Annotated in this window: 67 protein-coding genes, 1 tRNA gene and 4 pseudogenes (2 of these 72 running past the window's edge); 13 read left to right on the top strand and 59 right to left on the bottom strand. The window is 66.9% G+C overall.

Annotated features, from left to right (window positions below):
• Window positions 1–1,142 carry the 5' portion of a hypothetical protein gene (locus EZH22_RS24930; protein ID WP_203193066.1) on the bottom strand. The gene continues 166 nt to the left of window position 1, outside the view, so the window shows 1,142 of its 1,308 coding nt (coding positions 1–1,142); the start codon lies at window positions 1,140–1,142; its stop codon lies off the left edge, out of view.
• Window positions 1,143–1,280: 138 nt separating this feature from the next.
• Between EZH22_RS24930 and EZH22_RS24925 the strand changes: the two genes are divergently transcribed.
• The 5 genes and pseudogenes from EZH22_RS24925 to accC all read left to right on the top strand — a co-directional run bounded on the left by EZH22_RS24925 (window position 1,281) and on the right by accC (window position 6,024).
• On the top strand, window positions 1,281–2,564 hold the full coding sequence (locus EZH22_RS24925; RefSeq protein WP_203193065.1) for a glycosyltransferase family 9 protein: 1,284 nt from the start codon (window positions 1,281–1,283) through the stop codon (window positions 2,562–2,564).
• Between the two features lie 102 nt (window positions 2,565–2,666).
• The gene (locus tag EZH22_RS24920; RefSeq protein ID WP_203193064.1) at window positions 2,667–3,530 is read left to right on the top strand and encodes a glycosyltransferase family 2 protein; all 864 of its coding nucleotides are present in this window, start codon (window positions 2,667–2,669) and stop codon (window positions 3,528–3,530) included.
• A gap of 126 nt (window positions 3,531–3,656) precedes the next feature.
• Window positions 3,657–4,097: a type II 3-dehydroquinate dehydratase gene (aroQ, locus tag EZH22_RS24915; RefSeq protein WP_203193063.1), complete on the top strand. Its 441-nt coding sequence runs from the start codon at window positions 3,657–3,659 to the stop codon at window positions 4,095–4,097.
• A gap of 76 nt (window positions 4,098–4,173) precedes the next feature.
• A complete protein-coding gene (gene accB, locus EZH22_RS24910) occupies window positions 4,174–4,638 on the top strand; it encodes an acetyl-CoA carboxylase biotin carboxyl carrier protein (RefSeq protein WP_408647747.1) in 465 nt (154 codons plus the stop codon).
• A 28-nt stretch (window positions 4,639–4,666) separates the two neighbouring features.
• A pseudogene (gene accC, locus EZH22_RS24905) lies at window positions 4,667–6,024 on the top strand (acetyl-CoA carboxylase biotin carboxylase subunit).
• Between the two features lie 35 nt (window positions 6,025–6,059).
• On the opposite strand, the gene EZH22_RS24900 reads toward accC, so the two are convergent.
• From EZH22_RS24900 to EZH22_RS24835, 14 genes and pseudogenes are all read right to left on the bottom strand, one after another.
• Window positions 6,060–6,659, bottom strand: a complete 600-nt coding sequence (locus EZH22_RS24900) for a hypothetical protein (protein WP_203193060.1) — start codon at window positions 6,657–6,659, stop codon at window positions 6,060–6,062.
• 78 nt (window positions 6,660–6,737) lie between these two features.
• Window positions 6,738–7,409: a bifunctional 4-hydroxy-2-oxoglutarate aldolase/2-dehydro-3-deoxy-phosphogluconate aldolase gene (eda, locus tag EZH22_RS24895; RefSeq protein WP_203193059.1), complete on the bottom strand. Its 672-nt coding sequence runs from the start codon at window positions 7,407–7,409 to the stop codon at window positions 6,738–6,740.
• A gap of 82 nt (window positions 7,410–7,491) precedes the next feature.
• A complete protein-coding gene (locus EZH22_RS24890; RefSeq protein ID WP_203193057.1) occupies window positions 7,492–8,571 on the bottom strand; it encodes a CobW family GTP-binding protein in 1,080 nt (359 codons plus the stop codon).
• A gap of 67 nt (window positions 8,572–8,638) precedes the next feature.
• On the bottom strand, window positions 8,639–9,619 hold the full coding sequence (locus tag EZH22_RS24885; RefSeq protein ID WP_203193056.1) for a metal ABC transporter substrate-binding protein: 981 nt from the start codon (window positions 9,617–9,619) through the stop codon (window positions 8,639–8,641).
• Window positions 9,620–9,631: 12 nt separating this feature from the next.
• Window positions 9,632–10,504: a metal ABC transporter permease gene (locus EZH22_RS24880; RefSeq protein ID WP_203193055.1), complete on the bottom strand. Its 873-nt coding sequence runs from the start codon at window positions 10,502–10,504 to the stop codon at window positions 9,632–9,634.
• A 273-nt stretch (window positions 10,505–10,777) separates the two neighbouring features.
• Window positions 10,778–11,518: a zinc ABC transporter ATP-binding protein AztA gene (gene aztA, locus EZH22_RS24875; protein ID WP_203193054.1), complete on the bottom strand. Its 741-nt coding sequence runs from the start codon at window positions 11,516–11,518 to the stop codon at window positions 10,778–10,780.
• A complete protein-coding gene (locus tag EZH22_RS24870) occupies window positions 11,515–11,838 on the bottom strand; it encodes a hypothetical protein (RefSeq protein WP_203193053.1) in 324 nt (107 codons plus the stop codon). The genes aztA and EZH22_RS24870 overlap by 4 nt, the downstream gene beginning before the upstream one ends.
• A 115-nt stretch (window positions 11,839–11,953) precedes the next feature.
• Window positions 11,954–13,744: an allophanate hydrolase gene (atzF, locus tag EZH22_RS24865; RefSeq protein ID WP_203193052.1), complete on the bottom strand. Its 1,791-nt coding sequence runs from the start codon at window positions 13,742–13,744 to the stop codon at window positions 11,954–11,956.
• Between the two features lie 207 nt (window positions 13,745–13,951).
• Window positions 13,952–14,170, bottom strand: a complete 219-nt coding sequence (locus EZH22_RS24860) for a hypothetical protein (protein WP_203193051.1) — start codon at window positions 14,168–14,170, stop codon at window positions 13,952–13,954.
• A 92-nt stretch (window positions 14,171–14,262) separates the two neighbouring features.
• Window positions 14,263–15,131 (bottom strand): annotated as a pseudogene (purU, locus tag EZH22_RS24855) (formyltetrahydrofolate deformylase).
• A gap of 106 nt (window positions 15,132–15,237) precedes the next feature.
• Window positions 15,238–15,846, bottom strand: a complete 609-nt coding sequence (locus EZH22_RS24850; RefSeq protein WP_203193049.1) for a sarcosine oxidase subunit gamma — start codon at window positions 15,844–15,846, stop codon at window positions 15,238–15,240.
• A complete protein-coding gene (locus tag EZH22_RS24845) occupies window positions 15,839–18,796 on the bottom strand; it encodes a sarcosine oxidase subunit alpha family protein (protein ID WP_203193048.1) in 2,958 nt (985 codons plus the stop codon). Before EZH22_RS24845 ends, EZH22_RS24850 begins: the two co-directional genes overlap by 8 nt.
• The gene (locus EZH22_RS24840) at window positions 18,793–19,080 is read right to left on the bottom strand and encodes a sarcosine oxidase subunit delta (protein ID WP_203193046.1); all 288 of its coding nucleotides are present in this window, start codon (window positions 19,078–19,080) and stop codon (window positions 18,793–18,795) included. Before EZH22_RS24840 ends, EZH22_RS24845 begins: the two co-directional genes overlap by 4 nt.
• Before the next feature lie 3 nt (window positions 19,081–19,083).
• Window positions 19,084–20,337, bottom strand: a complete 1,254-nt coding sequence (locus tag EZH22_RS24835; protein WP_203193044.1) for a sarcosine oxidase subunit beta family protein — start codon at window positions 20,335–20,337, stop codon at window positions 19,084–19,086.
• A gap of 100 nt (window positions 20,338–20,437) precedes the next feature.
• On the opposite strand from EZH22_RS24835, the gene EZH22_RS24830 reads away from it, so the two are divergent.
• On the top strand, window positions 20,438–21,403 hold the full coding sequence (locus tag EZH22_RS24830) for a LysR family transcriptional regulator (protein ID WP_203193043.1): 966 nt from the start codon (window positions 20,438–20,440) through the stop codon (window positions 21,401–21,403).
• Between the two features lie 149 nt (window positions 21,404–21,552).
• Here EZH22_RS24830 and EZH22_RS24825 read toward each other — a convergent pair whose 3' ends face one another.
• Both EZH22_RS24825 and EZH22_RS24820 read right to left on the bottom strand, forming a co-directional pair.
• Window positions 21,553–21,753 (bottom strand): hypothetical protein, encoded by a 201-nt coding sequence (locus EZH22_RS24825; protein ID WP_203193041.1) that lies wholly within the window; start codon window positions 21,751–21,753, stop codon window positions 21,553–21,555.
• Between the two features lie 48 nt (window positions 21,754–21,801).
• On the bottom strand, window positions 21,802–23,211 hold the full coding sequence (locus EZH22_RS24820) for an ammonium transporter (protein WP_203193040.1): 1,410 nt from the start codon (window positions 23,209–23,211) through the stop codon (window positions 21,802–21,804).
• A gap of 490 nt (window positions 23,212–23,701) precedes the next feature.
• Here EZH22_RS24820 and EZH22_RS32680 point away from each other — a divergent pair.
• Window positions 23,702–23,986, top strand: a pseudogene (locus tag EZH22_RS32680) (cupin domain-containing protein); the annotation flags it as partial.
• A 198-nt stretch (window positions 23,987–24,184) separates the two neighbouring features.
• Here EZH22_RS32680 and glnT read toward each other — a convergent pair.
• The 5 genes and pseudogenes from glnT to EZH22_RS24795 form a co-directional block, all read right to left on the bottom strand.
• Entirely contained in the window at window positions 24,185–25,546 is a 1,362-nt protein-coding gene (gene glnT, locus EZH22_RS24815) for a type III glutamate--ammonia ligase (RefSeq protein WP_231711134.1), read from the bottom strand.
• Window positions 25,547–25,648: 102 nt separating this feature from the next.
• Window positions 25,649–26,986, bottom strand: a complete 1,338-nt coding sequence (locus EZH22_RS24810; protein WP_203193039.1) for an FMN-binding glutamate synthase family protein — start codon at window positions 26,984–26,986, stop codon at window positions 25,649–25,651.
• A 192-nt stretch (window positions 26,987–27,178) separates the two neighbouring features.
• Window positions 27,179–27,885, bottom strand: a pseudogene (locus EZH22_RS24805) (protein glxC).
• Window positions 27,882–28,781 (bottom strand): class II glutamine amidotransferase, encoded by a 900-nt coding sequence (locus tag EZH22_RS24800; protein ID WP_203193037.1) that lies wholly within the window; start codon window positions 28,779–28,781, stop codon window positions 27,882–27,884. The pseudogene EZH22_RS24805 and the gene EZH22_RS24800 overlap by 4 nt, the downstream one beginning before the upstream one ends.
• A 178-nt stretch (window positions 28,782–28,959) precedes the next feature.
• Window positions 28,960–29,598: a helix-turn-helix domain-containing protein gene (locus tag EZH22_RS24795; RefSeq protein ID WP_203196750.1), complete on the bottom strand. Its 639-nt coding sequence runs from the start codon at window positions 29,596–29,598 to the stop codon at window positions 28,960–28,962.
• Between the two features lie 798 nt (window positions 29,599–30,396).
• Between EZH22_RS24795 and EZH22_RS24790 the strand changes: the two genes are divergently transcribed.
• Window positions 30,397–30,472 (top strand) — tRNA-Phe (locus tag EZH22_RS24790).
• A gap of 23 nt (window positions 30,473–30,495) precedes the next feature.
• Here EZH22_RS24790 and EZH22_RS24785 read toward each other — a convergent pair.
• The 37 genes from EZH22_RS24785 to EZH22_RS24605 all read right to left on the bottom strand — a co-directional run bounded on the left by EZH22_RS24785 (window position 30,496) and on the right by EZH22_RS24605 (window position 49,185).
• On the bottom strand, window positions 30,496–31,572 hold the full coding sequence (locus EZH22_RS24785) for a tyrosine-type recombinase/integrase (RefSeq protein ID WP_333473630.1): 1,077 nt from the start codon (window positions 31,570–31,572) through the stop codon (window positions 30,496–30,498).
• On the bottom strand, window positions 31,572–31,763 hold the full coding sequence (locus tag EZH22_RS24780) for a hypothetical protein (RefSeq protein ID WP_203193036.1): 192 nt from the start codon (window positions 31,761–31,763) through the stop codon (window positions 31,572–31,574). The genes EZH22_RS24785 and EZH22_RS24780 overlap by 1 nt, the downstream gene beginning before the upstream one ends.
• A gap of 40 nt (window positions 31,764–31,803) precedes the next feature.
• A complete protein-coding gene (locus EZH22_RS24775) occupies window positions 31,804–32,004 on the bottom strand; it encodes a hypothetical protein (RefSeq protein ID WP_203193035.1) in 201 nt (66 codons plus the stop codon).
• Window positions 32,001–32,192 (bottom strand): hypothetical protein, encoded by a 192-nt coding sequence (locus EZH22_RS24770; RefSeq protein WP_203193033.1) that lies wholly within the window; start codon window positions 32,190–32,192, stop codon window positions 32,001–32,003. Before EZH22_RS24770 ends, EZH22_RS24775 begins: the two co-directional genes overlap by 4 nt.
• 218 nt (window positions 32,193–32,410) lie before the next feature.
• The gene (locus tag EZH22_RS24765) at window positions 32,411–32,773 is read right to left on the bottom strand and encodes a hypothetical protein (protein ID WP_203193032.1); all 363 of its coding nucleotides are present in this window, start codon (window positions 32,771–32,773) and stop codon (window positions 32,411–32,413) included.
• Entirely contained in the window at window positions 32,770–33,096 is a 327-nt protein-coding gene (locus tag EZH22_RS24760; RefSeq protein ID WP_203193031.1) for a Lar family restriction alleviation protein, read from the bottom strand. The genes EZH22_RS24765 and EZH22_RS24760 overlap by 4 nt, the downstream gene beginning before the upstream one ends.
• The gene (locus tag EZH22_RS24755) at window positions 33,083–33,967 is read right to left on the bottom strand and encodes a hypothetical protein (protein ID WP_203193029.1); all 885 of its coding nucleotides are present in this window, start codon (window positions 33,965–33,967) and stop codon (window positions 33,083–33,085) included. Before EZH22_RS24755 ends, EZH22_RS24760 begins: the two co-directional genes overlap by 14 nt.
• Window positions 33,954–34,199 carry a hypothetical protein gene (locus tag EZH22_RS24750; protein WP_203193028.1) on the bottom strand — a complete coding sequence of 82 codons (246 nt, stop codon included), beginning with the start codon at window positions 34,197–34,199 and terminating at the stop codon, window positions 33,954–33,956. Before EZH22_RS24750 ends, EZH22_RS24755 begins: the two co-directional genes overlap by 14 nt.
• A gap of 2 nt (window positions 34,200–34,201) precedes the next feature.
• Window positions 34,202–34,873 carry a hypothetical protein gene (locus EZH22_RS24745; protein ID WP_203193027.1) on the bottom strand — a complete coding sequence of 224 codons (672 nt, stop codon included), beginning with the start codon at window positions 34,871–34,873 and terminating at the stop codon, window positions 34,202–34,204.
• A gap of 302 nt (window positions 34,874–35,175) precedes the next feature.
• Window positions 35,176–35,652: a hypothetical protein gene (locus EZH22_RS24740; RefSeq protein ID WP_203193026.1), complete on the bottom strand. Its 477-nt coding sequence runs from the start codon at window positions 35,650–35,652 to the stop codon at window positions 35,176–35,178.
• Window positions 35,649–36,794, bottom strand: coding sequence for an RNA-guided endonuclease InsQ/TnpB family protein (locus EZH22_RS24735; RefSeq protein ID WP_231711133.1), 1,146 nt, complete (start codon window positions 36,792–36,794; stop codon window positions 35,649–35,651). Before EZH22_RS24735 ends, EZH22_RS24740 begins: the two co-directional genes overlap by 4 nt.
• Window positions 36,795–36,846: 52 nt before the next feature.
• Window positions 36,847–37,590, bottom strand: coding sequence for a hypothetical protein (locus tag EZH22_RS32030; RefSeq protein WP_231711132.1), 744 nt, complete (start codon window positions 37,588–37,590; stop codon window positions 36,847–36,849).
• Complete coding sequence (locus EZH22_RS24725; protein WP_203193024.1) at window positions 37,577–37,792, bottom strand: hypothetical protein; 216 nt, start codon at window positions 37,790–37,792, stop codon at window positions 37,577–37,579. The genes EZH22_RS32030 and EZH22_RS24725 overlap by 14 nt, the downstream gene beginning before the upstream one ends.
• Window positions 37,785–38,471 carry an ASCH domain-containing protein gene (locus tag EZH22_RS24720; protein WP_203193023.1) on the bottom strand — a complete coding sequence of 229 codons (687 nt, stop codon included), beginning with the start codon at window positions 38,469–38,471 and terminating at the stop codon, window positions 37,785–37,787. Before EZH22_RS24720 ends, EZH22_RS24725 begins: the two co-directional genes overlap by 8 nt.
• Window positions 38,468–38,932, bottom strand: coding sequence for a hypothetical protein (locus EZH22_RS24715; protein WP_203193022.1), 465 nt, complete (start codon window positions 38,930–38,932; stop codon window positions 38,468–38,470). The genes EZH22_RS24720 and EZH22_RS24715 overlap by 4 nt, the downstream gene beginning before the upstream one ends.
• Entirely contained in the window at window positions 38,929–39,207 is a 279-nt protein-coding gene (locus EZH22_RS24710; RefSeq protein WP_203193021.1) for a hypothetical protein, read from the bottom strand. Before EZH22_RS24710 ends, EZH22_RS24715 begins: the two co-directional genes overlap by 4 nt.
• Window positions 39,194–39,523 (bottom strand): hypothetical protein, encoded by a 330-nt coding sequence (locus EZH22_RS24705; protein WP_203193020.1) that lies wholly within the window; start codon window positions 39,521–39,523, stop codon window positions 39,194–39,196. The genes EZH22_RS24710 and EZH22_RS24705 overlap by 14 nt, the downstream gene beginning before the upstream one ends.
• Window positions 39,513–39,944 (bottom strand): Lar family restriction alleviation protein, encoded by a 432-nt coding sequence (locus EZH22_RS24700; protein ID WP_203193019.1) that lies wholly within the window; start codon window positions 39,942–39,944, stop codon window positions 39,513–39,515. The genes EZH22_RS24705 and EZH22_RS24700 overlap by 11 nt, the downstream gene beginning before the upstream one ends.
• Window positions 39,941–40,270, bottom strand: coding sequence for a hypothetical protein (locus EZH22_RS24695; RefSeq protein ID WP_203193018.1), 330 nt, complete (start codon window positions 40,268–40,270; stop codon window positions 39,941–39,943). The genes EZH22_RS24700 and EZH22_RS24695 overlap by 4 nt, the downstream gene beginning before the upstream one ends.
• Entirely contained in the window at window positions 40,267–40,461 is a 195-nt protein-coding gene (locus EZH22_RS24690; protein ID WP_203193017.1) for a hypothetical protein, read from the bottom strand. The genes EZH22_RS24695 and EZH22_RS24690 overlap by 4 nt, the downstream gene beginning before the upstream one ends.
• Window positions 40,458–40,859, bottom strand: a complete 402-nt coding sequence (locus EZH22_RS24685; protein ID WP_203196748.1) for an HNH endonuclease — start codon at window positions 40,857–40,859, stop codon at window positions 40,458–40,460. The genes EZH22_RS24690 and EZH22_RS24685 overlap by 4 nt, the downstream gene beginning before the upstream one ends.
• Before the next feature lie 2 nt (window positions 40,860–40,861).
• Window positions 40,862–41,266: a hypothetical protein gene (locus EZH22_RS24680; protein ID WP_203193016.1), complete on the bottom strand. Its 405-nt coding sequence runs from the start codon at window positions 41,264–41,266 to the stop codon at window positions 40,862–40,864.
• Complete coding sequence (locus EZH22_RS24675) at window positions 41,263–41,751, bottom strand: HNH endonuclease (protein ID WP_231711576.1); 489 nt, start codon at window positions 41,749–41,751, stop codon at window positions 41,263–41,265. The genes EZH22_RS24680 and EZH22_RS24675 overlap by 4 nt, the downstream gene beginning before the upstream one ends.
• A complete protein-coding gene (locus tag EZH22_RS24670; protein WP_203193013.1) occupies window positions 41,751–42,278 on the bottom strand; it encodes a hypothetical protein in 528 nt (175 codons plus the stop codon). The genes EZH22_RS24675 and EZH22_RS24670 overlap by 1 nt, the downstream gene beginning before the upstream one ends.
• Window positions 42,275–42,898 carry a lambda exonuclease family protein gene (locus EZH22_RS24665; RefSeq protein ID WP_203193012.1) on the bottom strand — a complete coding sequence of 208 codons (624 nt, stop codon included), beginning with the start codon at window positions 42,896–42,898 and terminating at the stop codon, window positions 42,275–42,277. Before EZH22_RS24665 ends, EZH22_RS24670 begins: the two co-directional genes overlap by 4 nt.
• A 10-nt stretch (window positions 42,899–42,908) precedes the next feature.
• A complete protein-coding gene (locus EZH22_RS24660) occupies window positions 42,909–43,916 on the bottom strand; it encodes a hypothetical protein (protein ID WP_203193011.1) in 1,008 nt (335 codons plus the stop codon).
• The gene (locus EZH22_RS24655) at window positions 43,916–44,725 is read right to left on the bottom strand and encodes an ERF family protein (RefSeq protein ID WP_231711131.1); all 810 of its coding nucleotides are present in this window, start codon (window positions 44,723–44,725) and stop codon (window positions 43,916–43,918) included. Before EZH22_RS24655 ends, EZH22_RS24660 begins: the two co-directional genes overlap by 1 nt.
• Before the next feature lie 10 nt (window positions 44,726–44,735).
• On the bottom strand, window positions 44,736–45,026 hold the full coding sequence (locus EZH22_RS24650) for a hypothetical protein (protein WP_203193009.1): 291 nt from the start codon (window positions 45,024–45,026) through the stop codon (window positions 44,736–44,738).
• Window positions 45,027–45,028: 2 nt separating this feature from the next.
• On the bottom strand, window positions 45,029–45,376 hold the full coding sequence (locus EZH22_RS24645) for a hypothetical protein (protein ID WP_203193008.1): 348 nt from the start codon (window positions 45,374–45,376) through the stop codon (window positions 45,029–45,031).
• On the bottom strand, window positions 45,358–45,570 hold the full coding sequence (locus tag EZH22_RS24640; RefSeq protein ID WP_203193007.1) for a hypothetical protein: 213 nt from the start codon (window positions 45,568–45,570) through the stop codon (window positions 45,358–45,360). Before EZH22_RS24640 ends, EZH22_RS24645 begins: the two co-directional genes overlap by 19 nt.
• A 42-nt stretch (window positions 45,571–45,612) precedes the next feature.
• Window positions 45,613–46,176, bottom strand: a complete 564-nt coding sequence (locus EZH22_RS24635; RefSeq protein WP_203193006.1) for a hypothetical protein — start codon at window positions 46,174–46,176, stop codon at window positions 45,613–45,615.
• The gene (locus tag EZH22_RS24630; protein WP_203193005.1) at window positions 46,173–46,451 is read right to left on the bottom strand and encodes a DUF6948 domain-containing protein; all 279 of its coding nucleotides are present in this window, start codon (window positions 46,449–46,451) and stop codon (window positions 46,173–46,175) included. The genes EZH22_RS24635 and EZH22_RS24630 overlap by 4 nt, the downstream gene beginning before the upstream one ends.
• A 59-nt stretch (window positions 46,452–46,510) precedes the next feature.
• A complete protein-coding gene (locus tag EZH22_RS24625) occupies window positions 46,511–46,795 on the bottom strand; it encodes a hypothetical protein (RefSeq protein WP_203193004.1) in 285 nt (94 codons plus the stop codon).
• 213 nt (window positions 46,796–47,008) lie between these two features.
• Entirely contained in the window at window positions 47,009–47,377 is a 369-nt protein-coding gene (locus EZH22_RS24620; protein WP_203193003.1) for a hypothetical protein, read from the bottom strand.
• Between the two features lie 281 nt (window positions 47,378–47,658).
• Window positions 47,659–47,919, bottom strand: a complete 261-nt coding sequence (locus tag EZH22_RS24615) for a DUF1902 domain-containing protein (RefSeq protein WP_203193002.1) — start codon at window positions 47,917–47,919, stop codon at window positions 47,659–47,661.
• Between the two features lie 160 nt (window positions 47,920–48,079).
• On the bottom strand, window positions 48,080–48,472 hold the full coding sequence (locus EZH22_RS24610; protein ID WP_203193001.1) for a hypothetical protein: 393 nt from the start codon (window positions 48,470–48,472) through the stop codon (window positions 48,080–48,082).
• Window positions 48,469–49,185, bottom strand: coding sequence for a LexA family transcriptional regulator (locus EZH22_RS24605; RefSeq protein WP_231711130.1), 717 nt, complete (start codon window positions 49,183–49,185; stop codon window positions 48,469–48,471). Before EZH22_RS24605 ends, EZH22_RS24610 begins: the two co-directional genes overlap by 4 nt.
• A 121-nt stretch (window positions 49,186–49,306) precedes the next feature.
• On the opposite strand from EZH22_RS24605, the gene EZH22_RS33000 reads away from it, so the two are divergent.
• The 5 genes from EZH22_RS33000 to EZH22_RS24575 all read left to right on the top strand — a co-directional run.
• The gene (locus EZH22_RS33000; RefSeq protein WP_203193000.1) at window positions 49,307–49,537 is read left to right on the top strand and encodes a helix-turn-helix domain-containing protein; all 231 of its coding nucleotides are present in this window, start codon (window positions 49,307–49,309) and stop codon (window positions 49,535–49,537) included.
• Window positions 49,537–49,866, top strand: a complete 330-nt coding sequence (locus EZH22_RS24590; protein WP_203192999.1) for a hypothetical protein — start codon at window positions 49,537–49,539, stop codon at window positions 49,864–49,866. The genes EZH22_RS33000 and EZH22_RS24590 overlap by 1 nt, the downstream gene beginning before the upstream one ends.
• A gap of 3 nt (window positions 49,867–49,869) precedes the next feature.
• Window positions 49,870–50,172 (top strand): hypothetical protein, encoded by a 303-nt coding sequence (locus EZH22_RS24585; RefSeq protein ID WP_203192998.1) that lies wholly within the window; start codon window positions 49,870–49,872, stop codon window positions 50,170–50,172.
• A 499-nt stretch (window positions 50,173–50,671) separates the two neighbouring features.
• Window positions 50,672–51,142 carry a hypothetical protein gene (locus tag EZH22_RS24580; protein WP_203192997.1) on the top strand — a complete coding sequence of 157 codons (471 nt, stop codon included), beginning with the start codon at window positions 50,672–50,674 and terminating at the stop codon, window positions 51,140–51,142.
• 15 nt (window positions 51,143–51,157) lie between these two features.
• Window positions 51,158–51,215, top strand: the start of a protein-coding gene (locus EZH22_RS24575) for a DUF2312 domain-containing protein (RefSeq protein ID WP_203192996.1). It continues 227 nt past the right edge of the window; the window shows 58 of its 285 coding nt (coding positions 1–58); it begins with the start codon at window positions 51,158–51,160; its stop codon lies off the right edge, out of view.

Below are 51,215 nucleotides of genomic sequence, written 5' to 3'. Positions count from 1 at the left end.
GTGGCGCGGATGTCGCTGGCGAGGAAGCACTGGCAGTGGACGCGCATCACGTCGAGGCGGAAGCGCCAGTAGGTGGCGGGGGAAACCATGTCGCGCACCGCCACCTGCCGCAGCAGCGGCCGGGCGGAGAAGTCGCCCGCCGGCAGCAACGGCTCGGCGAACGCGGCGGGACCGAGGGTGACCGGGTTCACCTTGTAGAACGAGACGATGTCGTCGCGCGACTGCACCTCCAGCCAGCCGATGCGCGGCCGGGCGGCCACCTCCGCCGCCGCGGCCCTCAGGCGCTCGCCGGCGGGGTGGAGGGCGAATTTCGCCGTGGTGCTGCCGAGGGTCAGGATGCGCACCCGGACCCGCGAGCCGAAATCCGGGTCCGCCTTCAACGCCGCCGCCACCGCGCTCACCGCATGCATGGCGCCGAGGCTGTGGCCGGCGACGACGATCTCGTCCATCCCTTCCGACGCGGCGGCCTGCTCCACCGCGCGGAGCCGGTCGGCGAAGGCGCCGATGCGCGCGTCCACCTGGGGGTGGCGCCCGCGCACGAAGTCCACGGAGAATTCCGCGAGGTCGAGGGACTGCTTGAGGCGGAACCTGCGGCCGGGCCAGCGCATCAGCAGCAGCCCGGCCCCGGCCGCGACCGCCGCGCCGATCAAAATGGCCGCCACCGTCCCCAGGTGGGGCGCCGCCAGCCGCCCCGCGGCGATGCCGGCCGCCAGCCCGAGCCCCCAGAGGGCGGCAAGCAGCAGGTAGGTGAAGAGGAAGAACAGGCCGTAGCGCCGGCTGGTGCGGAAATAGCCGGCGATGGTGCCGCTCGCCGCCATGTCCGCCAGCGCCCGCACCGATCCCCTGAGGTGGGAGCGCCGCGGCCGCCGCATGTCGGCCCGGGCGAGGTCGTCCCAGGCGAGGACCTCGAACGTCGTCTGCGTGCGCCAGCCGGGCGCCTGGGCCGTGCTGCGCCACAGGGCGCCGGTGGGGGTGGGCAGAGGCGCTGCGTCCAGGCCTTGCGTCGCGACGTTCCAGACCGCGCCGAAGCGCTTCAGCTCGCGCAGGAAGATGCGAAGGTGGCCGTCCACCGTCATCGGATCGTATCCGGCCACGAAGAAGACGTGGCGCCGGCTGACACGCGTGTTTGGGGCCTCCCGCATGCGGCGCCTTCTAGCGAAGAAGCGGCGGCGTGACCAGCCGCGGCGTTCCTGCATCCCCGGCCTTGATCGTGAGGGCGTTCCCCTTGCTGCCGCTTGGTTATGTCGTTACGAAAGGTAGCGTACAGCCGTGGGGGAGGGATGGTCAGGCTCGCGGATCTGTTTCGGCGTCGCAGGCGAAAAAAGAGACCCGTCGAGGGCGGCCCCTTCGCGCCGGCCACCTTCGAGGACGCCGGCCGGAAGCTGCGGGGGCTCACCGAGGCCCCCTCCATCCTGGTGCTCAAGCTCGACCATATCGGCGACCTCATTACCGCGCTGCCGGCCTGCGAACGGCTGCGCGCGGCCTTTCCCGCCTCCCGCCTCGATCTCCTGTGCGGCCCCTACAATGTGGAGCTCGCCCGCTCCACGGGTCTGTTCGACGCCGTGCACGCCTACGATTTCTTCGGCGCCCAGGACCGCACTCCGCGGCGTGCCGATGCCGACGACGTGGACGAGATGCGGCGGCTGGGGCTGCCGGCCTATGACATCGCCGTGGACCTGCGGCACGACGACGACACGCGCATTCTCCTGTGGGGAATCGCGGCGCAGGTCCGCGTCGGCTTCGCGAGCCTGTCCCGGCCCTTCGCCCTCGACATCGCCCTGCCCGAGATGGAAGCCTCGGCCCGAGCCTCCGGGCTGCTGTCGCCGGTGGATGCGACGACGCGGCTCGTGCTGCTCGCGGAGGCTTTGTCGAGCCTTTTCCGCGCGGCGCGCCACGGCTATGGCGGGGCGCTGGGTTGCATGCCGCCGCCGGCAACCGCCCCGGCCCGCTTTCCGCATGGTTATGTGGTGCTCGCCGTCGGCTCGCGCCTGCCCATCAAACGCTGGCCGGTGCCGGCTTGGCAGGAGCTGGCGCAGGCGCTTCTGGCGCGAACGCCGTTCGGTCTGGTGCTCCTGGGGCGCGCCGGGGAGGACGCGGGCCTCGCCACGCTTGCCGATACCCTGCCGGGGAATCGGATGCTGGACCTCACCGGAGGGCTGACCCTGGCGGAAGTCCCCGCCGTGTTGCGCGAAGCCAAGGCGCTCGTCGGGCTCGATTCGGGCCCGGCGCACATGGCGTCGGCGCTCGGGGTGCCTTGCGTGGTGCTGTTTTCCGGCTTCGCCGAGGCGCGCGTGTGGGCGCCCATCGGCCCGGCCACGGAAGTGCTGCGGGCGCAGACGGCATGCGCGCCCTGCTTCCTGCCATCGGCCGACCTGTGCCCCTTCGAGCGGCGCTGCATGACCGCGCTGCAGCCGGACGACGTGCTCGCGGCCCTGGCGCGGGTGGGGCGGCACCCGGCCCTGGCGGCTCTGGCCCGGCCGGAGGGCGCCGGCCTTGCCTTTGCCGAAGAGCTGGCGCAGGAAACCCCCGCGCTGGCCCGCTGCCCCGCATCAGGGCGGCTGTAGCGGTCGCCGGTCCGGGTTCGCCCCGGTAACAGCCTGTCTGGCCGGGCCGCAAATCCTGGAACCGACGTCCCGGATGCGACGTCCCGTGGTGTCGAGGTTGCCGTGTCCGTTCCCGTCGTCACCGTGGTGTTCGTGACCTACAACAGCGGCGCGGTGATCGGCCGCGCGGTCGCCTCGGTTCCCGACGACTACGCCGTGATCATCGTCGACAACGCCTCGCCCGATGGCACCGCATGGCGCGCGGCGCTGGCCCGCCCGGCCGAAATCTTCGAGATGCCCGCCAATGCCGGCTTCGGCACCGCCTGCAATGTGGGCGCGCGGCGGGCGCGGACACCCTTCGTCCTGTTCCTCAATCCGGACGCGGAGCTCGCCCCCGATGCCGTGGACCGGCTGGTGGAGGCGGCCCGGCGCTATGGCGGCCCGGCCATCCTCATGCCGGCCATCACCGGGGAGAACGGGCGATTGATGCGCAAGGAGGGCAGCATCTTCGAGAAGGTGCCGCGCCGCGCCCGCCTCGTGCCGGAAGAGATCGCCGGCGACTATTGCACCCGCTTCGTGCACGGGGCCGCTTTTCTGGTGGCGCGCGAGGCCTTCCTTGGCCTCGGCGGCTTCGACGAGGCCATCTTCCTCTACCACGAGGACGACGACCTCTCCCTGCGGGCGCTGGAGCGGAAGATCCCCATCGTGGTGGTGACAGCGGCGCGGGTGGTGCATGCGGGCGGGCGCTCCAGCAAGCCGTCCTTCGCCCAGACCTTCCGCGTCAACCGCGCTAAGATGCACTCGGAGCTCTACGTGCGGCAGAAGTATCACCGCACCATCAGTCGGGCCGGACGGCTGGCCGTCCTCGGTGCGGGCTGCCTGCTGGCCCTGGCCTGCTTCGACCTCCACCGTTTCGCCATCCGTGCCGGCAAGGCCGCGGGCTGCCTCGACGGACCCCGGCGCAACATCCCGGCGAACCTGCCCTGAAGCAGAATTTCCACGGCGTGGTGGTGGATACGACGCCGTGATGACGGCCCGCTCTTTCCTTGCGGCCCGCGCACCCCTATAAGGCAGCGACCCGGCCGAAGGGTGCCGGCGGCAGATCTGTTACGGATGTCCGATACCGTCCACGTCCTGAACGGGCCGAACCTCAACCTCCTCGGCACCCGCGAGCCGGGCATCTACGGTGCGGCGACCCTCGCCGACGTGGAGGCGCTGTGCCGTGCGGAGGGGACGGCGCTCGGCTTCGAGATCGTCTTCCGCCAGACCAATTCGGAAGGCGCGCTGGTGGATTTCATCCAGCAGGCGCGCGGCGCAAGGGGGATCGTGCTGAATGCAGCGGCCTACACCCACACCTCCGTCGCCGTGCGCGACGCGGTGGCGGCGGTAGGGGTGCCCACCATCGAGGTGCACCTGTCCAACGTGTTCGCGCGGGAAGCCTTTCGCCACCACTCCTATCTGTCCCCGGTGGCGCGCGGGGTGATCTGCGGTTTCGGGCCGCAGAGCTACGTGCTGGGGCTTCACGCCCTCGCCGGCCTGCCGCCCGCGCCGTGAAATATTAAAGTGCCGTGACGCACCATCTCGAACAGCCCTCGTGCGGCCGCATCCGGCCGGCAAGAGCAGGAATATGATGAAGCCTCCCCATTCCCCCATCGACACCGCCGTCGTCAAAGAGATCGCCGAACTCCTCTCGAGCAGCGACCTCACCGAGATCGAGGTGGAGCACGAGGGCCTGCGCATCCGGGTGGTGCGCGCGCCCGCTCCGGTCACCTTCGCCCAGGCCGCGCCGCTGGCGCCGGCCGTCCTGGCCGCGGCGCCCGTCGCCGTCGCTGCGGCCGAGGTGGCCGACCTCTCCAAGCATCCGGGCGTCGTGCCCTCGCCCATGGTCGGCACCGCCTACCTCTCCCCCGAACCCGGGGCGGCCCCGTTCATCGAGATCGGCGCCACCGTGAAGGAGGGCCAGACGGTGCTCATCATCGAGGCGATGAAGACCATGAACGCCATCCCCGCGCCGCGCACCGGCACGGTGACACGCATCCTCGTGGGCAACGCCCAGCCCGTGGAATATGGCGAGCCGCTGCTCATCATCGAATGACCCGGCTCGGATCAGGCAGGCACCCTTGATGTTCAGAAAAATCCTCATCGCCAACCGCGGCGAGATCGCGCTGCGGATCCTGCGCGCCTGCAAGGAGCTGGGCATCGCGACGGTCGCGGTCCACTCCACCGCGGATGCCGACGCCATGCACGTGCGCCTCGCCGACGAGAGCGTATGCATCGGCCCGCCCGCGGCCCGCGAGAGCTATCTCAACATCCCCTCGCTGCTGGCCGCCTGCGAGATCACCGGGGCGGACGCGGTGCATCCCGGCTACGGCTTCCTGGCCGAGAATGCACGGTTCGCCGAGATCCTCGCCGACCACAACATTCATTTCATCGGCCCCAAGGCGGAGCATATCCGCATCATGGGCGACAAGATCGAGGCCAAGAAGACGGCCCAGTCCCTCGGCATTCCGGTGGTGCCCGGCTCCGACGGCGGCATCCATTCGGACGAGGAGGCCCACCGGGTCGCCGCCGAGATCGGCTTCCCGGTGCTGGTGAAGGCCGCCGCCGGCGGCGGCGGGCGCGGCATGAAGGTGGCGATGACCAAGGAGGACCTCTCCCAGGCCCTCTCCACCGCCCGCACCGAAGCCAAAGCCGCCTTTGGCGACGACGCCGTCTATCTGGAAAAGTACCTTTCCACCCCGCGCCACATCGAGGTGCAGGTGCTGGGCGACGGCAAGGGCCACGCCATCCATCTCGGCGAGCGCGACTGCTCGCTCCAGCGCCGCCACCAGAAGGTGTGGGAGGAGGCGCCGTCTCCGGTCATCACCGCCGTCCAGCGGGCGCAGATCGGCGAGACCTGCGCCGCCGCCATGCGCAAGCTCGGCTATATCGGCGTGGGCACCATCGAGTTCCTGTACGAGAACGGGAACTTCTACTTCATCGAGATGAACACCCGCATCCAGGTGGAGCATCCGGTGACGGAGATGGTCACCGGCATCGACCTCATCAACGAGCAGATCCGCGTGGCCGCGGGCGAGCCGCTGACCCTGACCCAGAAGGACGTGGTGATCGAGGGCCATGCCATCGAATGCCGGGTGAATGCGGAGCATCCCACCACCTTCCGGCCGTCGCCGGGCAAGATCACCCACTACCACGTGCCGGGCGGCCTCGGCATCCGCGTGGATTCCAACGCCTATCAGGGCTACGTCATCCCCCCACCTATGACAGCCTGGTGGGCAAGCTGATCGTGCACGGCAAGACGCGGGACGAATGCCTGCGCCGCCTGCGCCGCGCGCTGGACGAGTTCGTGGTGGACGGCATCGACACCACGCTGCCGCTGTTTCGCACCCTGGTGCGCACCCGCGACATCGCCGAAGGCAGGTATGACATCCACTGGCTGGAGCATTTCCTCGTCGACGGCGAGGGGAAGACGGTGGCCTGAGGCTGCATCGCCGGCGGTCGGAGAGGCGCTCTACTCTACTGGAGCAGGGACTGAAAATCCGTCGGGGAAGCGCCATGGCGCTCGCGGTATGCTGAGACCACCGCTGCCTTCAGCTGTTCCGGGTCCACCTCGGCGACGGCGCGCGGGGACCGGGCCCGGCTTTCATAGAAGCCGACGATCACGTCGAGCTCGACGGGCTGCCGCAGCTTTTTGCCGCCCAGCAGGGCCACCAGCGCATCGGCCACGGCGGGGTAGGGCGTCAGCCCGTTGCCGAGCCAGTCGCGCATCTGCTCGGGCGCGACGCTGAAATCGATGCCCCCCGCCGACAGGGCGGACAGCCGCCCCGCGACCGTGCCGGTGCCGGTCGCGCTGCCCGTGGCGGCGCCGGATGACGGGTTGGTCGATGCGGGGCTCCCCGAGGCGGGACTGCCGCCCGCCGTGGGGCCGGTGGCCGCGGTATCCGGCCCCACGGCGCATGACACGACGGCGCAGAAGGCCCTCTGGCCCGCGTTCTTCAGCTCCGGAACCTGGGTGAGGAATGCCGTCAGGGCGATCATCACGGCGGTGACCTGCCCCGTGGTGCCGGTGATGAGGTCCAGCACGGTCTTTTTCGGCTTCGTCGGCTCCTCGGTCATTCCGCTTCGATCCAGGCCGAATGAGGGATCCCCCCGAGGTTACCGGAGGATCGGCCGGCGTGCCAGATCCGCGCCGCCTCAGCCGAAGCGCGCCGCCCGCTTGAGCCCCGCGGCCGCCTTGGCGAGATCGCGCACCTTGCCGAAGTCTCCGGCGCGGATGGCGTCCGCCGGCACCACCCACGAGCCGCCCACCGCCACCACGCTCGGCAGGGCCAGGTAGTCCGGCGCGTTCGCCGGGCCGATGCCGCCGGTGGGGCAGAAGCGCAGGTGGGGCAGGGGGCCGGCGATGGATTTCAGGAAGGCCACGCCGCCCGAGGCTTCGGCGGGGAAGAACTTGAGCACCTCAAAGCCGAGCTCGGCCAGCCGCATGGCCTCCGAGGCGGTGGCGCAGCCGGCCATGACCGGAATGGGGGTCTCGGCGAAGGCCTCGGCCAGGCTCGGGGTGGTGCCGGGGCTCACCAGGAAGGTGGCGCCGGCTTCGAGGCAGGCCTCGATCTGGGCGCGCTCAACCACCGTTCCCGCGCCGACGATGGCGCCCTCCACCTCCGCCGCGATGTGGCGCACGGCTTCGAGCGCGACCGCCGTGCGCAGCGTCACCTCGATCAGCGGAAGGCCGCCCTCCACCAGCGCGCGGGCCAAGGGCACGGCGTCCTCCAGCCGCTCGATGACCACGACCGGAACCACGGGGGCCTTCGCCACGAGGGGCAGGGCGCTCGGCAGGCGGCTGGCAAGGCCACGGGTCAGGCTCATGGGCATCTCTCCGTTCCGCGTCGTTGAACCGCAATCGCGCGCCGGTGTCGAGACCCTTGTCTCCGGCGCGCGGCGCCGGACGTCAGGCGATGCAGGAGAGGAAGCCCTCTTCCAGCGCCTTCGCGTCCAGCTTGCGGCCGATGAAGACGATGCGGCTGCGCCGTGCCTCGTCGTCTTTCCACGGGTGCTGGTGGTCGCCGTCGAGGATCATGTGCACGCCCTGGAAGACGAAGCGGTCAGGGTCGTTCTTGAACGAGAGGATGCCCTTGGAGCGCAGGATGTTGATCCCCTCGGTCGCCACGAGGTTCTGCACCCAGGGAAAGAAGCGGTCGGCGTCCAGCGGCTTGTCCGTGGCAAACGAGACCGACTGGATCTCATCGTCGTGCACCACCTTCAGGCCGTGATGGTGGCCGTGGTCATGATCGTGATCATGGCCGCAGCCGCAGTCGGGGCCGTGCTCATGGCCGTGCTCATGGCCGTGATCGTGGTGATGGTGGTGCTCCTCCTCCTCCAGGAAGGCGGGCTCGATCTCCAGGATGCGGTCGAGGTCGAAGGCGCCCTGGTTGAGCACCTTGGCGATGTCGATCTGCGATTTCTGTGTCCGGTACAGCTTGGCGTAGGGGTTGATGCCGCGGATGCGGGCCTCCACCTCGTCCAGCTCCGGAGCGGAGACGAGATCGGTCTTGTTGAGGAGGATCACGTCGGCGAAGGCCACCTGGTTCTTGGCCTCGGGCGCGTCCTTCAGGCGGTCGGACAGCCACTTGGCGTCGGCGACGGTGACCACGGCGTCGAGCTTGGTCCTGGCCTGCACCTCCTCGTCCACGAAGAAGGTCTGGGCGACGGGCGCGGGGTCGGCGAGGCCGGTGGTCTCGACGATGATGCCGTCGAAGGCGCCCTTGCGGCGCAGCAGGCCGTCGATGATGCGGATGAGGTCGCCGCGCACGGTGCAGCAGATGCAGCCGTTGTTCATCTCGAACACTTCCTCGTCGGCGCCCACCACGAGGTCGTTGTCGATGCCGATCTCGCCGAACTCGTTGACGATGACGGCGTATTTCTTGCCGTGCGGCTCCGACAGGATGCGGTTGAGCAGGGTCGTCTTGCCGGCGCCCAGGTAGCCGGTGAGGACGGTGACGGGGATCTTCTCGGCCTGCGTGTCAGCCATGGGGTTCACCTGATCGTTCGAGGCGACGGCCGCGATGCGGCCACCGCCCGAGGGAAGTGCGGGCGCCTCAGCTCGCGAGCGCGGAGGAGAGCTCGCGCACGTTGGAGCGCATCATGTCGATGTAGGTGCTCGCCGGGCCTTTGTCATCGGAGAGCGCATCGGAATAGAGCTCGCCGCCGATCTTGGCGCTGGTCTCCTTGGCGATGCGCTGCACCAGGCGCGGGTCGGAAATGTTCTCGACGAACACCGCCGGGATCTTCTGCGCCTTGATCTGCCGGATGATGCGCGCCACGTCCTTGGCCGAGGCCTCGCTCTCGGTGGAGACGCCCTCGGGGGAGATGAGGGTGAGGCCGTAGGCCTCGCCGAAATAGCCGAAGGCATCGTGCGAGGTGATGATGCGCCGCTGCGGCTCGGGGATCTTGCCGATCGCGGCCTTCACCTCGCCCTCCAGCGCATCGAGCCTCGCGAGGTAGGCCCCCGCATTGGCGGCGTAGGCATCGCGGCCGTCCGGATCGGCGGCGATCAGGCCGTCGCGCACGTTGGCCACGTAGACCTTGGCATTGGCGATGGACTGCCAGGCGTGGGGATCGATGCCGCCGTGGCCGTGCGCGTCGTTCCCATGCTCGCCCTTGGCATGCGTGTCCTTGCCCTTGGGCTTGTCGTCGTCATGATCCTCGAAGCCGGTGCGGGGCGTGACGCCCTTGGTGGCCACGACGATGACGGCCTTGGTGCCGGACGCCTTCACCAGGCGGTCCAGCCAGCCCTCGAAGCCGAGCCCGTTGACGAACACCACCTTGGCGGCGGCCACCGCCTTCGCGTCGGCCGGGGTGGGCTGGTAGACATGGGCATCGCCGTTGGGGCCGACGATGGTGGTGACCTTCACCCGGTCGCCGCCCACCTGCTTCACGAAATCGCCGAGAATGGAGAAGGACGCCACCACCGGCAGCTTCTGCGCCGGCGGGGCGCTTTGCGCGAAGGCCGGAGCGGCGATGGCGCCGGCGAGCGGGACAGCCAGGGTGGCGGCGAGGACAACACGTCGCGTGATCATGAACGATCCTCTTCAGGCTTCGAGATGGCGGCGGGGCAGCAGGCGGGTGATGAGACCGCCCACCGGGCCGAGGACGACGGCGCACGCGTAGGCCAGTCCCGCCACCAGGATGATGGACGGTCCGGACGGCGTGCCGAGGTGGTAGGAAACCAGCAGCCCGATCGTCCCCGAGGTGAAGGCGATGGCCGTCGCGAGGGTGACGAAGGCGGTGAGGTCGCGGGCGAAGAAGCGCGCGGTGGCGGCGGGCAGCATCATCAGGCCGACCGCGAGCAGCGTGCCCAGCGCGTGGAAGCCGCCCACCAGGTTCATCACCACCAGCGACAGGAAGGCGATGTGGCTCACCCCGCCGGCGCGGCTCACCGAGGCGAGGAAGGTGGGGTCCACGCATTCCAGCACCAGCGGCCGCCAGATCGCCGCGAGGGTGACCAGCGTCACGGTGGTGATGGCGGCGATGAGGATGAGGGTGGCGTCGTCGATGCCGAGCACCGTGCCGAACAGCACGTGCAGCAGGTCCACGTTGGAGCCCTTGAGCGAGACGATGAGCACGCCCAGCGCCAGCGAGATCAGGTAGAAGGCGGCGAGGGAGGCGTCCTCCTTCATGCCCGTCGCCCGCGCCACCACGCCGGCGCCGACGGCCACCAGCAGGCCCGCCGCCAGGCCGCCGGCGGTCATGGCGTAGAGGTTCAGGCCGGCGAACAGGAAGCCGATGGCGGCACCGGGCAGGATGGCATGGGCCATGGCGTCGCCGGTGAGCGACATGCGCCGCAGCATGAGGAAGGCGCCCAGCGGCCCGGCGCCCAGCGCCAGCGCGAACACGCCGGCCAGCGCCCGCCGCATGAATTCGAACTCCGTGAACGGAGCGATGAAGATCTCGTAAGGGTTCATTGCCGTCTCTTGCGCGCCCTGTGTGCGCGGGTCTTTTGGCGTTTGCGGGCCGGTGTCATCGGCAGGCGTGCTGGCGTTCCGGGCGGGGTAATGGCCGCTCTGCGCCAGGCTCACACTGGCGCAGTCCTGCGTCGTCCTTGCGCTTGGCCGGGAGGCCGTTGTCCGGCGGGGTAGAAACCGGACGGGACTGGACTGACCCCGGCTCCCCGGCCAAGCGGAAGGACGCGCACTCGGTACTTCGCCTCCGGAGGGGGCTCCGGAGGCGAAGCCGGCTCACGCGGCATCGACACAGGTAGCGGCGTCCACCCGCCACGCCTCCCCCATGCGCCGGGCCTTGAGCAGGTTTTCTGGGCCGAGGGCTTCGGCTGTCGGCCCCCAGGCGACGGGGGTCCGGGCGAGGAGCAGCGTCTGGGGAAAGGTCGCGCGCACGAGGTCGAAGTCGTGCAGCACGGCGATCACCGTGCGCCGCTCGCCGTGCCAGCGGCGCACCAGGTCGACGAGGTCTGAAACGGTCTTCGCGTCGAGCGCGGTGAACGGCTCGTCCAGGAGAATGACGCGGGCGTCCTGCAGCAGCAGCCGGGCGAACAGGGTGCGCTGCATCTGCCCGCCGGAGAGGGTGCCGATGGGTCGCGTCTCGAAGCCCTCGAGGCCGACGGCGGAGATGGCCTGCTCGATGCGCGCGCGATCGGCCTTGCCGATGCCGCCGAACAGGCCGGCGCGCCGCCACAGGCCCATGGCCACCATGTCGTAGACGTGGATGGGGAAGCTGCGGTCGATCTCGGCGCCCTGCGGCAGGTAGGCGATATCGCGCGGGGAGACGCCGTGCAGGTCGATGGCGCCGCCGAGCGGCTTCAGCGCGCCGCAGATGCCCTTGAGCAGCGTGGACTTGCCGGCCCCGTTGGCGCCGCACACGGCCAAGAGCGCGCCTTCTTCCACATCCCCGCTCAGGTGGTGGACGGCGGGATGGCGCTCATAGCCCAAGGTGAGGTTGTGAAAGGAGATCTGCGCGCTCACGGCTGGGCTCCCACCACCAGGGCGACGGCCGTCCACAGCACGGCGAGGAAGCCGCCGGCGAGGGCGAGCCGCGCGGCCAGCGACAGGCGCAGCACCGATGGCCCGATGGTGACCGACGGCGCGCGGGTGGCTGCGGTCCCGTGACCGGAATGGGCGTGGCCGGCGGGGGTGTGGTCCGGGTGGCGATGGTCCAGGTGGCGATGGTCCGCGTGGTCGTGAGGCGCGTGGCCGTGGCGTGGCGCGCCCGCGGGTCCGGGCGCCGGCTCCGGATGGGGTGCGGCGGGCGCAGCAGTAGCCGTGGCGGTCGAGGACAAGCGCATGAAATCTGCCGGGAAACGATGTCGGTCAGATGATTTGATACAGTGAATCAGGCACCCTGTCCAGCATGCCTCGCGCGTTCGTGTCGTCTCCTTCGGGAAGGCCGCCGGCCTTGCTTCAGACGGTAGCGGGCGCGTTCACATAGGCCCGGAAGCCGCCATGGGCGGTGATGTCCTCGCTCCCGTCCACGCCGGCGGCCTCGGCGAGGAAACCGGTGACGCGGGTGCCGTCGGCCAGTTCCACCTGGCCGAGGCCGAGGGGCGCCGGGATGGTGGCCATAAGCTGTCCGACGCCATCGAAGGGCAGCGACCAGATCTCGCCTTCCAGCGCCGCGCCGTTCTCCTGCACCCGTACCACGCCCGGGCGCGGCGTGCCGCCGGGCAGCAGCTTCATGCGGTAGACCGGCGCGGTCGCCGCCGCCCGGATGAAGCGCCCGCCCATGGCCTTGAGATCGCCGTTGAGCGCCATGCCGGACAGGTGGGCACCGAATACGCAGATGTCCAGGCGGCCGGATTCGACGGGGGCGGGCAGGGGGGCAGGTGGCGGGGGCGGCGCGTGGCTCGCCCCGAGGGGGAGGCTGGCGGTGGCGATGAAGGCCCGGCCCAGCGCCGCCATCTGCGCATCCCGGCCCGCCGGGGCGAGCAGGGTGATGCCGTAGGGCATGCCCGTGGGCGCGATGGTGGCCGGCACAGCGATGCCGCACAGGTCCATGAGATTGACGAAATTGGTGTAGGTGCCATTGCGCGAATTGAGCCGGATGGGATCGGCCAGCACCTCGTCCACCGTATAGGCCGTGGGAGCGGTGGGAAGGAGGAGGGCGTCGATTTCGGCGAACACCGGCTCGACCCGCGCGCGCAGCGCCCTGAGCTTGTACATGGCGCGGAAGGCATCCGCCGCGCTCGCCTTGCCGCCGGGCTCGGTGATGGCGCGGGTGACGGGATGCATGGCCTCGGGATCGGTGGTGAGCAGCTTCTCGGCGACGATCCAGCGCTCGGCCACCCATGGCCCCTCATAGAGCAGCCGGGCGGTCTCGGCGAAGGGCGCAAAATCGATCTCCTTCAGCACCGCGCCGAGCGTCGAGAAGCGGGCGAGGGCTTCGCGGTAGGCCGCGGCGGCGTCCGTGTCGCCGAAGAACTCGCGCTGCGCTGGCTTCAGCACGCCGAGCACCGGGGCGGCGGGCGCCTGCGTCAGCGGGCCGAGGGGCAAGGCGCGCGAGAACGGGTCCTCGGCATCCGGGCCGGCGATCACCTTCAGCACCGCCATGGCGTCGTCCACCGTCAGGGCGAACACGGAGATGCAATCGAGGGTGCGGCAGGCGGGCACGAGGCCGGTATTGGGCACGAGGCCAAGGGACGGCTTCAGCCCGACGATGTTGTTCAGCATGGCCGGCACGCGACCCGAGCCGGCGGTGTCGGTGCCGAGGGAAACCGGCACGATGCCGGCCGCCACCGCGGTGGCGGAACCGGACGAGGAGCCGCCGGGCACCAGCGTCGGGTTGAAGGCATTGCGCGGAATGCCATAAGGCGAGCGCACGCCCACGAGGCCGGTGGCGAACTGGTCGAGGTTGGTCTTGCCGATGATCAGTGCGCCGGCCGCCTTCAGGCGGGCCACGGCCGTGGCATCGCGTTCCGGGACGTAGGCGAAGGCGGGGCAGGCGCAGGTGGTGGGCACGCCGGCGACGTCGATATTGTCTTTCACCGCCACGGGGATGCCATAGAGCGGCAAGCCGGTATCGCCGACTGCCGCGAGGGCCTGCGCCTCGGCGAGCACGTCCGCCTCGGCGCGCAGGGTGATGAACATCGCCGGATCGTCATGCACGGCGATCCGGGCATAGACGGCGCGCACCGTGTCGGCGGGGGATTGGCTGCCGGACCTGTGGGCTTGGAGGAGGCTGGCGACGGTCTGCATGGGAGTCCCGTGTCTGCGGCCGCACCGGTGCGGCACACGGGACCTAGCAGGAACCGCGCCACTTGTATGCAATTTTCAATTAATCAAATAAAACCATATGTTTATAATACTAAATCGTAGACCGGAAGGGGCGTGTGACGGCATTCCGGACCACGATCAAGGCGGCTATTGCCTCATATTTGTGCGGAGAGGCGCCGCGTCTCGGGCTCAGCCGCCGGGTCGCTGGCCGTTGGGATCGGACAAGGTCCGGCCGGGCGGTGTCTCGGGAGCGATGGTCGGCGGCGGCGGGTCGCCGTGGGGCACGGTGATGTTGGCGGGCGCCGTCTCGCTCGGCTCCGGCGTGCCGCGGTTGGAGAAGACGTTCGCCGCCACAAGGGCGAGCACCAGCCCGACCCCGGCGGCCACGAGCATTCCTTTTTGTTGCATGGGGATCTCCCGGATCGTGGATGTCCCCCGTGCAACGCCCGGGAGGGCGCTGCGGTTTCCTTTTCCGGCCGGCGGCTCCGTCGGCTCGCCCCTCAGTCCCGGAACACCACCGTGCGCGAGCCGTTCAGCAGCACCCGGTCCTGCAGGTGCCAGGAGATGGCGCGGGCCAGCACGCGGCGCTCGATGTCGCGGCCCTTGCGCACCAGGTCCTCGGGGGAATCCTGGTGGGAAATGCGCTCCACGTCCTGCTCGATGATCGGGCCCTCGTCGAGGTCGGAGGTCACGTAGTGGGAGGTGGCGCCCATCAGCTTCACGCCGCGGGCATGGGCCTGGTGGTAGGGCTTGGCCCCTTGAAGCCCGGCAGGAACGAATGGTGGATGTTGATGCAGCGGCCCGCCAGCTTGGCCGAGAGCCCGTCGGAGAGCACCTGCATGTAGCGCGCGAGCACCGCGAGCTCGGCGCCCGACGACTGGAAGATTTCCCAGATCTGCGTCTCCTGCTCCAGCTTGGTGGCCTTGGTCACCGGCAGATAGTGGAAGGGGATGCCGTCGAAATCGAGATGGGCATAGGTCTCGCGCGGGTAGTTGGAGATGATGCCGGTGATCTCCATGGCGATCTCGCCGATGCGCCAGCGATACAGCAGGTCGGCGAGGCAATGGTCGAACTTGGAGACCAGCAGCAGCACCCGCCGCTTCTCCGCCACCGCCCGCATGGTCCAGTTCAGCGAGAAGGCCTCGCCCACCGCGGCAAACGCCGCGCGGATCTCCGGCAGGCGCGCCTCGCTCGCCACCACGTTGAACATGACGCGCATGAAGAAGCGCCCGGACTCGGTGTCGTCGAACTGCTGGGCCTCGAGGATGTTGCAGCCCTGCTCGAACAGGAAGGTAGACACCCCCGCCACGATGCCCGGCCGGTTCGGGCAGGAAAGGGTGAGGACGAAGTGATCGTTCGGCGTGGTCATGTCCATATGCTCTCGGATGGCGCGCCGCGCGCCGGTGCGCCGGCGGTCGCGATGATGGGAGGGGTCGGATGGCAGGCCAGGAGGGAAAGCGCGCGCCGCGCCGCCCTCAACCTCGGCCGGTGCCGGAGAGGGCGAAGCCGTATTCGGCCGCGCTCACCGTGAGCCAGCGCAGGAAAGCGGGCGCGAACGAGCGGCCCACGATGAAGCGGTAGGCGGGCGTCGCGTCCCGCTGGAAGAAGGTGAGGCCCACATGGGAGACGACGGTGGTCGCCGCGTCCCCGGCCCTGAACGCGACCGGATGAAGGTCCACGGCCACGCCCTTGGCGAGGGCCTCCCTGACCTTCGGCCCGGAAACGTCGATGACGAGATTGGCGTCGCTCTGGTCGGTGACGGCGGCAAGGCCCGCCGAGAGCGCCCTGAGCCGCGTCACCAGCGACGGCCCGTCCGTGTCGGCGGCGAAGACCAGCCAGCGGCCGGGGCCGATGCCCACCGCGTCCAGTCCGGCCCCGGTGCTCAGCCGCGATCCGTCGGCGAGCGGCAGGCCGGCGTCGGCGCAGGCGGCGAGCAGGCGCGTGGTCGCGCCCTTGCGCGCCACGAGGGTGGCCGCCGACAAGGTCTCGACCGTGCGCGCGACCACGCCCGCCGCGCCGGTCGGGCCGTAATGCGCCGCCGGCACGAGGCGGGTGGGGGCGAGGTGCTCCAACAGGTCAGACACGCTGCTTCTCCCCTTCCGGGTCGATGAATGCGGGAGAGCACACCTCGACTTCCATGTCACCGCCGCGGACCGGGTCAAAGGCGCGCACCCGCTCGCCGATGCGCTCCGGACCGCGCTTCAGGAGGCCGAGGCCGATGAAGTGGCCAAGGACGGGAGAATAGGCCACCGAGGTCATGTAGCCTTCGTCGTTCGCCGTGGTCGGCGCGGCGCCGATCTTCAGGAAGTGCGCACCCGCGCGCAGCCGCGCGGTGCGATCCACGGGCTTGAAGCCGACGAAGGCGGGCCGGTCCGGATCGGAGAAGGCGGGCCGGGCGGTCATGACCCGGCCGATATAGTCCTTCTTCGTGGAGGCCATCTTGCCGAGGCCGAGGTCGCGGGCGCTGGTCTGCCCGTTGAGCTCGTTGCCGGAGACATGGCCCTTCTCGATGCGCATGACCCCCAGCGCCTCGGTGCCATAGGGGGTGATGCCGAAGGGCGCGCCAGCCGCCATCAGCGCCCGCATCAGCGCCGCGCCATGGCGTGCCGGCACCGCGATCTCGTAGCCGAGCTCGCCGGAGAAGGAGAGGCGGAAGAGGCGCGCGGGAACCCCGCCCATCACGGTGGTCTCCACCGCGCCCATGAACGGCAGGCCGGCGTTGGAGACGTCGGCGCCGTCCACCACCTTGGCCAGCACCTCGCGGGAGCGCGGTCCGGACATGGAGATCTGCGCCCACTGCTCGGAAATGGAGGTGAGCTGCACGTCCAGCTCCGGCGACAGCACCTGCAGGCAGAATTCCAGATGCTGGAACACCTTGGCGGCATTGGCCGTGGTGGTGGTCATCACATAATGGTCGTCGGCGAGGCGCGCGGTGGTGCCGTCGTCCATGACGAAGCCGTCCTCGCGCAGCATCACGCCGTAGCGCGCCTTGCCCACCGCCAGGGTCGAGAACATGTTGATGTAGACGCGATCGAGGAAAGCGCCCACGTCCGGCCCCTGCAGGTCGATCTTGCCGAAGGTGGAGACGTCGATGACCCCGACGCTCTCACGCGTCGCCTTCACCTCGCGGTTGACGGTTTCGAGCCAGTCGCTCTCGCCGGGCTTCGGGAAGTATTGCGCCCGCATCCACAGGCCCGTCTCCACGAAGACGGCCCCCTGCTCCTGCGCCCAGTCGTGCGTCGGGGTTGGCCGCGCCGGCTTGAAGTCCACGCCGCGATGGTGGCCGGCCAGCGCGCCGAGGGCGATGGGCGTGTAGGGCGGGCGGAACACGGTGGTGCCGGTGGCGGGAATGCCTTGGCCGGTCAGCTCGGCCATGAGGGCGAGGCCGGCCATGTTGGAGGTCTTGCCCTGGTCGGTGGCCATGCCCATGGTCGTGTAGCGCTTCAGCAACTCCACCGCGCGGAAGCCTTCGCGATGGGCGAGGGCCACGTCCTTGGCGGTGACGTCGTTCTGCTGGTCCACGAAGGCGGCCCCCTTCGCCTTCACCTGCCAGAAGGGAGTGAGGCCGGTGGGCGCGTCTTCAGCCGTCGGCGTAGGCGCGGGGGCGATGGTGAAGCCTGCCGCTTCGGCTGCGGCGTTGCCGCGTTCCGTGCCATCCCTCAGGCATTCGGCGAGCGAGAGGTGGCCCGCCGCGGCTCCCGCCACCGTCATGCCCGGCGGCACGGCGCCCGGCACGAAGGCGGAGATGTCCTCGCGCCAGATCGGCTTGCCTCCGAGGTGGCAGGTGAGGTTGAGGTTGGGCGTCGCCCCGCCCGAGACGCCGAGCGCCTCCACCGGGAGCGTCTGGGTGCCGCGCGGCGTCCGCACGGTGATGGATTTGAGGCACTTGCCCGAGGTGGCGATGACCTCGCCTTGCGTGATGACACGCACCCCCAGGGCCTTGGCCCGGGCCGTCAGCGCCGCGGGAAGGGCGGCGCGCACGTCCACCAGCGCTTCGAGCCTCACGCCCGCCTCGGCGGCATCGAGGGCGGCGGAGGCGGCATGGTCGTTGTTGGCGAAGACGGCAGCGGCCTTGCCGGCGCCCACGCCGTAACGATTGGCGTAGGTGGCGAGCGCCAGCGCCGACATCACCCCCGGCCGGTCGTTGCCGGGGAAGACGATGGGCCGGTCGAAGGCGCCCGCCGCCAAAATCGCCCGCTTCGCCACGATGCGCCACAGGCGCTGACGCGGCTGGAAGGGGGGCGGCACGGGCAGGTGGTCGCAAACCCGCTCCACCGCGCCATATTCGCCGCCGTCATAGGCGCCGAACACGGTGGTGCGGGGCATCAGGCGCACGTTGGGCAGGCTCGAAAGCTCCGCCTCCGCCCGCACCACGAAGTCGAGGGCCGGGGCGCCGTCGATCACCGCCCGCTCGCCGAGGAGCCGGCCGCCGAGGCGGAAGTCCTCGTCCGCGAGGATCACCCGCGCGCCGGCGCGCCCGGCGGCCAGCGCGGCGGCAAGGCCGGCGGCGCCGGAGCCGATCACCAGCACGTCGCAGAAGACGGTCGCCTTCTCGTAATGGTCCGGATCGGGTGCATCGGCGGCGCGGCCGAGGCCGGCGGCGCGGCGGATCATGGGCTCGTAGACCTTCTCCCAGAAGGCGGCGGGCCACATGAAGGTCTTGTAGTAGAAGCCGGCGCCGAGGAAGGGCGAGGCCAGCCGGTTCACGCTCAGAAGGTCGAAATCCAGCGATGGCCAGCGGTTCTGGCTGGTCGCCTCCAGGCCGTCGAACAGCTCGATGGTGGTGGCGCGGGTGTTGGGCTCGCGCCGTGCGCCGGAGCGCAGCTCCACCAGGGCGTTGGGCTCCTCGGAACCCGCCGTGACGATGCCGCGCGGGCGGTGATACTTGAACGAGCGGCCCACCAGCCGCACGCCGGCGGCGAGCAGCGCGGAGGCCAGCGTATCGCCCGGATGGCCGGTGAAGGGCTTGCCATCAAAGGAAAAAGACAGGACGCGGTTGCGGTCGACAAGGCCGCCTTTGGCGAGGCGGGTCATTCCATCCCCTCCGGCAGGCTCGTCTCGTCCTTCCGCGCGAAGGCCACCGCGAGGATCTCGTGGGTGCGGGTATCCCGCGCCACCTTCAGCCAGCGGCGGCAGCCGGCGGTGTGGTACCACAATTCGTCGAGCGGGCCGGCGGGGTTGTCCCGCTCATAGACATACGCATGGAATGTCGAGGCGACATCGGGGGTGTCGGGTGAGGGTCGGGTCGGTGTCGCGTCGCCCAGATAGGCGAACTCGTGGGACGACCGGGTGCCGCAATAGGGACAGGTGATGCGCATGGCTCAGTGCAGGTTCGGCTGGGCGCCGACCCCCTTCTCGTCGATGACATGGCCGGAGCGGAAGCGGTCGAGGCGGAAGGCGGCGTTGAGCTGGTGCGCCACGCCCTTGGCGATGGTGTGGGCGAAGCACCAGCCGGAGGCCGGCGTGGCCTTGAAGCCCCCGTAGTTCCACGCCGAGTTGAGGTAGAGGCCGGGCAGGGGCCCCACGTCGATGATCGGCGAGCCGTCCATGGACATGTCCACGAGCCCGCCCCAGGCGCGCAGCATGCGCAGGCGGCCGATGAGCGGCATCACCGCCATGCCGCCCTCGGCCACGTCCTCCACCACCGGCAGGTTGCCGCGCTGGGCGTAGGAATTGTAGCCGTCGATGTCGCCGCCGAAGACGAGGCCGCCCTTGTCCGACTGGCTCACATAGAAATGCCCCATGCCGAAGGTGATCACCCCCGGCACCAGCGGTTTCAGCCCCTCGGAGACGAAGGCCTGGAGGGCATGGCTCTCGATGGGCAGGCGCAGCCCCAGGGACTTCACCACCCGCGAGGTGGAGCCCGCCACCGCCAGGCCCACCTTCTTCGCCCGGATGGCGCCGCGGGTGGTCTCCACCCCCACCACCGCATCGCCGTCGCGGATGAAGCCGGTGACCTCGCAATTCTGCACGATGTCCACGCCGAGCCGGTCGGCGCCGCGGGCATAGCCCCACACCACCGCGTCATGGCGCGCGGTGCCGGCGCGGGCCTGCATCAGCCCGCCCTTGATGGGAAAGCGCGAATTGTCGAAATCCAGGAAGGGGCACAAGGCGCGCACCTGCTCGCGGTCGAGCAGCTCGGAGTCCGCGCCGGCGAGGCGCATGGCGTTGCCGCGCCGGGCATAGGCGTCGCGCTGGGCGTCCGAGTGGAACAGGTTGATGATGCCGCGCTGGGAGACCATGGCGTTGTAGTTGAGGTCCTGCTCCAGGCCCTCCCATAATTTCATGGACCACTCATAGAACGGCTCGTTGCCGGGCAGCAGGTAGTTGGAACGGATGATGGTGGTGTTGCGCCCCGCATTGCCGGAGCCGATATGGCCCTTCTCCAGCACCGCCACGTTGCGGATGCCGTGCTCCTTGGCGAGGTAATAGGCGGTGGCGAGCCCATGGCCGCCGCCGCCCACGATGATCACGTCGTAGTCCGGCTTCGGCGCCGCGTCGCGCCATGCGGGCGCCCAGCCGGTCTGGCCGTTGAGCGCATTGGCGATGAGGCTCAGGAAGGAATAGCGCGACATGGGGCTCTCGCTGCGCGGGGCATCCGACCCCTCCTACATATCTATATCTCCCTCGGATCTGTGAGGTAATATAAATCCTGCTTATAGTAGGGGTGGCCCCGTGCGCGAGCTTTTGCCGTTTGATCTCAAGACGCTGGAGATCTTCCTCGCGGTCTGCGAGGCGGGCGCCATGGCCGGGGCGGCGCGCCGGCTCGGCCTTACCCAGCCGGCGGTGTCCCAGGCGGTGGCGGAGCTGGAGGGCCGGATGGGCGTCGCCCTGTTCGACCGCAGCGTCCGCCCGCTCGGCCTCACGGCGGCGGGCGGGGTGCTGCGGCAGAAGGCCAGCGCGCTGCTCTCGGAGGCGCGGCAGATTGTTCCGGCCCTGAAGGAAACGGAGCACGGCCGCCTGCCGCTGATGCGGGCCGGGCTGGTGGATTCCCTCTCCCGGGCGCTGGCGGCACCCCTCGCCGGCCGGCTCGCGTCGGTGGCCGAAGAGGTGTCGATCCTGTCCGGCCTCACCGCCGCCCATGCGAGCGCGCTGCTCTCCCGGCAGCTGGACCTCCTCGTGGGGGTGGACGAACTGGTCGACATCGAGGGGCTGGAGCGCTTTCCCCTTCTCACCGAGCCCTATGTGCTGCTGCTGCCGGCGGGGGCGCGGGCGCCGGGGCGGGTGGAGGACTTGGCGGGGCTGGCGGCGCGGCTGCCGCTGGTGCGCTTCTCGGCCCGCTCCAAGACCGGCATCGAGGTGGAGCGGCATCTGCGGCGCCTCAAGCTGGATCTGCCGCGGCGCATGGAGTTCGACACACCCTATGGCGTCGCCGCCACGGTGGCGGCGGGGGAGGGGTTCGCGGTGACGACGCCCCTGTGCATCTTCGAGGCGGGGGTGGACCTGGCGCACCTCGCCTGCCGGCCGCTGCCGGGGCCGGCCTTCGCCCGTAGCCTCACCCTCATCGGCCGGCGCCAGGAACTGGGCCGCCTGCCGCGGGAGGTGGCGGCCTTCTGCCGGCGGACGCTGGAGGACGACGTGCTGCCCGCCATGCGTGGCGCGCTGCCGTGGCTCGGGGCGGGCCTGGCCGTGGCCGGTTAGGTCGCGCGCCGGCCGGATGAGGCGCTCTCCATCCTGGATTTGACGGTGGAAGCGGCCATCGCGCGGCCCTGCGGGAAGAGCCGCGCGATGGCCTCGGGGCGGCGCCGGGCGGGCGGATGGGGTAAAGCCCGCCCAACGCCGCGCCGATCCTATTCCGCCGGCGTGGCGATGGCCTCCGAGGTGTGATCGAGCATCTCTTCATGCATCGCCTTGTCCATGGAGATCTGCTTGGCGATGAAGACCACGAAGAAGACCAGGGCGATGATGGAGAAGAGCGGCTCATACCCGGCGAAGGGATAGACCTCTGCCACCTCGGTGAGCTTGGCGAGGGAGGTGATGCCCGTATTCATGGGATTGCTCCTGTTTAGGGGTCGAACATCTGTTGACGAGGGCTCGGCTCAGAGCTTGGCTTCCTTGCGCTGGATGGTCTCGAACGCGGCTTCCATGCCGGAGTGATGGGGGTAGGTGGCCGGGACGTGCCGGCCGTCGAGGCCGTTGATCTCGGCGGCGGTGGACACGCGCAGCAGGCCGAACATGGCCAGGAGCTTGCCGAGCAGCCATCCGGGGATGAAGCCGAAGCCGATGGCGAAGATCACCGAGCCGATGATGTTGCCCATGGGCGTGATGAGCGGCAGGCCCTCGGCGTTCACGCCGAACCAGCCCACGCCCTCGCCCAGGGTGATGATCGCCCCGGCGGACGGCAGCACGGAGGGATAGCCCCACAGGGCGAAGCCCGCGACGATGCCGCCGAACAGGCCGCAATAGCCGTGGACCGCGACGGCGCCGACCGCGTCGTCGATCTTGAATTTCCGCTCCACCCAATAGTGCAGCTTGTAGGCCATCACGGTGCCGGCGACGGCGATCACGAGGGCGATGACGGGGTGGTAGAGGTCGTTGCCGGCGCTGGCCGAGATGAGGCCGGTGAGGCCGCCGGAATAGGTCCAGTAGGCGTTGCCGTTGGAGATCATGTAGGCCGCGACCATGCCGCCGAACAAGGCGAGCAGGAAGTTCATGGTGACGCCGGACAGCGTGATCGGAACGCCGTAGATGTTGGTGGCGGTGAAGTAGGGCGCGCCGGCGGTGCCCACGTCGACGATCGGGATGTGGCAGGCGGCATAGAAGCCCCAGAAGCCCACATAGATCATGAAGAGGCCGATGGTGACGAGCCAGGGATTGTGCGCCGGGATTTCCCGCGGCGTGCCGTCCGGCGCGAACTTGCCGATGCGCGGCCCCAGGTGGATGAGCACGCCGAGCGTGGCGAAGCCCGCCACCGAGTGCAGCACCGCCGAGCAATACTGGTCGTGGAAGCCGAGATACTGGGCCATCCAGCCGTTGCCGGCCCAGCCCCACGCCGCCGGGATGACCCAGGCGATGGCGCCCACATAGATGGCGATGATGAAGAAGCCCGAGGTCTTGGTGCGCTCGATGAGCGCGCCGGAGACGATGGAGGCCGCCGTCATGCCGAACAGCGCGAACGCCGCCCAGAACACGCCGGAGATGCGATCCGTCAGGTTGGGCGCGATCTTGGTGGACCAGGGCTCGAAGCCGGTGGTGAACGACAGGGAGGACGTGGAGATGGGCCAGCCCTGGAAGGCGATGTAGATCCACATGCCGAACAGGAAGAAGGCAAGGCCCACCAGCGGGATCGCCATGGTGTTCTTCAGCAGCGTGTGTTGAACGTTCTTTACGCGCGCCGCGCCCACCTCGTACATGCAGAAGCCAACATGGATGAAGAACATCAGGACGACCGTCAGGAAATAATAGAATTCCGTGAAGATGGTCGTCAGCGCGGCCAATTGATCCGTCATGGAGATCCCCGAACGCTGTTGCCGTATGCCAGGGCAAAGGGCCGCCGCGACGCGACGCCCCTCACAGTCCCGATTTCACTCATGAGCAACTCTTATGCCAGAGAGGCATAATTGCCCGATGCCCGCCGCCCGGCCGGAGCAGATCCGGGATGTGGGCGCGCAAGCTTTTGGTTTGATTTGGTTTTCCCCGCGGCCACAACGTGGGAGAGGCGCGGGCGCCAAGGCGCCGCCGGGGCTCGCGGCGCCTGCACGCGCGGGGATGGCATGGACATGACGTAAAGGAGGCGAAGTTGTGCCCGCAAATAAGGCGTCTCGGGCCGAGCTTCATCATTTATCTTTAGTTTTCAATTCGCGATGTTTTCTCGCCAACGCGGCGGAATGCCCAAAGGGAAGGCGGTGCCGGGCGTGCGGGCCTTGCGGTCCGCCCCGGGCGGCTTCTCTATATGGCGTCCGGCGCCGGACGCGCGCCGCGGCCAGGGAGGAGAAAATCATGCTCAATCGCCGGGGTTTCATGTCCTGCGCCATCTGCACGGCGGTGGGGTTCGCGGCCACCGACGCGTCGGCCCAGGCGCCGCAGCCGCAGGGGGTGACGCGCACCGTGCTCGGCAAGACCGAGCTGCCCGGCGATGTCTATGTCGCCATCCTCATGGATGTGGAGTTCGACGCCGGCTTCAAGGTGCAGCGCCACACCCATCCCGGGGTCGAGAGCGGCTATCTGATCACCGGCGGGGGCGTGCTGTCGGTGAAGGGGCAGCCCGACCGGACGATGAAGCCGGCAGACGGTTTCCAGATCCCGTTCCAGGTGCCGCACGCCTTCCAGGTCGGCAGCGAGAAGACCCGCCTCGCGATCACCTATGTGGTGGAGAAGGACAAGCCCCTCGCCTCGCCCGCCCCGAGTGAGGCGAGGGGGTCCCGACGCAGGAAGCCCGGCGCGGGGGCGCCGGGCTCTTCCGCGCACAGCGCTGCGCGCCGGTCAGATGTCGAGGGTGTTGTCGCGCTCCCACTGGGTGAGGTGGCGGGAATAGGCGTTCCACTCCTCGGTCTTCAGCTTGAGATAGCCGTCGACGAAGGGCTTGCCGAGCCGTTCGCCCAGCACGCGGGACTTCTCCAGCGCGCGCAGGGCGTCGAGCATGTTCAGCGGCAGGCGCTTGGCGCCCTTCACCTTGTGGCCGTCCGTGTACATGTTGATGTCGAGCCGCTTGCCGGGATCGCGCGCATTCTCGATGCCGTCGAGGCCCGCCGCCGCCACGCCGGCCTGCAGCAGGTAGGGGTTCGCCGCGCCGTCGGCGAGGCGGAACTCGAACCGGCCGGCATCGGGGATGCGGATCATGTGGGTGCGGTTGTTGCCGGTATAGGTCACCGTGTTCGGCGCCCAGGTGGCACCCGACAGGGTGCGCGGCGCATTGATGCGCTTGTAGGAATTCACCGTCGGATTGGTGAGGGCGCAGAGCGCGTCCGCATTGTGGATGAGCCCGCCGATGAAATTGTAGCCGAGCTTCGAGACGCCCAGCTCGCCCCTGGGGTCGGAGAATGCATTCTTGCCCTTCGCCCACAGGGATACGTGGGCGTGGCAGCCCGAGCCGGTGAGGTTGATGAAGGGCTTGGGCATGAAGGTGGCGCGCAGGCCGTGCTGTTCCGCGATCGACTTCACCATGTACTTGAAGAAGACGTGGCGGTCGGCGGTGAGGAGGGCGTTGTCGTAGTTCCAGTTCATCTCGAACTGGCCGTTGGCGTCCTCATGGTCGTTCTGGTAGGCGCCCCAACCGAGCTTCAGCATGGCGTCGCAGATGTCCTTGATGACCTCGTAGCGACGCATCAAGGCGGACTGGTCGTAGCAGGGCTTTTCCGCCGTGTCGGACGTATCGGAGATGCCCTTGCCGTCCGGCGTGATGAGGAAATACTCGCACTCGACGCCGGTCTTCATCTCGTAGCCCAGCGCCGCGGCGGCGGCGAGCTGCTTCTTCAGCACCGTGCGCGGCGCCTGCTCCACCTCCTTGCCGTCCATATAGAGATCGGCGGCGAGCCAGCCGATCTCCTCCTTCCACGGCAGCTGGATGAGGCTCGACGGGTCCGGCACCGCGAACAGGTCGGGGTCCGCCGGCGACATGTCGAGCCAGGTGGCAAATCCCGCGAAGCCGGCGCCTTCCTTCTGCATGGCGGAGATGGCGGAGGCCGGCACGAGCTTGGCGCGCAGGCCGCCGAACAGGTCCACGTAGGAGATGAGGAAATACTTGATGCCGCGGTCCTTCGCGACCTTGGCGAGGTCGATGGCCGCCTTGGAGGAGGCGGCGGCGCGCCCTTCCGCCTCCCGTACGATTTCGGCAGTGCGTCTCATGGTCTGATCCCCGGAAAGGAAGGTCTTTGCTTTTTGCGATCGGCCGCGCCGGTCGAGCGGCGCGGCGACAGGTCTTCGGACGCGGCAGGCGCAGGCGGCGGCTCAGTAGCCGCCGTTGCGCCCGGGAACCCAGGTGGTGCCGGCCAGCGGCACGCCCGCCATGGCGGCGGCCTCCACCGTGAGGGCGACGAGGTCCTCCGGCTCCAGGTTGTGCACGTGGCTCTTGCCGCAGGCGCGGGCGATGGTCTGCGCCTCCAGCGTCATCACCGAGAGGTAGTTGGCGAGGCGCCGGCCGGCCTTCACCGGGTCGAGCCGCGCCGCGAGCACCGGGTCCTGGGTGGTGATGCCGGCGGGGTCGAGGCCCTCGTGCCAGTCGTCATAGGCGCCGGCGGTGGTGCCCAGCGCCTGGTATTCGTCCTCGTACTGGGGATCGTTGTCGCCCAGCGCCACCAGCGCCGCGGTGCCGATGGCCACCGCGTCGGCGCCCAGCGCCAGGGCCTTGGCCACGTCCGCGCCGGTGCGGATGCCGCCGGAGACGATGAGCTGCACCTTGCGGTGCATGCCGAGGTCCTGCAGCGCCTGCACCGCCGGGCGGATGGCGGCGAGGATGGGAATGCCCACCTGCTCGATGAACACGTCCTGCGTCGCCGCGGTGCCGCCCTGCATGCCGTCGAGCACCACCACGTCCGCCCCCGCCTTCACCGCCAGCGCGATGTCGTAATAGGGGCGGGAGGCGCCCACCTTCACGTAGATGGGCTTCTCCCAGTCGGTGATCTCGCGCAGCTCCTCGATCTTGATCTCGAGGTCGTCGGGGCCGGTCCAGTCCGGATGACGGCAGGCGGAGCGCTGGTCGATGCCCTTGGGCAGGGTGCGCATGGCGGCCACGCGGTCGGAAATCTTCTGGCCCAGCAGCATGCCGCCGCCTCCGGGCTTGGCGCCCTGGCCGATGACGATCTCGATGGCGTCGGCCTTGCGCAGGTCCACCGGGTTCATGCCGTAGCGCGACGGCAGATACTGGTAGACGAGGGTCCGGGACTGGCCACGCTCCTCGGCGGTCATGCCGCCGTCGCCGGTGGTGGTGGAGGTGCCGACCGTGGTGGCGCCGCGCCCCAGCGCTTCCTTGGCGTTGGCCGAGAGGGCGCCGAAGCTCATGCCGGCGATGGTCACCGGGGTCTTCAGGGTGATCGGCTTCTTGGCGAAGCGGGTGCCGAGCACCACGTCGGTGCCGCACTTCTCGCGGTAGCCCTCCAGCGGGTAGCGCGACATGGAGGCGCCGAGGAAGAGCAGGTCGTCGAAATGGGGCACCTTGCGCTTGGTGCCGCCGCCGCGGATGTCGTAGATGCCGGTGGCTGCCGCGCGGCGGATCTCGGCCAGCGTCGCCGGATCGAAGGTGGCGGAGAAGCGCGGCGGGGTGCGCGGCACGTTGTTGTGGGCGGTCATGGGGTCCTCACCCGAATAAAGCAATTTGGCGAAGCTCGGCCGGCTCCCGTTCCGCCATCCCCCCTTTCCCCTCGCGGGAGAGGGGTTGGGGTGAGGGGGCGGGGCCGCTACAAACCTTCCGGCGTCGGGGCAAGGGGAGGATAACCCCTCACCCCCGCCCTCTTCCCCGAGGGGAGAGGGAGACTCTCCGGCTCAATACGCGTCCACATTGTCCACGTGGAAATTGTAGAGCTTGCGGGCGGAGCCGTAGCGCCGGAACTCGGAGACATCCACGGTTCCGGCGAGGCCGGCGGCGTCCAGCTTCTGCGCGAGCAGCGCCTTGTGCTCCTCGCGCAGCTCCTTCTCGACGCAGTCGGCGCCGAGCGACTTCACCGCGCCGCGCACGAACAGCTTGGCCTCATAAAGGCTGTCGCCCAGCGCCTCGCCGGCATCGCCCAGCACGATGAGGCTGCCGGCCTGGCCCATGAAGGCGCTCATGTGGCCCACCGAGCCCTTCACCACGATGTCGATGCCCTTCATGGAGATGCCGCACCGGGCCGAGGCATTGCCGTCGATGACGAGCAGGCCGCCATGGGCGGTGGCGCCGGCCGACTGGCTGGCATCGCCGCGCACGTGCACGAAGCCGCTCATCATGTTCTCGGCGACGCCCTGGCCGGCGTTGCCGTGGATGATCACCGAGGCCTCGGCATTCATGCCGGCGCAGTAATAGCCCACGTTCCCCTCGATCTCGACGGTGAGGGGGGCGTTGATGCCCACCGCCACCGCGTGGCGGCCGTTGGGATTGAGCACCCGCCAGCGGCGGGTGGTGCTCTCGGGGTTACCTTGTGGAGGGCTTCGTTCAGCTCGCGCAAGGCGGTGGCGGAGAGGTCGAACGTGACGTCGGGGGAGATGGCGTTCACTGGGCGCGCTCCCAGAAATAGACGGTTGCGGGTTCCGGCTCGAACACCTTGGCCCTGTTTATGCCGGGCAGGTCCACGAGGGCGCGATATTCCGATCCGAAGGCCACGTACTGGTCGGTCTCGGCCATCACCGCCGGCTTGCAGGCGATGGGATCGCGCAGCACGCCGAAGCCGTTCTCGGTGCCCACCACGAAGGTGAAGAAGCCGTCGAGGTCCTTCAGACCGGCTTCCAGCGCCGCGCCGAGGGAGGCGCCCTCTCGCATGCGCCAGGTGAGATAGCCGGCGGCCACCTCGCTGTCGTTCTCGGTCTCGATGACCACGCCCTCGCGCTTCAGCGTCCGGCGCAAGGCGTTGTGGTTGGAGAGCGAGCCGTTGTGCACCAGGCACTGGTCGGCGCCGGTGGAGAAGGGGTGGGCGCCGGCGGTGGTCACGGCGCTTTCGGTGGCCATGCGGGTGTGGCCGATGCCGTGGGTGCCGCGCATGGTGGCAAGGCCGAAGGTCTCGGCGACGGAGGAGGGCAGGCCGACCTCCTTGAAGATCTCCATGCGCGCGCCGGTGCCGACGATGGCGACTTCCGGATGCCGCTCGGCGAGGAAGGCGCGCACCGCGGCTTCGCGCGGAGAGGGGATCTCGATGATGGCGTGGGTGCCGCGCGCGGTGACGGAGGGCAGGCCGTCCGCGGGGATGGAGAGGCCGGCGGCGAGCGCCTGGAAGTCGTAGCCTTTGGCGGCCCGCAGGGAGAGCTTCACCTTGTCCTTCCCGCCCGCGCCGTAGACCGCGAAGCCGGCGCTGTCGGGGCCGCGATCCGTCATGACGCAGAGCATGGAGGCGAGCATGGCCCCGAGCTCGCCCTCGAGCTTGGGGTCCTTCAAGAAAAGTCCGACGATGCCGCACATGGCGCTGTCACAGTCTCCATTCCGGACCGCGCGAGCGGCCTTGGAACAAAGGAGTACGCCGGACCGCCTGAAGCGTCAACGTCAAAGAATAAAATTTTCTCTTGAAGAAAACATGCCATCCGCCCGGGAAACATCCGGCCGGCGCGCACGCCCCCGCCGGACGCGGCCCGCCCGTCGCTCAATGCCGGTCGCGACCGTAGACGATGATGGACAGGTAGGTCATGGGGGTGACCACCAGGGTCTCCGGGCCGTGCGCGGCGCCGGAATCGAACATGAGGGCGTCGCCCGCGCGCAGGTGGTAGGTGCGGTCCGCGTGGCGGTAAATCACCTCGCCGGACAGCATGTAGATGAACTCCACGCCGGCGTGGCGGAAGCCCGTATAGGGCGCGGCTTCCTGCGTGAGGGTGATGAGGTAGGGCTCCACCACGATGTCGCCGCCGAGGCCATGGCCCAGCAGCTCGTACTGGTGGCCGACCTTGGTGCCGCGCCGCTCGATGGTGACGCCCTGGTGGGCGCGCACGAAGGAGCAGTCGCGCCGTTCCTCGAACGCGGAGAACAGCGTGGTGATCGGCACGTTGAGGGCCTTGGAAATGGCCTGCAGGGTGGCGAGCGACGGCGAGATCTGCCCGTTCTCGATCTTGGAGAGCATGCCGACGGAGATGCCCGCCGCGCCTGCGAGGTCGGACACGGTGAGGTCGAGCTCCCGCCGGATCGAGCGCACCTGCACGCCGAGGGCCTGTTCCAGCGTCGCCGCCTCTGCCGCCGGGGCGCCGGATCCGGTCGTGTACTCGATGCTGTCGGCCGCCTCCACGCTCATCTTCGCCTTCCGCTCGGCCACGCTCTTCGCCCCCGGTTCCGCTCGCGCCCGGCCCTCCGGCCGCCCCGCGCACTTTGCCAGCTTCCGGCCCCAATGACACGCGCAAATCACGCCGCCATCGGCCCGGGCGGACGGCGCGCGATGCCGGGCGCCCGCGGCATGCGGATGCACCTCGCCCAAGCTCGCCGGGGCCGCCGCAGCACAGCTCTTGCGCGGCCATTCCTGCGCCATGCTCCATGGTGCCGGGGCTGCCTGTTGCCGGGGCCTCCTGATGCCGGGTGCGCCTCGATACGCTTTTCCGCTACGCGGCCCGTCGCCGGCGCAGCGTCGCGGTGGGGCAAGGCGGGCCTGTCGCGATCGAGGCGGGCGACCGCCGCCGGCGCTCATGGGGATGGGCCGGCCCGAGCCCGCGGCGCTTCGGCCCCACGCCCGGAGCATCGCGGGTCGCACCGGCGCGTGCTCGGGTCGAAGCGGGCGGCCATGGGCGGCGTTCGTGCGACGGGCCGGGCCCGAATCCGGGCAAGCGCCGCCTGCGCTTCGCCGGCGGGATCGTCGTGGTCGTCACCATCGGCGCTCAGGCGCGGGCTCGACGGGTCCCGAGGGGGCATCCCCGACGGCGCAGGCGAGGGCGCCTCGCGGCCCGCGACCCGTTGCCGTGGTTGAAGCGACGCGCGCCGGCCATGCGGTTTTTCCACAGCCTTCCCGCGAGGCCGCGCAGAGGCGGCGCGGGCTATGGACAGGCGGCCTCTTCGCCACTATACACTCGCCGCTCCGAGAGACACACGCTGTCCCTTGGACGCCCAGGTAGCTCAGTTGGTAGAGCATGCGACTGAAAATCGCAGTGTCGGTGGTTCGATTCCGCCCCTGGGCACCATCATATTATTAAGGCATTGAAAATCAAGTGTTTTCTGCCTTCATTCCCGCACCTGGTACAGGGTGCGGGGGATTTTTGTTCAGGAGCCGTTCTGCTGCCGCTGCGGCAAGCTTCCTCCTGTCGGCGGCCTTCGTGTAGAGATTCGCCATCTTCCCGTTGGTCCATCCGAACAGGGCCATCAGCTCCTTGTCGCTTGCGCCGTTCTCTGCCGCCCGTGTCGCGCCGGCCTTGCGCAGCCCATGCGCGGCCCCCGGACAGTCGGCGGACCGGCACACTTCCCGGAACCAGTTACCGAAGCTCTCCTTGACAAAGGGCTTGCCGTCCGATCCGACGATGAAGGCGAGGTCGCCTGTCGGCGCCGCTGCAATCGATGCAGCGAAGGGCGGAAGAACGGGGATGAACAAGTCCTCCCCGGTCTTCTCTGCCTTAATGTAGATCACTCCATCTTTGACGTGCTGCCGACCGACGCGCACCGCGTCCCCGCGCCGGAGCCCGGTGTAGAGTAGGAGGTCAAATGCCAACCGTTCCCGCGTCCCAATGGGCCAGCGCGCCTCAAAACGGGCAACCTCTTCCTCAGTCCAGGTGTGGAAGCCCACGTCGTCGTTCTTGCCCTTGAGCAGGGACACGCCCTTGGTCGGGTCGGTCTCGACAATGGCGCCGTCGCCGCAGGCCCACGCATAGAAGGACCGCATGGCCTTCAAGTAGACGTTGGCGGCGTGGGGAGTTGCGGCGCGCTTCTCCCGGCTGGCGATGATCGAGGCCTTGTCAATATCCGACAGTCGCTCATTCCCGGCGGACGCAATCACCGCTTTGAATATATTTTCCCTCTGCCTCCGGGTGGCGTTGGATAGGCTTGCCCATGCCGAGCTTGCCCGGTACTTGTCCAAAGCCCATTGCAGAGTGTGGGGGCTGGCCTTCTTTTGAACCTCGGCGCGGCCTTCCAGAGCCTCCCGGTAGGCGGCCCAGAACTCTGGCGAGCCATATTCGCCCTTGACGCGGATGCGCGGCCCGTCATTCTTTCTGACATACCACACCACGGCGCCATGGCGCGTCGTTTCGCGGTGCAGGTACGGCGGGCGTGGGCGCGGCATGGCGTTCATCACATCACAATGACCCGCTTCGGTCCATCAGGGGCTTTCTGCGGCGTCGCTTCATGCGGAGCGTTCTCGACGGGCACCACATCCGCCACGCCCCGCGCCATATCCACGCGCACGGACATGCCGATGCGTTTGGCGGCAGCGAACACCCGAGCAAGATCGGCTTGGGTGAAAAGAGCAGCGCGTCGGCTCATGTATAGATCCTCCCTAGGGGGGATTGGTCAGCACTGAGGCTCATGGCGGGGGCGCCTCCTCTCTCCGAGCTTTCACCTTGAACTTGGGCAGGCCGCGCGCATCGAGGCCCCGGCACTCGATGTAGCTGCGACCCGGAGGCATCCCATAACGCTCGATGAAATCGTAATGCTTGGAGGTGGCCGGGCCTGGGTCTACCATCTCGCGCCACATCGTTTGCATCATCTTGAGGATCTGGCTCATCCCTCAGGCGCCTCCTCGCTTCCTTCTTCCGGGCAGAACAGCTTCTTTGGGCTGGATCCGCTGATGATCAGCACGGCGAGCGCGAACCACCAGCCGGAGAAGCCCAGCCAGAAGACGGCATAGGCAGTTCCGGCCATGATGGCGAGGTCGAAAACGAGCATGGCGACGTAGGCTGCGAGCATCGGCATCACGGCGCCTCCTCGCGCTGGGCTGTGGCGCATTCGCAGGCCGGAACCCACGGCGCGTGCACTTTGTGGCAGTGTGGGCATTCCCAGCCGAGGCGTGGCGCAGTTGGTCCGGGCGGCGGGGCCGTGTTCCATGGGAACGGTGGTTGGCGCGTCAGCACCGGGTCGCAATGCGGACATCCTGGAGACGGGCACGGATATTGGCCGCAGACGTAGGCCATTCACCCCTCCCCTCTATCTGTGGTGGGATCGGTGCCGATCAGGGCGCGGATGGCCTCTGCGTCCAGCATGACAGCCGCCTTGGCGTGCCCGTACTCCTCACGCGGCGCCCGGTACTCCTCCAGATGCCGCGCCGCCTCCTCCAGAGCCGCGTTCCTGGCTTCGGTGCGGGCGGTGGCTGGGTCCATCCAGTCGGCGGGGAGCGTTCGGCCAAGCTGCTCAAAGAGCATGCGCGCGGCATCGCTGATCGGAAGGTCTCCCGAATAGTCCAGCTTCCCGTCCTTGAAGTCGATCTTGGCGAGGAGGCCGTCGCGGCAGAACGTGATGAATGGCGCGGCCGGGATAACAGCTTTCAGGTAGCTCACGACTTCCCCTCCTCCGTCTCAAGGGCCGCGATCCGGGCGCGGATGGCTTGCGCCAGAACCAAGAGAGCTGAACGCTCGTCAAGGTTGGCACCATCGGCGGCGTGCTCGTCGGCCAGCCCCGCTGCTTCCTTCAGCCCGGCAATGCGCCCGGCGCGGTCGGAGCGCCGGTTCCACAAAGCGACTGCCCGCTCCCGGTTATTCGCTTCAAACCCGCCATTGCATAGGTTGCAGTCGACGCGGTACCGGCCCGAGCCAAATACCTCGAAACAACGGATGACGGTGCACTCGCAGAACGGGCACGGCAGCAGATCACCCTTCTGCATTCTCGCCTCCCTTGGCGGTGAGGGCGGCGCGGCGCAGGGTGCCGACAGAGATGTAAGCGAGGTGCGTGTCCGGCAAGCCTTTGTAGCTATCGGACAAATGCGCCAAGGTGGACACAACCCCCCATACCCGCTCCACCTCGGCCCTCGCCTCATCCCGCTCGCCTTGTGCCGCCTTCGCTTCCGCCCGACTTTCGGCGAGCTGACCGCATAGGCGCATGTTGGCGTCTACAAGGTCCGTCATGCCGATGGTGAGCTTCTTGGCGATATCGGCCACCTCGTCCCGCTCGCGCTCTAAGGTGGTGGCGCGGGTCTTTTCCTTGGAGAGTTCATCGTCATAAACTGTGCCGTCCGCAAGGCCCTCGGTGGCAAGCTTCATGAACTCGGAAGTTTCGATCAAGTCATGCGTCGTGCGCGGGAATAGATCTTTGTGCTCCTTGATCGTTTCGAACAGCCCGACTAGATCGTGGTAGGCTGCGGAGCAAAATCGGCGCGCCTTGTCCCGCCCCTTCGTCAGCCGCTCGATCGTCGCGTCTCGCTCGGCGAGGGCGGTGGCGGCACGAGACTTAAAACTGTCGATTGTCCGGATGTGCTCTTCTTTGAGTTTTGCACAATAGGCGGCAACCTCGGCCGGTGTCGTGAACTCCGATCCGCCGGGTGTTTGTCCTTGGGCGACGCGACGCCAATCGTCTCGGTCCTTCATTAGCCGCTTAATTTCAGCTTCCTTTTGCGCGGCGGCAGATATCTCGCGGGCTGCGTACGCTCGCAGTTCATCGGCTTTCGCGCGAGCTTCGGGAGAGATCGAGGCCGCCACTGAAGCACTTTCCGTCAAAGTCGCCTCCGGCCCGGAAATCAGATCGTCATTCCCGGCCATGGTCGGCCTCCTCGTTCGCAAAAGCGACGCGCACATGGTTGCGATTTCCCCAGACGGACGCCTGCCAGTCGTCGCCCTGACAGCGCGCGGCGTTCGCCTTTGGGGCGTAGATCACGGCGTTGCGACGCGCATTCCTGCCTTCGTCGGCATAACCGTTGGTGACGTATGATCGGACAAGGTGCAGGGCCTTTTGCATGTCGTCCATTTCAATATCCAAGAACGTGACCTTCATCGTCAGCCCTCCCCTGCCGGCGGGGTGGGGAGGGGGAGGTCGCGGATCTTGTTGGCCGCGTATCCGGCTGTGCAGTATTCCTCGCCGAGCTTGTCAGCCAAGGCCGCAGCGTCCGACTGCATCGCCTTCGCGCCGGCCTTGAAAGCTTCTACCTTCTCGTGCGCCGCAATCAGGTCCAGATCGCGCTCGCGCCAGTCCATCGCCTCCGCCCCCTTGGCGAAGCTCGGCGCGGGGGTGGGTTCGAGGGCGGCGAGGATGCGGCGTTCGTAGTCGGCTTGGGCGGCAGCTTTGGCTTCGTCCAGTGTTTCGCAGTGACCCAGAATATCCTCCGGGCTTGAGCAAATCCAAGGATACAGCGCGACTTCCTCGTCTTGGTCGAGATCGCATCCGTACTCACCAAATGGAACTTCAGCGGAATACCCCGCGTGACATTTCACCCATTCCAGCGCCTTGACCTTCACCGCCCCGCCCGGCTGCGGGGCTTGGGTGCTGGCGAGGGCGACTGCCGTCCGCAGCGACGCAAGGTCCATCTCCAGTTCATCGATATGCTCGACCAGAGATTGGAACGCGCCTTCGATAATCTGATTGGTGGCGTCGCCCAGCGCCTGGACGTTGATGCCCTCGGCGAGCATCTTGCGCACCGGCTCTACGAACTGGCGCGTCTTGTCGCTCATGAACCGTTCCCCGCTCTCGGCGGTTGTGGTGGGGGCCGCTTTATTGTTCTGGTTTGTCATGTCATCACCTAGAATTCATTGACCCACGGAGAACCGGAAACATCGGAAATTTTCGCGCCGCCAATCTCGACTAAGGTTTCGCAGCGTTCACATCGGGTGAACCGCGCGGATGCTGCGGGCCAAACCACGCCTGCGTCGTCTTCCTCGGTTTCGAGAATAGGGTGCACGGCGCCACAGGTCGGGCACTCGTAGGCCCATTCGAAAGGTCGGAATCGCGCGGCCGAAAATTGTGCAGGCATCTTTCAACCCCCGCCTTCTTGTTCGCGCTCCCTGCGCAGGCGCATCGCCTCCCTGAGAGTCCCGAGCCGGCCCTTCGCGTCTTCACGAGCCTCTGCAACTGCCGCAAAGGGAGCCTCGCTTCCGGGCGCGCCTACCCGTTCCCCGCTCTCACGGAGAATACCAAGATGTATTGAAGTGATCCGTTCCCCGCGCTGGTGGAGCATCATGGCGAAATTTGCGACATCCAGTGGATCGCCCTTCTCCACGTGATCGCGCAGCAGATTGGACAGGTGGTGCGCGGGGCAGTCTTCTTTGTCTTCCCACCCACCCCGCCCCTCGGCGCGCTTCTGCGCCAGCTTGGCCTTCATCTCAGCCGCGAAACGGTCAACAGCCAAATCGTCAGGGTGCGGCTCCACCTCCCCGCTCTCGGCGGGTGGGGAGACGGCTGAAATCCCCGACCCTGTTTGCGGGGCCGGCGCCGATGATGCAGTTTGCTTCATGCTACCTCTCCTCGGCTGGTTCCTGCTTCATCGGGCCGCTTAATGCGGTGCCCCTCCACAGGCTTCAACGCGCTGTCCGCGCGCCGTAGAATATTGATCGCGGCATTACAGTCGGCGTTGGCCTTGTGGCCGCAGCTTGTGCAAGTGAAAGCCGCCTGACTTTTGCGATTATCACTGGAGATGTGCCCGCACTCCGAGCACATCTGGCTAGTGTACTGCGGCGGGACAAGGATCAATTCTCCGCCGCGGTCTTTCAGCTTGTATGCCAGCATGGTCCGGAACATGTGCCACCCCTGGTCGAGGATGGACCTGTTCAATCCGGATTTCTGGCGCACCTTGGAGCCCGGCTCTTCAGCCGTGCCCTTGGCCGATGCGGACATGGCCCGCACCTTCAGATCCTCCATAACGACGATGCCGTGGCTCTTGGCTATCGCGGTACTGTGCTTGTGGAGGAAATCCTTTCGGGCGTTCGCCACCCGCTGTTGAATGCGAGCGATCCTGAGAACCGCCTTGCGACGATTTGCCGATCCTTTCTTCTTTCTAGCGAGTGCCCGCTGTGCCTTGCGTAAAGCCCGTAGAGCCTTCTTCCCGTGGTTGGCTGGCGCAATGGAAGTGCCGTCGCTCAGCGTGGCAAAGACCGCGACGCCCATGTCGATGCCAACGGCAGAAGGCGGTGGCTCGCTTTGCGTCAAGATATACTCGTGCTGTACTGACGCAAACCATTTTCCAGCCCGCCTCACGACGGTAACGTTTTTCAGGGCGCCGGGGATATCTGTCCATCCACGAAAGCTAACCCAGCCAATCTTTGGAAGTTTGATCTTCCCAGATGAGCGGCCGGTTCTTTTGATCCTGAAGTTTTCAGGGTCAGGAAATCGAAAACTATCGGTCGAACTCTTTCTGCGTGGGCGAGGAGGTCCACTTCGCCCGGCCCACCAGCTCCTGTAAGCGGCATCAAGATCACGCATGGCCTGGTGAAGCGCATCAGCCGGCGCGGCGCGGATCCAATCCACCTCTGCGCGCAACTGCGTGACTTCGCGGCACTGGCTGGCGAAGGAAATCTTGCGCCCTGGACGGTACCAGTTTCGACGCTGCTCTAGAGCAAGATTGTAAACGTACCGGCATGCGCCTGCGAACTGCGCCATAAGAGCGTATTGTTCCGGCGTGGGGTAAAGCCGAAAGCTCGTAGACCTAGTATCACCGGTCGCCATGGTGCGGCCTCTGCTTGGGAGCGGCGGCGAGCATGGCGGCGTAGATTTCGCGAACGTTGTTGGCGTCGCGAACGGCGGACTGCCATCGGGCCTTCTCGCCAACATCTACCATTTCATGTGTCGGCTTCAACGGCACCATCACGAACCCCGCCGGCACCGCCACCGGCTCCTGCGCGGTGGCGGATTGGGGCCACGCCATGGGCAGCGCGCTTCCGGTCGGCTTCGCCGCCTGCTTCGCCCGGATCTTGTCGACTTTCGTCCAGATGCGCGCGAGTTCGGTCTCGCCAGATTCGTGCATGTCGAGGCCGTGGGCGAGGCAGTAAGCCGCCAGTGTCACCATCACGCCGCCCACCTCCTGCGTGGGCTTACCGGCCGGTCGGCTCCAGACGTAGCCGGTCAAGGCGGCGACGCGCTCGGCCGGGTAGCCACCGGATTGCAGGAGCTCCAGCACCTCCTCAAGAAGCCGGTCTCCGCGCTCCAGTCGGTCGGCCGAGATGATAGGGCCGAAGCACGCCTGCATCCACGGATCGACGCGTGCTTGGAAGGGCGCCACCGGCTCGCCGGCTTGCGCGCGGGCGTGGGCTTCATCCGCGCGGCCCTTGAGGTACGCGGCCAGCCCGTGGTTGAGCGTTGGGTTCGCATAGCGGCCCTGGTCATCCGTCCCGGTGGATATGCCGAGGTCGCGCGCCCACGCCTCGAAGGCTTCCCGGTCTCGATCAGCGGCGGTCATGGCTGGGCTCCTCTGCGTCTTCGATGCGGATCAGGACGGGGCGGATGCGCCAGCCCCGACGCTTGGCGCCTTCCCATCCATCGTTCCAGAACATGCCGGCAGCGATCCGCGCCTCTTGCGCCAGTCCACGGACGGTGGGCGTGACGATGCAGTGACCAGATTTGGTCGCGTACACTGCCGCGAATGCTCTCTGCTCACGCATCGCTGTCTCCTGCTGGTTCGAGCGTCGCCGGCAGCGTGTCGATGTTCCCGAGCACCGGCACGAAGGTGTAGGCGGCGACCCACGGGTTTTGCGTCCATGAGCCGAGGCCGTTGATGCTTTCCCAGAGCATCGCGTAGGAATCCACGGCATGGGTTGCAGCGCCGGTCATCCCCCGTTGCACATCAATTACCGTGAACCAGCCATCTGGACGCTGGACGACACCTTCCGCCCGCGCATCATCCTCGCTGATATCCTTCAGCCGCTCTACCCGCACGTCGGTGACGTAGAGCGTCAGGCGCGATGCCCAGCGGGGCATGTGGATCGATGGCTTCCACCGAGGCTTGCCGGAGCGGTCGAAGTCGGCCTGATAGTAGGCAGCAAAGTCGGCATCATCTGGCGAAACCGTCTTCGGGAGCGCCCATGCGGTGCGCGGGCAGATGGCGTGGTTCTCCCGGCACCACAGGCGGTCGCCGGGCTGGATGCGGATGCGTTCAAGGTAGAACTCGCGCTCCCACTGGCGCGAGGTGGGGACGCCGGCAGATACATTGCTGCACCAGTCGTCGTAATTGGAATACGACTCCTGCATGGCTTCGGGGATCGCGCGGCGCGTCTGCGTCTTTGTCCCGGCGAGCAGAGCGCGCACCATCGGCGCGGAAAACAGGATCGGACGGTCCGTCATTCCCCGCCTCCTGCTGCTGGAGGGGTGGGGAGGACCGGAGGACTAGGCCGATGGCGCCATGCGATCGGGCTCAGGTAAAGCACATCCGTGCTGAGCGTCTCGCAGCCGATCCACCCGAACATCTCTCCTTCGAGATATTCTCGATATCCTTCGGTGTCCGGCACCTCATCTTCCTCGCCTACGGTTTCCCACCATTCTTCTAGAGATTGAGGCCAAGTGAACGCACCTTGAACGACGCCGATACCGTCGAATAGATCAAGGTCGGTCCCGTCCTTCGGGGCGGCATCCATATCAAAGTTCCACGGGCTCACCGCCTCCCGCAGGAAGGCCGCAAGGGCGCGGGCTTCGGGGCCGTAAAGCGAGACGGACAGATACACATCATCTGGCGCCTCGACGGATATCCGGTCGCATGTTTCCGCCACTTTGAGCGCCAGCGCCTTGGGGTCGATATCAGAGGTCATTGCTCTTGCTCCGGGTTATTCTTGGCGAAGAACACGCCGGCCAGATGGTGCTGGTTGAACTCAGCGAGGCATTGGCCTCCTGACCACACCCTGATATACGGGATGTCGCAGTATTCCCCGTTCTTCTTGCACGCCTCGATGCGCGTCACGCCATTCTCGCCAACGACATAGGTTATGCCTTGGACTTGGTTCTGGTAATCGTCGTAGCGGACGATTACTTTAGAGATCGGCTGCTTGACAGCGTGGACGGTCTTCTCAGCCTCAGTCACGGTCACGGGAGCCTCCTTCAGCGAGGGTGATTTCGGCGTCGAGAGCGGCGCGCCACGTCTCGGTAAAGTCGGACCCGAAGTCGATGAACCCGTCTCCGGTCTTTTCCATTTCGGGCGTCGGCTCGCGCATCGCCTTCATCACGGCGAGGGCGTCGCGGAATGCGTCGGAGACGCCATCCCCGCCCAGCGGGTATTCCGGGAATTCATCGGCCAGTTCGCGCAGCGCCTTGACCTGATGCGCCCAATACTTGTCGGGCGCGGGCTTCCCGTTGCGGCTTTCCCAGATCGCCCGCGCGATCCGCTCCTGCATCTCACTGCTCATCGGTCTTCTCGCGGGTATTGGTGACGACAGCCTTGCGATATCCATTGTCGCGGGCGAGGTCGGCAGCATGGCTCTGCGCGCTACCCGGCCACACTGCCGGGTAGGCGATGCACATCACGTCGAGATGGGCGACAGACTTGGCGACTGCGTTGATCTCGTCGCAGAGCTTCACCGCCGCATCGTAGTCGGCGCAGGCGACCACATCGTCCGGCCCGCGCACATGGGCGCACCAAATGATCGCCGCTCGGTCGTTCCATGACCGCTCCAGGTTTTCCTTGCGATCGAAATGCAGGGCTGTGCAGGCCGAACACCGGGAGCATTCGATGTAGGACGCCCCTGCGTTTTCATCTTCGATATCCGCCGGCACGTCGCACCGCTGCGCAGGCGAGCCGCAGAATGGGCATGGCAGAAGGTCGGTCATCCCTGCGGCTCCGTGGTGGGAGGAGCGGGAAACCGGCGCCACATGGTCGCAGTCGGATGCTCCATCGGGTGCCCGTGTGCGTCGGTCGCATCCTCGTAGAGCCACCAGTAGCCAGCGACTCTATGAGTCTTTGGCCTCCACCCGGCGACCATCACCCGTTCCATCGGCGGGCCGGGCAACGGCGACCAGCCGCCGTTCGTATCGGCGCTCTTCCACACCACCTCTCCCCTGTGCCAGAGCGCATAGCCCCCTTCAGGCCCGGTCCATGGGGCAATGATCACCTGCCCTGCTTCGTCGTCGTGGATGGTGAGTGAGGCGGTGGTCATCGCGCGACCCTCTTGGGCTCATGGCCGACGATGCCCTGAAGTGGATATTTTGGGTCGTTCGGCATAATCTGGTACAGGGCCTCACCCGCGACGCCGGCTGGGTCTCTGGTGCCATGCTCGATCTTCAAAAGTGCTTCGCGGCAGATCTTAAGCTGCCGCTGAAGTTCGATGACGCGATCAGGCTTCTTCATCGACCCTTGCCTCCGATAGGCTCGCCCGTGGCGCGGTCCACCACCTGGCCGTTGATCTTTCGCTTCACCCGGCTCGTGCGCGCGCCGGCCATGTGGGATGGCTGGCGGATGCCGAGGTGCCGCTTGCGGATGCGATCCGACTTCGCGCGCAATGCCACGTCTTCGGCGGTCTTCGCCTTGTGGGCATCCTTGAGCGCGAGGGCGATGTTGCTTTCCCGGTGCTCGCCTCCGAGGCAAAGCGCGAGCTTGTGCTCGAACTCGTAGGCGTCGCCCGGCCGGATCTTCTTCCCGGTCAGGTAGCATCGCCCTTCTTCCCGAGCCCAGATGCGGAGCTTCACCCTGTCGGGTATTTTCGCGTCGGGGCTGGTGGCAATCCATTCTTCAACAGCGCGGGCCATGGTCACTTGCCCTCCTTCAGGAGGCGAACGACCGGGAAGTCCTCCGGATCAAGGCACTCGCCCTTGTTCAGGGCGGCCTCGGCACCGGCGCGTGTCATCTCGAAGTGCGCCGACTTTTGCGCCCCGACACGCATCTGCATTTCTTTGACGCGCTGCGCGGCGCCCATTTCCTCCATTGCGCACCAGTCGCCATATGCAGCATGGCCGGGTCCGGCGAAGTACCGATTGCGGTAGCTGATGGTCATCCTGTTCGGGAGCCCGAGCGCGTGGCGGGCGAGTTCTCGCTGCACCCGAGAAAGCCGGCATCCCCCAGCGGGCGGCACAGCCACAGAGACTGCACCGCCCGCGTCCGCCGGGATGGTGGAGAGGGGGGCTTCCAAGGACCCCGGCGGATTCGTGTTGGTCATGCGGGCCTCGCAAAAGAACCAAACAGTTTTGTCGCTGCGCGGATGTAGGCTTTGTGCGCATCCGCCTCAGAATCGAAAAGACCCAGGTAATGAGTCTTTCCATCACATTTTACCTGAGCTTGCCATTTGCCTATACGTCGTATGAAAGTAGATCCCTTTAGCTTGTTTCCTTTTGCCTTCATATTCGCGTTGTTCTGGGTCGGCGTAGCAATGCGCAGGTTTCCAATTCTATTATCAAGCTTATCACCATTCGCATGGTCTATTATGCCGCCCGGCCAAAGCCCATAGTATATAAACCATGCTACCCTATGAGCTTGGATGACCCGGTTTTTGAATCGTATAACAAAGTATCCCCTACTATTTACATATCCAGCTTTAACGGGCATCCCACGCCTATAGCCAGAGCGAAGAGTTCTGAAAAAGTCGCCAGTCCAAGGGTCGTATATGATGTTATTTGCTAGCTCTACGTCGTAATCGTCTGGCATCACGCTGCGACGCCTCCCGCGTTCTTCTGGAGATCGGCAGGCGTCACGCCGAGCATGTCGGCGATCACATGCATGATCGCTGCCTTGCTCTCGTAGAACTGCTTCGCCCCCATGGCGCGCATGGACTGGCTCTTGGCTCGGCGGATGAGAACCGTGCTGCCCTCGATCTTGGCGAAGGCGAATTCGTCCAATGCCGGGACGGCCGCGACGATGCGTGCAGCCGCAGCTCGCGAGCCGGCATCGATCGCGACTTCGGTGAAATAGCCCGCCGCGATCAGTGCCCGTTTCCGAAGGTGGACTTCGGTCGGGTAGAGCGGGGCGATGTCCTCCGGAAGGTTCATCCAGGCATCGTGGAGCCAAGCGAACTGATGATTGTGGCTGGCGCCGGATCGCGGCTGCTCCACCACCAGGGCGTAGACCTCGCCGACAACGAAGAACTTGTCGGCTAGCTTCGCGAAGCGCTGAGAGACGGGCACGAACGCTTCGCCATCCCATTGCGTGGGGATAGGGGGCGCGCGGTCGTTCATGCTGCCGCCTTCCCGTCGCCATAGGCGCGGATGGTCTCCACCACCTCGTGCAGCTCAGCATTGAATTCGTCGACGGCACGGGAGAGGCCGGCGATGTAGACCTCGTCACGCTGAGCGCGCACCACCAGCGGCGGCAGGCGGGGCCAATAGGTCACGAGGTCAATCCACTCGCGCTCTGCGACCCAAAGCGCGCCCTGGCACTGCGCCTTGTGCTCGGGCGAAAACTCTCCCTTCAGCAGCTTCTCGATCAAAATGTGAGGAAGCGCGGTCTTGATTTCCAGCATGCCGTCGGAGCCGAGCATACTGTCCGGGCTGCACCCCTTGAGGCCGTTGATGATGAAGCCCACACGCTCGGGCTCGACATTGTGCTGGAAGGCGTACCAGTTGCGCGCCTCCTCCTCCATGACCTTGCCGCGCTCCATGTGGGCGTTGGTGAAGCTATCGGCCGGCTCGCCGGTGATGATCTCGCCGGCCAGCTTCAGCATGTAGGTGCAGCGGGTCTTGCTCTCGCCGCCGCCGCGCCCGGAGGCCATGACGGTGGCGAACTCGGAGGCGGTGGGCATGCCGGCGCGGACCCGGAACCATTCCTCGGTGCCCTGTTCGCAATTTACGATCTGCATGGTGGGCTCCTCAGTAGCGAATGGAGACGTGCGGCACCTGGCCGGCGATGATGAGCTTGAGGACGGCCTTGGCCGCTTCCTCGGCGATGCCGCCGCTGACCAGTGCCTGAAGCGCTTCTCGGTTGACCCGGCCCCGGTGCTGCTTGTCGGCTTCCCGGCGCTTGGCCTCGGCCTCTTCGGCGGCCTTCTCCTGCGCCTGCCGGCGGCGCGCGGCTTCCTCCGCATCGGCGGCCCGGCGCTCAGCATCCTCGGCGGCGCGCTTCAGATCCTGCTCCCGACGCTCGGCCGCTTCGCGTTCGCGCAGGATCGCCTCTTCGGCGCACCGAGCGTCGGCTGCGGCCTTTTCCTCGGCTTCGCGCTTCGCCTTCTCCGCAGCCTCTCGGGCGATCTGTTCCTCACGGTCCTTCTTCGCCCGCTCGTCAGCCTGACGGCGCAGCTCGGCGAGTTCGGCCTGTTCAGCCTCGTAGCGCCCGCGCGCCTCGATGCCGGCGGTCAGCGCCTGGACGGCAGCGTCCTTCGCCTTCGCATAGGCGGCCTCGTATTCCTCGCACTGGGGGCCGACACCGATGGCCTCGATTTCGGCGAGGAATTCCCGAAGCTCGTGCACCGGCCTTTGTAGAGGGGAGATGCCGGCGATCTGCTCCATGCGTGCGATGGTATTTTTGTGAGCATCGACGCGCGCTTCCTCCGCATCCTCCCAATCGGTAAGCGGCTTCCGGGCTTGTTCAGCCAGCGCTTCCAGCGTGTCCTTAGCGTGCTTTCTGGCGGCGTCGATTTTCTTCGGAATAAGCTTCTGTTCGTCGGCCAAACCCTTGCCGATGCCCTCGATATAGGTTTTGACCTTCGTCACTTTGGCGGCGAACGACCGGATCTCCCCACGGCCCTTGGACGTGGACACGTCGGCCTTGAAGGTGAAGACCTCGTCGCGAACCCGCTGAAGGTACGGCTCCAGGGCGTTCTCCGTGGTAAAGACAGCCAGCGCGGTCTGCGGCTCGATCTGGATGAGTTCGAGGTCCATCACTTCCCCCTCTTGCGTTCCAGGGCGGTCTTCGCTTCGTTGAAGCGGCTTGCAGGAAGATCGGCGAGACGTTCGATCCGCATGAAGGTGCAGAAGCGCTTTTCATCGGCCTCGACGCTGGCGGCGAGATCGCGCAACGCCAGCACCTGATCTTCCGAGATCATCTCGACGCCGCCGGCAGCGCGGCCATCGTCGTCACGGTCTTCGCGGGCTCGGCTCTGGAAATTCAGGAGCGCGCGGGCCGTGTAGCGCTGGCCATAGCTGATCGTGCTGCCGACGGCCTGCACCGAGTTCTTCGACCCGGTGCTGTCGTGCATCAGAGTGATGGTGGTTTCCTCCTGGTGGCCCTCGGTGTGGCTGAGGACGGCAGTGATGTTCTGCTTGCCGTCGGGCGCGACGCTGAGGCGGAACGACAGGGCGAAGCCATGGGCGCGCAGCACCGGCTGGATCGCCTCGTTGATGTCCTCCCACCGGGCGTATTTGGTTTCCTGAATGAGGACGCCGCTCTTCTCGATGCGGATCCGCCCGTTCTGGTCGATCGTCGGCAGATCGGCTTGCATGTCGGGAAGGGCCGCGAGGTAGGCGCGCTTTGCCTCTTCCGCTCGGATGGAGCGGTAATTGTCCATCAGGCTCGCGACCTTCGCGGCATCGATTTCCGGGTTGCTGGCGGCCTGCATGATGGCGCCGAGGATCGACCCGGCATCGGACTTGGCAGAGGCGCGGCGGGGGGCTACAGCGCGCGGTGCGCGTGGGGCCGGAAGATTGGCCTTGGCGGCGGTGGGTAGAACGAGATCATCGACCTCATTCAAATATGCAGTTTCAGACATTATCATCCCCCACGGCATGGACACGGGCGTCAGGATGCAAGGTGAAATCTCCGACCACCTCGTCTTCGTCGGACAAATCCAGAGCCATCTCTATGGTGCGCTCCAAAGACCATCTGGCTTCTCTTTGCTTGAGGCCGGCGAGAACCTTGATGAGAACGCCTCGCAGGCAAAAAACCTGAAGAGACAGGGCCGAATTCCTCCGGCCTGTCATGGCCGCAGTAACAAGCGCTCCTGCCGAGGCAGAGGAGACGATGGCGGCGAAGGTGAGGAGATCGATGGACATGGCTATTCCGCAGCCTCCGCAGCGGCAGGGCGCGGGTTCTCGATGGGCGCGACCCGGACGACCTCATTCACGTCGAGGATCATCGTCTCGCCGTTGAACTTTCTGGCCCAAAGATCACGCCCATCAACAGCGATGGCCGTCATGCACTCTCCGTCGTATTTGACCTGCTCTCCGGGCCAAATCTTCTGCCGGCGCAGCGTCAGGGCTTCGGCGCGGAAGCTCGCGGTGCTGAATGTCTCTTCGAGCTTGACCAGAACGCGCTCGCCGGGGCGCTCGTCAAATTCGACGACGCCGACCACGGTCACCAAATCGCCCTTGCGAAATGTTCTCATCACCAGCTCCTCGTCCATTTGCGAGCATCGTTCTCGTAACGGTGAAATTCGCGCCACTCGGCGTCGGTCCACTGCGTCACCGGCTTGCGCAGGAAAGCCTCGCGCTCCTCGCGCTCGGTGAGAAAGGCGATCCGCTGTTCGTTGCGAGCGATGCAGGCGGCGGTTTCCTGCGCCACGTCGTGCTCAAGGGCGGCAAGGTCGGATTTGTCCATGATCCCCTCCCGTTGGAGAGGAGCGGCCGGAGCCGCCCCAATTTATTGCCCGCCGTCGCCGTCGCCGTAGCCGTAGCCGTAGCCGTAGCCGTCGCCGTAGCCGTAGCCGTAGCCGGAGCCGTCGCCGTCGCCGTCGCCGTAGCCGTAGCCGTAGCCGTAGCCGTCGCCGTAGCCGTAGCCGTAGCCGGAGCCGTCGCCGGAGCCGGAGCCGGAGCCGTAGCCGGAGCCGTAGCCGTAGCCGTCGCCGTAGCCGTAGCCGGAGCCGTAGCCGTCGCCGGAGCCGTAGCCGTAGCCGTCGCCGTAGCCGTAGCCGTAGCCGGAGCCGTCGCCGGAGCCGGAGCCGTAGCCGGAGCCGTAGCCGTAGCCGTCGCCGTAGCCGTAGCCGTAGCCGGAGCCGTCGCCGGAGCCGTCGCCGGAGCCGTCGCCGTCAAGTTGCAGCGCCCTCATTACGGCGCTCGTCTCGCGGCGGCGCTTCGCCTCCTTGACAGCAGCGCCGACTGTGAACGCAGCAGGCCATTCCGGCTTGGCAGACGCCATCACGCCCGAGTAGCAAGCGCCTCCGCGAACGAGGTCGTCCGCAGTGATGATGCGATCCAGGGTGCTCACGCCGACACCCACTTGGCCCACGCGGTGTCGGACACCTCGAACACCGCCGTCACGTCGTGCAGGACCGGAATGTCGGCTTTCGCGCTGATGCGGCTCTTGCCGGTCGGGCCGGTCTCGGCCAACTCCATCACGCCCTTGGTCGTGCCCCAATAGATCGCCATGCGGGCGTCCTTGAGGGAGAGCGTCTTGGCGGACAGGTCAGTGTCGGCGGGCACGAGGCCGGCGAACACGCCGCGATGGGCGGTAGTGACGAGGATCGGCTTGAGGTCGCTCATTGGTCTTGGCTTTCTCTTGGTGGTGGAAATAATCGGCGGCCGGAGCCGCCCCGGTGTGGTCAGCCCTTCCGGCTCAGGTCATCCACGAGGTGGGCCTGCTTGCTGGTGATGCGGCGGGGAGCGAGCTGGTGGGAAGCTTCGGCGATGGCTTCACGGACGCGGCCCATCACCTCCAAGGTGTTGGATCGGCCACCGTATTCCCTGTGCAGCCAATGGAGTTCCCGGTACGCCTCTTGAAGCGCTTCCAGCATCTGCGGCGCCGCGCCGATCATGGCGTCCCATTCCTCATCCGAGATGTCTCGGTGCAGAGGTTTCGTCTCGGTGCTGGTGGGCTGGGTGCTCATGTCGTCCCCTCGTGTTCGATGAGGAGACAATACCATTTTGGTTTTATGCGTCAACACCAAAACGGTGTTTGTTTTTGCGCACTCCTGTTATCCTCCCTCACGCCCCGTGGTGGGGCGCACGAAAAAGCCCGCCCTCGATATCCCGAGGGCGGGCATGGGAGGGCGTGATGGTGACGGGCGGGAAGCTACGAGAGCGCGGGCCGGTGCAGTGGGTTACGGTTCCAGAATTTTGGACAGGAGGTCGCGAAGCTGCGCCGCGCCCTGTCGTGGTAATCCAATTCGAATGGGGTGAAGCCGCCCTGAAAGCCCTATCTCAGCCGTTATCACGGGACCGTCGTCTCGAAGTGCAAATGAGGTGGCCTTGATCGCTGGCGCCCCGTCGCCTGGACGGAACTTCTCCCGCGCGTCGATGATCGCATTTTCCAACGCAGGCAGCATCACTTCGAAGACCGTCGTCGGGAGTGACACGATGAAGCGTGCGCCGTCAGCATCGAGCATCTCGATCCCGATGACTTTGCCCTCATCCATTGGGTAGGCGCCGGCAACCATCCGGCCTTCGATCTCAGGTATCTGCTGCGTCATGCTCCCCTCCCCCTTTATCGCCATAGTTGCGCTGGCGTCAGGAAGAGTCGAGAGCGCACGAAAAAGCCCGCCGGTTAGGGCGGGCTTTTCCTATTCTTCCACTCCTAGCCTCGCTCTCAACATCGCGATGATGTCTCGGCGCTCGACCCCGGCTAGGCTGTCCGGGTCAGGGACAATGTGTGGCTGTTTCTCTCGATCCTGGTGCAATGTCGCGCCATTGTATGACGGCTTCATTGGTGTGAGCCCGAGCACCTTGATCGCGGCCCGGTATTCATCTGCTGTCACGCAGCGGCTGCCATCGACGCGTTGACGGTCACATGCGCCGGCCAGAAATTATCGCTGAGGCGCGATTTTTCCAGGGTTACGCTCTGGACCGTGTGCCCTTGGTGCTCAAGGATGTCACGCGCGGCGATTGGGAGCCTCTCTTCCATCTCGGCCATGGTACGGCCGTGGACCATGAGGCCCGGCATGTCCTCACTGGTGGCGAGGAGAAGGCCGGTTTCCCTGTGACGTTTGATTTCGACGTTGATCATTTGCTCCATGTGGTGGCTCCAGATGGCGCCGCCAGCGTCCCGATGCGGCGCCTGCGCGATTATGCGGGGCTGGCTCGCAATTGCCAAATTACAAATTCGATGGGCTTTAGATCGCGCCATGCGCTGGCATGCCCACCTCACATATCAATGATGGACCGCCGGAGGCGGGCTAGCGCTTGAGCGTGTCGGCGCACCGGTCCACGCCGGAGATCACGTCGGCTCGGAAGGCTGGGAGAGCAAACGCCTCGACCTTGGAAGAGGTGCCGGCGGCCATCACGCGGACGAAATACAGTTCGTTTCCTGGCGTCGTGATGGTCTGCTGCATCGTGATTTCATAGACGGAGCCGGGTGCAGTCGTGGCGGCAGAGTGGGTGATTGGATAGGGGCGATTGAAGTCGGCAGGGAACTTGGAATTCAGGCCGGTTATGACGCAGGCCACGGCGGTATCGACGGGTATAGGAAGCGTCCACGTGGCCGATGGCCCGTCATTGCGTGGCGTTGACGCACATCCGGCAAGGGCGGCGACCAAGATCAATGCCGCCGGGAAGATGTCGAATTTCATCCCACCACCCCAAACCGCCGAAGCACACGGCCGATGATCTGGATCTCTGAAAGTGCCCTATCCTTGGGCGGATGCTTCGGGTTGTCGGAGATGATCCGCACCACGATTTCCTCGTCACGGGGGTGTGAGGCAACCTCAAGCCGCTTGATCACGACGCCCCCGAAATCGTCCGTAAGGCAGTAGACGCCGTCGGGCGACGGCAGGCGGTGCCTGGTGTCGACAAAGACGAAGTCGCCCTCCATGAGCGTGTCGGCCATGCTGTCCCCTTGAACGGGCACCACGATCACGTCCCGCGCCTTGAGCCCGAGGGACGCAAGAACATCGCCCGGAAGGCGCCAGAAGTCGCGGACATGTTCCGCCGCGAACGTCATCCCAGATCGGCCCGGCACACCATCCGAAATGACCGTGAGGCCGCCGCCGCCCATGCCCGCGGTCACGTCGAGTTGGGCTGATGCATCATCTGGAATGCCCCGGCGCCCTGTTTCCTGCCCGATCGTCATTGGGCGGTCGCCCGGCTTGCCGATTTGAGCGGCAACCTCTTCCGATTCGAGGTGGCGCGCCCGGTCCGGGAAAAGCAGGTCGGAAGGGTCAATGCCCAGATGCGGCGCAATGCGCACCGCCCACTCCTTGGTGAGCTTGCGCTGGCCTTTTTCAAGCCGGTCGATTTGAGCCTGTGAAGTGCCGACCAGTTTGGCCAGCGCTTCTTGGCTCATCTCGCCTCGGTGGGCACGTAGCGGGTTCATACCGAATTGGTACTCAATGCCCCGGTGACGGTCTAACACCAAGGTGGTGTTTTTCAGTTGCGTGATAAAACCAATATGGTATTGTCGCCGCATGAAGCTGGGAACTCATCTCACCGCCAACGGCATCACCCACGCTGAGTTTGCGATCCGTATCCGGACATCGCAGGCCGCAGTCACACGATATGTGCTTGGGCAGCGGACCCCACGGCCCGACGTGATCGCGCGCATCTCTGAGGCGACGGCCGGAGAAGTGACCGCGAACGACTTCATGCCCGACTACGCCCACCAGCCCGCCCCCGAACAGACAGGGAGCGCTGCGTGATGGCCCAGCTTCCGACGCGCCCCACGGTAGCGCCTCTACCGCAGAAGACTCCTCGCGAACTTGTTCGGGAAATGGCCGACGCTCTCTCGCCCCTTATGCGCATTGGCGTCGCCCCTTGGGAGCATATCGAGGTCCCCATTGGGCCGGACACGTCAGCATCAATCCGGTTCAAGGGGCGAGTGGGCCGCCTCGAAATCGAAGTGCTGATCAAGCATCTGACGCTGCTCTGCGAAACGCTCCCGGCGGGTGACTGGGCGAAGCCGGCAACGGCCGACGATATCCGGTCGATCATGGAAGACGCCCTTAACATCAAAATGCGGGAGGGCTGAGCCATGAGCATGTTTCATGTGGGGCAGCGGGTGGTGTGCATTACGGATGTTTATTCTGTCCCCGCGGCCAAAAATCTTTTGGATAATGGTTACAAATTCCCGACGAAAGGGATGCGGTATACCATTCGGCATATTTGCAAAATAAATGGAAGCGTTTGTCTTTTGGAGGAAATTGTAAACCATCCTCTTCCGTGGAAGTCGGAAGAGCCGGGGTTTGGACTAAGCCACTTCCGCCCCGTCAAAGACACCTCCATCGAAGTCTTCCGCGCTCTCCTCGCCCCCATCCATGAGCGAGAGAACGCATGACGCCCTCACTCCAGATAGGGGCGCCGGACGGTTGCCCTGATATCATCATCGGCATCCGGTTTGGGGGCGGGAATACCTGCCCGGCGAGCGTGGGCGTCGGGCCGATGAAAGAGCCGATCCGGCCCGCCCGCGGCGCAAGCCGTACATTTCCCGGTCAATCGGCTCGACCCACGCATTTATTCCAAGCGCCGGCCGGCTTCCGGAGCGACTTCCACACCGGCCGGCGCGCGGGCCGCTCCACGCGGGGCATTGCGCGCGGCCCGATCCCTAAGCCTCTCCACGATGGCGCCGGCAAGCGTTCCGATCGCGGCGAAGCCCTGAATTTCGTTCCCCTGGCCGAGTTCCTCCCGGCCCACCTTCCCCTGGCTTGCTTCGGCTGGCTGGGGGCCTTCTTCAACGCGCGCCGCTGGCCATCCTGCAAGATCATCAGCCGCGCGCCACATGGTTCCGTCTCCCGGTCACTCCCGATGCTTGAAGTAAAGCAGAAGGAGATACCGCAGTGTCGGATAATGATACCGAGTTCTCGGCCAATCGCACCGAGCACAAGGTGAGGGTCATGAGCGCAGTCGTAAGAGCATCTGAACATCTCCGTGAGCTTTCAAAGCCATACGCACCCGGCGAGGGCGTGAAGGGCGCGATTAACCGCGTCGCCAAGCTCGTCAACGAAGTGGGCCGGGCGCGAGGCATCCTGAAAGATCCGATCCGCACGTCCCGCATAGAGGACATGTGGCGGCGGCAGGCCCGGCGCATCGACGCTGAGGAGATGGACGCGATCCGTGCGGCGCTGGCTCTGAAAGAAGCTGCCCAGAAAGAGAAGAACGTCAATGACGCCCAAGCAGAATACGCCGGGCTGGTCGCCCGCATCGCCGCGCTCGAAGCTGCCCTTCGCCTTTGCACCACGGACGAAGGCCGGTCTTCTCTGGCTGCGCTTCTCCAAGCGGGTCGCCCGCTGGATCGCCCCATGGATTGATACGGAGATCGGCCAATGACCGGCATCGGCGACAACAGCGAGGCCGGCGCAGGGCTGGTCAAGAGCTTTGTGG

It is taken from the genome of Xanthobacter dioxanivorans (genome assembly GCF_016807805.1).
In the GTDB taxonomy this organism is placed as follows: domain Bacteria; phylum Pseudomonadota; class Alphaproteobacteria; order Rhizobiales; family Xanthobacteraceae; genus Xanthobacter; species Xanthobacter dioxanivorans.
The sequence above is the reverse complement of the archived record's forward strand: the minus strand, read 5'-3'. Positions and strand labels throughout refer to the sequence as shown.

What these genes read in the sequence shown, in the direction of transcription:
- EZH22_RS24700 (WP_203193019.1), bottom strand. Translation starts at nt 39,944, where the DNA reads ATGACCGACCTTCTGCCATGCCCATTCTGCGGCTCGCCTGCGCAGCGG.
- EZH22_RS24705 (WP_203193020.1), bottom strand. Translation starts at nt 39,523, where the DNA reads ATGAGCAGTGAGATGCAGGAGCGGATCGCGCGGGCGATCTGGGAAAGC.
- EZH22_RS24630 (WP_203193005.1), bottom strand. Translation starts at nt 46,451, where the DNA reads ATGAGCGACCTCAAGCCGATCCTCGTCACTACCGCCCATCGCGGCGTG.
- EZH22_RS24645 (WP_203193008.1), bottom strand. Translation starts at nt 45,376, where the DNA reads ATGGACGAGGAGCTGGTGATGAGAACATTTCGCAAGGGCGATTTGGTG.
- EZH22_RS24870 (WP_203193053.1), bottom strand. Translation starts at nt 11,838, where the DNA reads ATGCGCTTGTCCTCGACCGCCACGGCTACTGCTGCGCCCGCCGCACCC.
- EZH22_RS24690 (WP_203193017.1), bottom strand. Translation starts at nt 40,461, where the DNA reads ATGAAGAAGCCTGATCGCGTCATCGAACTTCAGCGGCAGCTTAAGATC.
- EZH22_RS24775 (WP_203193035.1), bottom strand. Translation starts at nt 32,004, where the DNA reads ATGAGCCAGATCCTCAAGATGATGCAAACGATGTGGCGCGAGATGGTA.
- EZH22_RS24840 (WP_203193046.1), bottom strand. Translation starts at nt 19,080, where the DNA reads ATGCGCATCACCTGTCCCTATTGCGGCACCCGGTCGTCCCACGAGTTC.
- EZH22_RS24725 (WP_203193024.1), bottom strand. Translation starts at nt 37,792, where the DNA reads ATGCGTGAGCAGAGAGCATTCGCGGCAGTGTACGCGACCAAATCTGGT.
- EZH22_RS24800 (WP_203193037.1), bottom strand. Translation starts at nt 28,781, where the DNA reads ATGTGCGGCATCGTCGGACTTTTCTTGAAGGACCCCAAGCTCGAGGGC.
- EZH22_RS24610 (WP_203193001.1), bottom strand. Translation starts at nt 48,472, where the DNA reads ATGAAATTCGACATCTTCCCGGCGGCATTGATCTTGGTCGCCGCCCTT.
- EZH22_RS24900 (WP_203193060.1), bottom strand. Translation starts at nt 6,659, where the DNA reads ATGACCGAGGAGCCGACGAAGCCGAAAAAGACCGTGCTGGACCTCATC.
- EZH22_RS24615 (WP_203193002.1), bottom strand. Translation starts at nt 47,919, where the DNA reads ATGGAGCAAATGATCAACGTCGAAATCAAACGTCACAGGGAAACCGGC.
- EZH22_RS24740 (WP_203193026.1), bottom strand. Translation starts at nt 35,652, where the DNA reads ATGAAGCAAACTGCATCATCGGCGCCGGCCCCGCAAACAGGGTCGGGG.
- EZH22_RS24755 (WP_203193029.1), bottom strand. Translation starts at nt 33,967, where the DNA reads ATGGCCGGGAATGACGATCTGATTTCCGGGCCGGAGGCGACTTTGACG.
- atzF (WP_203193052.1), bottom strand. Translation starts at nt 13,744, where the DNA reads ATGCAGACCGTCGCCAGCCTCCTCCAAGCCCACAGGTCCGGCAGCCAA.
- glnT (WP_231711134.1), bottom strand. Translation starts at nt 25,546, where the DNA reads ATGAGACGCACTGCCGAAATCGTACGGGAGGCGGAAGGGCGCGCCGCC.
- EZH22_RS24810 (WP_203193039.1), bottom strand. Translation starts at nt 26,986, where the DNA reads ATGACCGCCCACAACAACGTGCCGCGCACCCCGCCGCGCTTCTCCGCC.
- EZH22_RS24650 (WP_203193009.1), bottom strand. Translation starts at nt 45,026, where the DNA reads ATGTCCATCGATCTCCTCACCTTCGCCGCCATCGTCTCCTCTGCCTCG.
- EZH22_RS24665 (WP_203193012.1), bottom strand. Translation starts at nt 42,898, where the DNA reads ATGCAGATCGTAAATTGCGAACAGGGCACCGAGGAATGGTTCCGGGTC.
- EZH22_RS24925 (WP_203193065.1), top strand. Translation starts at nt 1,281, where the DNA reads ATGGTCAGGCTCGCGGATCTGTTTCGGCGTCGCAGGCGAAAAAAGAGA.
- EZH22_RS24770 (WP_203193033.1), bottom strand. Translation starts at nt 32,192, where the DNA reads ATGCCGATGCTCGCAGCCTACGTCGCCATGCTCGTTTTCGACCTCGCC.
- EZH22_RS24780 (WP_203193036.1), bottom strand. Translation starts at nt 31,763, where the DNA reads ATGAGCCGACGCGCTGCTCTTTTCACCCAAGCCGATCTTGCTCGGGTG.
- EZH22_RS33000 (WP_203193000.1), top strand. Translation starts at nt 49,307, where the DNA reads ATGAAGCTGGGAACTCATCTCACCGCCAACGGCATCACCCACGCTGAG.
- EZH22_RS24835 (WP_203193044.1), bottom strand. Translation starts at nt 20,337, where the DNA reads ATGTCGCGCTATTCCTTCCTGAGCCTCATCGCCAATGCGCTCAACGGC.
- EZH22_RS24820 (WP_203193040.1), bottom strand. Translation starts at nt 23,211, where the DNA reads ATGACGGATCAATTGGCCGCGCTGACGACCATCTTCACGGAATTCTAT.
- EZH22_RS24675 (WP_231711576.1), bottom strand. Translation starts at nt 41,751, where the DNA reads ATGCCAGACGATTACGACGTAGAGCTAGCAAATAACATCATATACGAC.
- EZH22_RS24745 (WP_203193027.1), bottom strand. Translation starts at nt 34,873, where the DNA reads ATGAGCGACAAGACGCGCCAGTTCGTAGAGCCGGTGCGCAAGATGCTC.
- EZH22_RS24845 (WP_203193048.1), bottom strand. Translation starts at nt 18,796, where the DNA reads ATGACCCGCCTCGCCAAAGGCGGCCTTGTCGACCGCAACCGCGTCCTG.
- EZH22_RS32030 (WP_231711132.1), bottom strand. Translation starts at nt 37,590, where the DNA reads ATGACCGCCGCTGATCGAGACCGGGAAGCCTTCGAGGCGTGGGCGCGC.
- EZH22_RS24735 (WP_231711133.1), bottom strand. Translation starts at nt 36,794, where the DNA reads ATGGCGCAGTTCGCAGGCGCATGCCGGTACGTTTACAATCTTGCTCTA.
- EZH22_RS24605 (WP_231711130.1), bottom strand. Translation starts at nt 49,185, where the DNA reads ATGAGCCAAGAAGCGCTGGCCAAACTGGTCGGCACTTCACAGGCTCAA.
- EZH22_RS24685 (WP_203196748.1), bottom strand. Translation starts at nt 40,859, where the DNA reads ATGGCCCGCGCTGTTGAAGAATGGATTGCCACCAGCCCCGACGCGAAA.
- eda (WP_203193059.1), bottom strand. Translation starts at nt 7,409, where the DNA reads ATGAGCCTGACCCGTGGCCTTGCCAGCCGCCTGCCGAGCGCCCTGCCC.
- EZH22_RS24670 (WP_203193013.1), bottom strand. Translation starts at nt 42,278, where the DNA reads ATGAACGACCGCGCGCCCCCTATCCCCACGCAATGGGATGGCGAAGCG.
- EZH22_RS24750 (WP_203193028.1), bottom strand. Translation starts at nt 34,199, where the DNA reads ATGAAGGTCACGTTCTTGGATATTGAAATGGACGACATGCAAAAGGCC.
- EZH22_RS24660 (WP_203193011.1), bottom strand. Translation starts at nt 43,916, where the DNA reads ATGGACCTCGAACTCATCCAGATCGAGCCGCAGACCGCGCTGGCTGTC.
- EZH22_RS24715 (WP_203193022.1), bottom strand. Translation starts at nt 38,932, where the DNA reads ATGACCTCTGATATCGACCCCAAGGCGCTGGCGCTCAAAGTGGCGGAA.
- EZH22_RS24785 (WP_333473630.1), bottom strand. Translation starts at nt 31,572, where the DNA reads ATGAACGCCATGCCGCGCCCACGCCCGCCGTACCTGCACCGCGAAACG.
- EZH22_RS24720 (WP_203193023.1), bottom strand. Translation starts at nt 38,471, where the DNA reads ATGACGGACCGTCCGATCCTGTTTTCCGCGCCGATGGTGCGCGCTCTG.
- EZH22_RS24760 (WP_203193031.1), bottom strand. Translation starts at nt 33,096, where the DNA reads ATGCAGAAGGGTGATCTGCTGCCGTGCCCGTTCTGCGAGTGCACCGTC.
- EZH22_RS24885 (WP_203193056.1), bottom strand. Translation starts at nt 9,619, where the DNA reads ATGATCACGCGACGTGTTGTCCTCGCCGCCACCCTGGCTGTCCCGCTC.
- EZH22_RS24620 (WP_203193003.1), bottom strand. Translation starts at nt 47,377, where the DNA reads ATGACGCAGCAGATACCTGAGATCGAAGGCCGGATGGTTGCCGGCGCC.
- EZH22_RS24825 (WP_203193041.1), bottom strand. Translation starts at nt 21,753, where the DNA reads ATGAATACGGGCATCACCTCCCTCGCCAAGCTCACCGAGGTGGCAGAG.
- EZH22_RS24680 (WP_203193016.1), bottom strand. Translation starts at nt 41,266, where the DNA reads ATGACCAACACGAATCCGCCGGGGTCCTTGGAAGCCCCCCTCTCCACC.
- EZH22_RS24590 (WP_203192999.1), top strand. Translation starts at nt 49,537, where the DNA reads ATGGCCCAGCTTCCGACGCGCCCCACGGTAGCGCCTCTACCGCAGAAG.
- EZH22_RS24860 (WP_203193051.1), bottom strand. Translation starts at nt 14,170, where the DNA reads ATGCAACAAAAAGGAATGCTCGTGGCCGCCGGGGTCGGGCTGGTGCTC.
- EZH22_RS24795 (WP_203196750.1), bottom strand. Translation starts at nt 29,598, where the DNA reads ATGAGCGTGGAGGCGGCCGACAGCATCGAGTACACGACCGGATCCGGC.
- EZH22_RS24695 (WP_203193018.1), bottom strand. Translation starts at nt 40,270, where the DNA reads ATGACCACCGCCTCACTCACCATCCACGACGACGAAGCAGGGCAGGTG.
- accB (WP_408647747.1), top strand. Translation starts at nt 4,174, where the DNA reads ATGAAGCCTCCCCATTCCCCCATCGACACCGCCGTCGTCAAAGAGATC.
- EZH22_RS24625 (WP_203193004.1), bottom strand. Translation starts at nt 46,795, where the DNA reads ATGAGCACCCAGCCCACCAGCACCGAGACGAAACCTCTGCACCGAGAC.
- EZH22_RS24640 (WP_203193007.1), bottom strand. Translation starts at nt 45,570, where the DNA reads ATGGACAAATCCGACCTTGCCGCCCTTGAGCACGACGTGGCGCAGGAA.
- EZH22_RS24585 (WP_203192998.1), top strand. Translation starts at nt 49,870, where the DNA reads ATGAGCATGTTTCATGTGGGGCAGCGGGTGGTGTGCATTACGGATGTT.
- EZH22_RS24890 (WP_203193057.1), bottom strand. Translation starts at nt 8,571, where the DNA reads ATGGCTGACACGCAGGCCGAGAAGATCCCCGTCACCGTCCTCACCGGC.
- EZH22_RS24880 (WP_203193055.1), bottom strand. Translation starts at nt 10,504, where the DNA reads ATGAACCCTTACGAGATCTTCATCGCTCCGTTCACGGAGTTCGAATTC.
- aroQ (WP_203193063.1), top strand. Translation starts at nt 3,657, where the DNA reads ATGTCCGATACCGTCCACGTCCTGAACGGGCCGAACCTCAACCTCCTC.